Annotated in this window: 53 protein-coding genes and 1 pseudogene (1 of these 54 only partly in view); 25 read left to right on the forward strand and 29 right to left on the reverse strand. The window is 71.3% G+C overall.

What is annotated here, in order from left to right; all coding sequences use genetic code 11:
* Positions 1-237 precede the first annotated feature (237 nt).
* Both G401_RS0141960 and G401_RS52050 read right to left on the reverse strand, forming a co-directional pair.
* Positions 238-1674, reverse strand: coding sequence for an MDR family MFS transporter (locus G401_RS0141960; protein WP_051368017.1), 1437 nt, complete (start codon positions 1672-1674; stop codon positions 238-240).
* 58 nt (positions 1675-1732) lie between these two features.
* Positions 1733-2074, reverse strand: a complete 342-nt coding sequence (locus tag G401_RS52050; RefSeq protein WP_051368018.1) for a YkvA family protein — start codon at positions 2072-2074, stop codon at positions 1733-1735.
* A gap of 82 nt (positions 2075-2156) precedes the next feature.
* Here G401_RS52050 and G401_RS0141970 point away from each other — a divergent pair, with 82 nt between their 5' ends.
* A complete protein-coding gene (locus G401_RS0141970; protein ID WP_027347214.1) occupies positions 2157-3116 on the forward strand; it encodes a winged helix DNA-binding domain-containing protein in 960 nt (319 codons plus the stop codon).
* Here the strand turns inward: G401_RS0141970 and G401_RS0141975 are convergent.
* The 3 genes from G401_RS0141975 to G401_RS0141985 all read right to left on the reverse strand — a co-directional run bounded on the left by G401_RS0141975 (position 3091) and on the right by G401_RS0141985 (position 7450).
* Positions 3091-3384 carry a hypothetical protein gene (locus G401_RS0141975; protein WP_027347215.1) on the reverse strand — a complete coding sequence of 98 codons (294 nt, stop codon included), beginning with the start codon at positions 3382-3384 and terminating at the stop codon, positions 3091-3093. The genes G401_RS0141970 and G401_RS0141975 overlap by 26 nt on opposite strands.
* 215 nt (positions 3385-3599) lie before the next feature.
* On the reverse strand, positions 3600-4460 hold the full coding sequence (locus tag G401_RS52055) for an MHYT domain-containing protein (RefSeq protein WP_051368020.1): 861 nt from the start codon (positions 4458-4460) through the stop codon (positions 3600-3602).
* Positions 4461-4579: 119 nt separating this feature from the next.
* The gene (locus tag G401_RS0141985) at positions 4580-7450 is read right to left on the reverse strand and encodes a DEAD/DEAH box helicase (RefSeq protein ID WP_084558192.1); all 2871 of its coding nucleotides are present in this window, start codon (positions 7448-7450) and stop codon (positions 4580-4582) included.
* Between the two features lie 89 nt (positions 7451-7539).
* Between G401_RS0141985 and G401_RS0141990 the strand changes: the two genes are divergently transcribed.
* Positions 7540-8253 carry an HAD family hydrolase gene (locus G401_RS0141990; RefSeq protein WP_034594842.1) on the forward strand — a complete coding sequence of 238 codons (714 nt, stop codon included), beginning with the start codon at positions 7540-7542 and terminating at the stop codon, positions 8251-8253.
* Between the two features lie 61 nt (positions 8254-8314).
* On the opposite strand, the gene G401_RS52060 is transcribed toward G401_RS0141990, so the two are convergent.
* The 7 genes from G401_RS52060 to G401_RS52070 form a co-directional block, all read right to left on the reverse strand.
* Positions 8315-9619: a helix-turn-helix domain-containing protein gene (locus G401_RS52060; RefSeq protein WP_169734315.1), complete on the reverse strand. Its 1305-nt coding sequence runs from the start codon at positions 9617-9619 to the stop codon at positions 8315-8317.
* Between the two features lie 139 nt (positions 9620-9758).
* Positions 9759-10685 (reverse strand): diacylglycerol kinase family protein, encoded by a 927-nt coding sequence (locus G401_RS0142000; RefSeq protein WP_027347218.1) that lies wholly within the window; start codon positions 10683-10685, stop codon positions 9759-9761.
* Between the two features lie 116 nt (positions 10686-10801).
* Complete coding sequence (gene tatC / locus G401_RS0142005; RefSeq protein WP_051368022.1) at positions 10802-11677, reverse strand: twin-arginine translocase subunit TatC; 876 nt, start codon at positions 11675-11677, stop codon at positions 10802-10804.
* 74 nt (positions 11678-11751) lie between these two features.
* Positions 11752-12015 carry a Sec-independent protein translocase subunit TatA gene (gene tatA, locus G401_RS0142010; RefSeq protein ID WP_027347220.1) on the reverse strand — a complete coding sequence of 88 codons (264 nt, stop codon included), beginning with the start codon at positions 12013-12015 and terminating at the stop codon, positions 11752-11754.
* 132 nt (positions 12016-12147) lie between these two features.
* The gene (locus G401_RS0142015; protein WP_027347221.1) at positions 12148-12414 is read right to left on the reverse strand and encodes a hypothetical protein; all 267 of its coding nucleotides are present in this window, start codon (positions 12412-12414) and stop codon (positions 12148-12150) included.
* 63 nt (positions 12415-12477) lie between these two features.
* Positions 12478-13446, reverse strand: coding sequence for a helix-turn-helix transcriptional regulator (locus G401_RS52065; protein WP_034594875.1), 969 nt, complete (start codon positions 13444-13446; stop codon positions 12478-12480).
* A complete protein-coding gene (locus G401_RS52070; RefSeq protein ID WP_084558194.1) occupies positions 13443-14534 on the reverse strand; it encodes a helix-turn-helix transcriptional regulator in 1092 nt (363 codons plus the stop codon). The genes G401_RS52065 and G401_RS52070 overlap by 4 nt, the downstream gene beginning before the upstream one ends.
* A gap of 139 nt (positions 14535-14673) precedes the next feature.
* Here G401_RS52070 and G401_RS52075 point away from each other — a divergent pair, with 139 nt between their 5' ends.
* The 7 genes from G401_RS52075 (at position 14674) to G401_RS0142060 (ending at position 22647) form a co-directional block, all read left to right on the forward strand.
* Positions 14674-15822 (forward strand): cation diffusion facilitator family transporter, encoded by a 1149-nt coding sequence (locus tag G401_RS52075; protein WP_084558204.1) that lies wholly within the window; start codon positions 14674-14676, stop codon positions 15820-15822.
* 22 nt (positions 15823-15844) lie between these two features.
* Positions 15845-16942, forward strand: coding sequence for a DUF3866 family protein (locus G401_RS0142035; RefSeq protein WP_027347222.1), 1098 nt, complete (start codon positions 15845-15847; stop codon positions 16940-16942).
* A 19-nt stretch (positions 16943-16961) separates the two neighbouring features.
* Positions 16962-17933: an ArsR/SmtB family transcription factor gene (locus G401_RS0142040; RefSeq protein ID WP_027347223.1), complete on the forward strand. Its 972-nt coding sequence runs from the start codon at positions 16962-16964 to the stop codon at positions 17931-17933.
* Between the two features lie 229 nt (positions 17934-18162).
* Positions 18163-19170, forward strand: a complete 1008-nt coding sequence (locus G401_RS0142045; protein WP_027347224.1) for an ABC transporter ATP-binding protein — start codon at positions 18163-18165, stop codon at positions 19168-19170.
* Entirely contained in the window at positions 19167-19937 is a 771-nt protein-coding gene (locus G401_RS0142050; protein WP_027347225.1) for an ABC transporter permease, read from the forward strand. The genes G401_RS0142045 and G401_RS0142050 overlap by 4 nt, the downstream gene beginning before the upstream one ends.
* 10 nt (positions 19938-19947) lie before the next feature.
* The gene (locus G401_RS0142055; RefSeq protein WP_027347226.1) at positions 19948-20724 is read left to right on the forward strand and encodes an ABC transporter permease; all 777 of its coding nucleotides are present in this window, start codon (positions 19948-19950) and stop codon (positions 20722-20724) included.
* Between the two features lie 180 nt (positions 20725-20904).
* On the forward strand, positions 20905-22647 hold the full coding sequence (locus G401_RS0142060) for a DNRLRE domain-containing protein (protein ID WP_157546842.1): 1743 nt from the start codon (positions 20905-20907) through the stop codon (positions 22645-22647).
* Positions 22648-22755: 108 nt separating this feature from the next.
* Here G401_RS0142060 and G401_RS56570 read toward each other — a convergent pair whose 3' ends face one another.
* Entirely contained in the window at positions 22756-23637 is an 882-nt protein-coding gene (locus tag G401_RS56570) for a GNAT family N-acetyltransferase (RefSeq protein ID WP_407636983.1), read from the reverse strand.
* Here G401_RS56570 and G401_RS58765 point away from each other — a divergent pair.
* A pseudogene (locus tag G401_RS58765) lies at positions 23587-23904 on the forward strand (N-acetyltransferase family protein); the annotation flags it as partial. The gene G401_RS56570 and the pseudogene G401_RS58765 sit on opposite strands and share 51 nt — an antisense overlap.
* 203 nt (positions 23905-24107) lie before the next feature.
* Entirely contained in the window at positions 24108-24467 is a 360-nt protein-coding gene (locus G401_RS57435) for a GNAT family N-acetyltransferase (RefSeq protein WP_211240993.1), read from the forward strand.
* On the opposite strand, the gene G401_RS52085 is transcribed toward G401_RS57435, so the two are convergent.
* From G401_RS52085 to G401_RS0142090, 4 genes are all read right to left on the reverse strand, one after another.
* Positions 24460-24678, reverse strand: coding sequence for a hypothetical protein (locus tag G401_RS52085; protein ID WP_034594847.1), 219 nt, complete (start codon positions 24676-24678; stop codon positions 24460-24462). The two genes, G401_RS57435 and G401_RS52085, sit on opposite strands and share 8 nt — an antisense overlap.
* Before the next feature lie 78 nt (positions 24679-24756).
* Entirely contained in the window at positions 24757-26115 is a 1359-nt protein-coding gene (gene pafA / locus G401_RS0142080; protein WP_027347230.1) for a Pup--protein ligase, read from the reverse strand.
* A gap of 32 nt (positions 26116-26147) precedes the next feature.
* On the reverse strand, positions 26148-26744 hold the full coding sequence (locus G401_RS0142085; protein ID WP_027347231.1) for a dTDP-4-dehydrorhamnose 3,5-epimerase family protein: 597 nt from the start codon (positions 26742-26744) through the stop codon (positions 26148-26150).
* Positions 26741-27310 (reverse strand): class I SAM-dependent methyltransferase, encoded by a 570-nt coding sequence (locus G401_RS0142090; RefSeq protein WP_245602096.1) that lies wholly within the window; start codon positions 27308-27310, stop codon positions 26741-26743. The genes G401_RS0142085 and G401_RS0142090 overlap by 4 nt, the downstream gene beginning before the upstream one ends.
* A 57-nt stretch (positions 27311-27367) precedes the next feature.
* Here G401_RS0142090 and G401_RS0142095 point away from each other — a divergent pair, with 57 nt between their 5' ends.
* Complete coding sequence (locus tag G401_RS0142095; RefSeq protein ID WP_027347233.1) at positions 27368-28642, forward strand: lipopolysaccharide biosynthesis protein; 1275 nt, start codon at positions 27368-27370, stop codon at positions 28640-28642.
* Positions 28643-29227: 585 nt separating this feature from the next.
* Here G401_RS0142095 and rfbA read toward each other — a convergent pair.
* Positions 29228-30085: a glucose-1-phosphate thymidylyltransferase RfbA gene (gene rfbA, locus G401_RS0142100; RefSeq protein WP_027347234.1), complete on the reverse strand. Its 858-nt coding sequence runs from the start codon at positions 30083-30085 to the stop codon at positions 29228-29230.
* 60 nt (positions 30086-30145) lie between these two features.
* Here rfbA and rfbB point away from each other — a divergent pair, with 60 nt between their 5' ends.
* The 6 genes from rfbB to G401_RS0142130 all read left to right on the forward strand — a co-directional run bounded on the left by rfbB (position 30146) and on the right by G401_RS0142130 (position 35070).
* Positions 30146-31132, forward strand: a complete 987-nt coding sequence (gene rfbB, locus G401_RS0142105; protein WP_027347235.1) for a dTDP-glucose 4,6-dehydratase — start codon at positions 30146-30148, stop codon at positions 31130-31132.
* Positions 31129-32025, forward strand: a complete 897-nt coding sequence (rfbD, locus tag G401_RS52090; protein WP_281174240.1) for a dTDP-4-dehydrorhamnose reductase — start codon at positions 31129-31131, stop codon at positions 32023-32025. The genes rfbB and rfbD overlap by 4 nt, the downstream gene beginning before the upstream one ends.
* Positions 32022-32381, forward strand: a complete 360-nt coding sequence (locus G401_RS52095) for a DUF2304 domain-containing protein (protein WP_034594848.1) — start codon at positions 32022-32024, stop codon at positions 32379-32381. Before rfbD ends, G401_RS52095 begins: the two co-directional genes overlap by 4 nt.
* Positions 32368-33069: a glycosyltransferase family 2 protein gene (locus G401_RS0142120; RefSeq protein ID WP_027347236.1), complete on the forward strand. Its 702-nt coding sequence runs from the start codon at positions 32368-32370 to the stop codon at positions 33067-33069. Before G401_RS52095 ends, G401_RS0142120 begins: the two co-directional genes overlap by 14 nt.
* A gap of 5 nt (positions 33070-33074) precedes the next feature.
* Positions 33075-34079 (forward strand): glycosyltransferase family 2 protein, encoded by a 1005-nt coding sequence (locus tag G401_RS0142125; RefSeq protein WP_245602097.1) that lies wholly within the window; start codon positions 33075-33077, stop codon positions 34077-34079.
* A gap of 190 nt (positions 34080-34269) precedes the next feature.
* Positions 34270-35070, forward strand: coding sequence for a hypothetical protein (locus tag G401_RS0142130; RefSeq protein ID WP_027347238.1), 801 nt, complete (start codon positions 34270-34272; stop codon positions 35068-35070).
* Positions 35071-35143: 73 nt separating this feature from the next.
* Here G401_RS0142130 and prcA read toward each other — a convergent pair whose 3' ends face one another.
* From prcA to arc, 5 genes are all read right to left on the reverse strand, one after another.
* Complete coding sequence (prcA, locus tag G401_RS0142135) at positions 35144-35938, reverse strand: proteasome subunit alpha (protein WP_027347239.1); 795 nt, start codon at positions 35936-35938, stop codon at positions 35144-35146.
* A 60-nt stretch (positions 35939-35998) separates the two neighbouring features.
* On the reverse strand, positions 35999-36808 hold the full coding sequence (prcB, locus tag G401_RS0142140) for a proteasome subunit beta (RefSeq protein ID WP_027347240.1): 810 nt from the start codon (positions 36806-36808) through the stop codon (positions 35999-36001).
* Positions 36809-37067: 259 nt separating this feature from the next.
* The gene (locus tag G401_RS0142145; RefSeq protein ID WP_027347241.1) at positions 37068-37283 is read right to left on the reverse strand and encodes a ubiquitin-like protein Pup; all 216 of its coding nucleotides are present in this window, start codon (positions 37281-37283) and stop codon (positions 37068-37070) included.
* A gap of 177 nt (positions 37284-37460) precedes the next feature.
* Positions 37461-38972 (reverse strand): depupylase/deamidase Dop, encoded by a 1512-nt coding sequence (dop, locus tag G401_RS0142150; RefSeq protein ID WP_034594849.1) that lies wholly within the window; start codon positions 38970-38972, stop codon positions 37461-37463.
* Positions 38973-39102: 130 nt separating this feature from the next.
* Positions 39103-40869 carry a proteasome ATPase gene (gene arc, locus G401_RS0142155; RefSeq protein ID WP_027347243.1) on the reverse strand — a complete coding sequence of 589 codons (1767 nt, stop codon included), beginning with the start codon at positions 40867-40869 and terminating at the stop codon, positions 39103-39105.
* A 149-nt stretch (positions 40870-41018) separates the two neighbouring features.
* Here arc and G401_RS52100 point away from each other — a divergent pair, with 149 nt between their 5' ends.
* Positions 41019-41339, forward strand: a complete 321-nt coding sequence (locus G401_RS52100) for a ferredoxin (RefSeq protein ID WP_051368037.1) — start codon at positions 41019-41021, stop codon at positions 41337-41339.
* A gap of 21 nt (positions 41340-41360) precedes the next feature.
* On the opposite strand, the gene G401_RS0142165 is transcribed toward G401_RS52100, so the two are convergent.
* Genes G401_RS0142165 through G401_RS0142175 form a run of 3 tightly spaced genes read right to left on the reverse strand, consistent with a single transcriptional unit; the run spans position 41361 to position 44115 of the window.
* Positions 41361-41888, reverse strand: a complete 528-nt coding sequence (locus tag G401_RS0142165; protein ID WP_027347244.1) for a hypothetical protein — start codon at positions 41886-41888, stop codon at positions 41361-41363.
* Entirely contained in the window at positions 41885-42877 is a 993-nt protein-coding gene (locus G401_RS52105; protein WP_084558206.1) for a tRNA (adenine-N1)-methyltransferase, read from the reverse strand. Before G401_RS52105 ends, G401_RS0142165 begins: the two co-directional genes overlap by 4 nt.
* A 20-nt stretch (positions 42878-42897) precedes the next feature.
* On the reverse strand, positions 42898-44115 hold the full coding sequence (locus tag G401_RS0142175; RefSeq protein WP_407636982.1) for a M50 family metallopeptidase: 1218 nt from the start codon (positions 44113-44115) through the stop codon (positions 42898-42900).
* Positions 44116-44299: 184 nt separating this feature from the next.
* Between G401_RS0142175 and G401_RS52110 the strand changes: the two genes are divergently transcribed.
* From G401_RS52110 to G401_RS0142200, 4 genes are all read left to right on the forward strand, one after another.
* Complete coding sequence (locus tag G401_RS52110; protein ID WP_084558196.1) at positions 44300-45253, forward strand: RecB family exonuclease; 954 nt, start codon at positions 44300-44302, stop codon at positions 45251-45253.
* Between the two features lie 75 nt (positions 45254-45328).
* Entirely contained in the window at positions 45329-46051 is a 723-nt protein-coding gene (locus G401_RS0142190) for a LuxR C-terminal-related transcriptional regulator (RefSeq protein ID WP_281174241.1), read from the forward strand.
* 92 nt (positions 46052-46143) lie between these two features.
* A complete protein-coding gene (locus G401_RS52115) occupies positions 46144-46974 on the forward strand; it encodes an ABC transporter ATP-binding protein (protein ID WP_084558197.1) in 831 nt (276 codons plus the stop codon).
* A complete protein-coding gene (locus G401_RS0142200) occupies positions 46967-49501 on the forward strand; it encodes an ABC transporter permease (RefSeq protein ID WP_027347247.1) in 2535 nt (844 codons plus the stop codon). Before G401_RS52115 ends, G401_RS0142200 begins: the two co-directional genes overlap by 8 nt.
* Positions 49502-49515: 14 nt before the next feature.
* On the opposite strand, the gene G401_RS0142205 is transcribed toward G401_RS0142200, so the two are convergent.
* Positions 49516-50682 carry an NUDIX domain-containing protein gene (locus G401_RS0142205; protein WP_051368026.1) on the reverse strand — a complete coding sequence of 389 codons (1167 nt, stop codon included), beginning with the start codon at positions 50680-50682 and terminating at the stop codon, positions 49516-49518.
* A 1200-nt stretch (positions 50683-51882) separates the two neighbouring features.
* Here G401_RS0142205 and G401_RS52120 point away from each other — a divergent pair.
* Positions 51883-52686, forward strand: a complete 804-nt coding sequence (locus G401_RS52120; RefSeq protein WP_051368027.1) for an ABC transporter ATP-binding protein — start codon at positions 51883-51885, stop codon at positions 52684-52686.
* Positions 52686-55205 (forward strand): ABC transporter permease, encoded by a 2520-nt coding sequence (locus G401_RS0142215; RefSeq protein WP_027347249.1) that lies wholly within the window; start codon positions 52686-52688, stop codon positions 55203-55205. The genes G401_RS52120 and G401_RS0142215 overlap by 1 nt, the downstream gene beginning before the upstream one ends.
* A 123-nt stretch (positions 55206-55328) precedes the next feature.
* Here the strand turns inward: G401_RS0142215 and G401_RS0142220 are convergent, their stop codons facing one another.
* Together G401_RS0142220 and G401_RS0142225 are read right to left on the reverse strand one after the other, a co-directional pair.
* Entirely contained in the window at positions 55329-55805 is a 477-nt protein-coding gene (locus G401_RS0142220) for a hypothetical protein (protein ID WP_157546843.1), read from the reverse strand.
* A gap of 58 nt (positions 55806-55863) precedes the next feature.
* A protein-coding gene (locus tag G401_RS0142225; protein WP_027347251.1) for a response regulator crosses the window boundary here: on the reverse strand, positions 55864-56844 show its final stretch. The gene runs 1170 nt beyond the window's last position; the window shows 981 of its 2151 coding nt (coding positions 1171-2151); its start codon lies beyond the right edge, outside the window; its stop codon occupies positions 55864-55866.

Below are 56844 nucleotides of genomic sequence, written 5' to 3' on the forward strand. Positions count from 1 at the left end.
CCCTGCCGCCACAGATTCTCGATCACCAACCGCAAATCCGCCGTCAGCACATGAGCCCTCGCCACCCGCGACCCCTCTCAACCAGCCAGCACCAAGAAGGTCAACGACCCACTTGCACCGACCGGTTGAGAGGAAGCCGAAAGGCCCGGACATTCGCGCAAGATCGTCGCAAACCCCTGCTGACGCGGCCAGCGGGACGGAGGCGGTGGCGGGACGGGTGAGGGCGGAAGGGTGGGGCTACTCGGAGGGCGGTAGCGGGACCTTCGGGGTGGCCAGGACCGCGAGCAGCACCAGGACCGATACGACGGTGACCCCGAGGAAGACGTGGTGGGTCGCTCGCGCCATGGCGGCCGGCGACGATCCGTCCCGCAGTACCGCGTTGGCGATCGCCCCGAACACCGCGACCCCCACCGCGCTCCCGACCGATCGGCTGAACATGTTGGTGCCGGTGACCACTCCGCGTTCCGCCCAGCCGACCGTCGTCTGGAGGCCGACCAGGGTGGGCGAGGCGGTGAAGCCGAGGCCCGCGCCCACGACGAAGCACGCGACGCCCACGGCCACCACTGTGGAGGATCCGGTCAGCAGGGCCGTCAGTACGCATCCCACGACGGTCAGCGCGGCGCCGATCACGGCCGTCGTCCGGAAGCCGAAGCGCATGAAGACGCGGCCGGACTGGGAGGCGGTGATCGGCCAGCCGATGGTGAGGGTCGCGAGCGCGAAGCCGGCGACGAGCGGGCCGGTGCCGAGGGCCTCCTGGACGAAGGTCGGCACGTAGGAGGTCAGGCCGATGAGCACCGCGCCGATGCCCAGGGAGACGAGGCTGCTGGTGACGATCACCCGGCGCCGGAAGACCCACAGCGGCAGGACCGGCTCGGCGGCGCGGCGTTCGGCGTACACGAAGGCGATCAGGAGCACGATGCCGGCCGCCGGTACGCCGATGCCCGCCGCCGACGCCCAGGACCAGGCTTCGCCGCCTTCGAGGAGGCCGAGGATGAGTAGCGTGCAGCCGCCCGTCAGCAGGCCCGCGCCCACGTAGTCGAGGGTGTGGCGGCTGCGGACGATCCGTTCCCGGAAGTTGCGCAGCAGGGTCAGGCCGGCGACGAGGCACAGCGGGATGTTGACGAAGAAGATCCAGCGCCAGCTCGCGTACTCGGAGAAGACGCCGCCCAGGGTGGGGCCGATGACCGCGGACATGGCCCAGACGCTGGCCATGTAGCCCTGGAACCGGCCGCGCTCGGCCACGGAGTAGATGTCGCCGGCGATGGTGAGGCTCATCGGCTGGATCGCCCCGGCGCCGATGCCCTGCAGCGCGCGGAACGCGATGAGCGCGCCCATCGTCCACGCGAAGCCGCACAGGATGGAGCCGAGCAGGAACAGGCCGATGCCGAAGAGCATGACCGGCTTGCGCCCGAACAGGTCGGCGAGCTTGCTGTACACCGGCACCGACACGGCCTGGGCCAGCAGGTACACGGAGAACAGCCAGGGGAACTGCGCGAAGCCGCCGAGGTCCGCGACGACCGACGGGACGGCCGTGGCGATGATCGTCGAGTCGATGGCGACCAGGCCGACCGAGAGCATGAGCGCGATGAGGATCGGGCCGCGCTCGGAGCGGAAGCCCACGCCGTCGCGCGGCCGGGAGGTCTCGCGATCCGACTCGGGCTCCGCCAGCGTCATGCACGAAATCCTAGTCGCCCCTTACGGGGGAAGATCTACCTGTCGCCTACCTGACCGTCTACCGGCCGCGCCGGCGCTCCAGGGCGTCGCGTGCCGCCGCCCGGGCCTTCGGAATGACCTGCTCCTGCATCTTCTGGCTGCGCAGCAGCTTGGTGAGGTAGAACAGCGCCCCGCCGAGCACGGCCATGTCGTCGAGGTAGATCGGGTCGGGCAGGATGTCGATCGGGAAGATCGTGTAGGCCAGGGCGCCCCAGAACGCCACCTTGCCGCCGGTGCCGGCCGCACCGAGCGCCCGTTTGACGCCGACCAGCCGGACGATGAGGCGGATCGCGCCGATCAGCGTGACGACGGCGACGAGCGCGGCGATCACGCCGAGCACGATCCAGGCTTGCCGCGACATCCGGTCCCTTTCCCGATCTTGAGAAGAACCCCAACACTCAGGCAGCAAGATACCCACCGCGTACGACGAATAATCTGGGACGGTGGACCCGCTCGCCGCTCGCGCAACCGCAGCCGCACGCATGAAGGCCCAAGGGCTCAGCTCACCGTCGGGCGACGGACTCGCGGTCGTCCGCCGGCTCGTCGGCCTGCAGGCTCAGGATCATTGGATCGCCCAGTACGCCGTACGCACTCGGGCCCGTTCCGGCCGGCTGGCGGACGTCGGGATCGCGTGGACCATGCGCGGGACGCTGCACCTGGTGGCGGCCGAGGATCTGCACTGGCTCGTCGACCTGCTCGGCCCCCGCCACGCGGCCGGGTACGCCGGCCGGCGCGCCCGGCTCGGCCTGACCGACGCTCTGCTGCGCACGGGCGTACGCGCCCTCGTCGACCGGTTGCCGGCCACGCGGGACGAGCTGCTGGCGGTGGCCGCCGAGGTGGGCGTCCCGGCCGGGCAGGCACGGGCGCACCTGCTCGCGTACGCGGGGATGACCGGGGAGCTCTGCCAGATCGACGGGGAGTTCCGGCGTATCCCGGCCGGCCGGAAGGTGCCCGACGACCTGGCCGGTGAGCTGGGCCGCCGCTACCTCACCGGGTACGGGCCGGCCTCCGCCGAGGACTTCGCCGCCTGGTCGGGCCTGCCGCTGACGGTGGCCCGGAAGGCGTTGCCGGATCAGGCCTCCACAAAGGACTCCGCGAAGGACGATGCGTCGCCGGTGCCCGGGGTGAAGCTGCTCGGCCACTTCGACCCCTACCTGCTCGGCTACCGTGACCGGACCTTCGCGCTCCCCGCCGCGTACGCCGGGAAGGTGCAGCGGGGTGGCGGTTTCCTGCAGCCGGTCGTGCTGGTCGACGGCATGGTGGCCGGCACCTGGACGCGTACGCAGGGCACGGGCAGGCGCAAGGGCGAGATGACGGTGAGCGTCGACGCCTGGGCGGACGTGCCGGCGGCCGGGCTGGCGGCGGAGGTCGAGGATCTCAACCGGGACTGGTGGCGGAGCTGACCCGGCGCCACGCGCCCGCGGCGAACACGCTCGCGGCGTAGGTGTGGGCCTGTTCGGGGCCGTCGAACCAGCGGGTCACCTGGCGGCCGCCGGGCTCGCGCAGGCGGATCTCCCAGGCGCCGAGATGGTTCGTGGTGATGTGCAGTTCGAGTGCCGTGCCGTCGACGTCGCCGGCCCACCGGCCGACCCGCCGGTGCTCGGCGATCTGTTGCGGCGTCCTGACGTCGTCTCGCCCAGAGTCTCGCCCGAAGTGTCGCCCAAAGCCCATGGGACGCAGCCTAGAAAACGGGCATGGCGGGGGGTCAAGGCTGACGCGCCGGACTGTCGGATGCCCGCCGTCTCCGTCACGATCTTGAACCCCCACGATCCCGCGGGAAGACGCCCATGATCCCGTTTGGATCAGCGATCGCCACGTAATCTTGGCCCAAGATTCGGGTGATTTCCCTGATCCAAACGGGATCGTGGCGAGCGCGGAGGTGTCCCTCAGCCGCGGCGGCGGCGCGACCCGACGGCCTGGGTCGCGGCGGTCCCGCCGAACGCCGGGCGCATCGTCTCCTCCGCCGCGGCCCGCTCGGCCTGCTGGCGGGCGAGGAACGCGCGGGCGGCGGTGTCGTCCTCCTTCGGCTCGGACAGCAGCGCGTAGAACAGCGCGACCACCACGAGGACGACGAGGACGATGATCGGCAGCAGCATGGTGCCGGCCGTGGCGCCCGACTGATCGTGCGAGACCGGCGACGGGGTCACCGAGACGGCCGCCATGCCGGTGAAGTGCATGCCGCACACGGCGAGGCCCATGAGCAGGGCGGACGCGAAGATGACGCCCGGCTTCGAGACGACGACGGTGAACCAGAGCGCCGCCGTGGCCGCGGCGACCGCGATCACGACGGAGGCGATCACGAGATTGCGCGCGTACGTGACGGTGCCGTCGACACGCAGCGCGGCCATGCCCATGTAGTGCATGGACGCCACGCCGATGCCGGTGAAGAAGCCGCCGAAGATCACCCGCGGTACGCTCGGCCGCCCCAGGCCGACGATGAACACGCCGATGCCGACCACCGCGACGGCCATGACCGCGCTGGCGATCGTGAGCGGCACGTTGAACAGGACCGGGGAGTTCGTGCCTTCGAGGCCGAAGCCGAGCATGGCGATGAAGTGCATCGTCCAGATGGCCGTCCCGCCGATCGCCCAGGCGGCGAGCAGCAGCCAGCCGGCGCGGCGTACGCCCGGCGGCAGCTTGCGTGCCCGCGCGGTGCAGGTGAGGCCGAGCAGGGAGCCGAGAACCGAGAGCGTGTACGCGAGGATCGGGGTGATCGGCCCATACGCGAAGTGATGGACGCCGTGCATGAGGACTGCTCCTACCTGGGCCGATCGTCATGACGGCCCGAGGCACGGTAGCAGCTTGATCGGCTTCGTCGCCTCAGCCGATCAGGCATCTGACCAGGGACTATCTACGTAGAACCAGGTCATCCGACCGAGGTGTAAGCAAGAACACCGCGGTTGATCAGGTTGATCGCCTGCCGGGCGGCGGTACGCACACCGTCCGGCGTACCGGCGGCCTCACCGATCTGGCCCAGCAGATCGACCACCTGGCGCGCCCAGCGTACGAAGTCGCCGGCGGGCAGCTCACTGTCCAGTCCGGCCACACTGGCCAGCACCTTCGCCAGCGGCTCGCCGCGCGCCCAGCGGTAGATCGGCCACACGAAACCGAGATCCGGCTCCCGCGTGAGGGCCAGGCCGTGCTCGCGCTCGTCCACCACCAGACCGTGGTAGAGGCGCAGCACCTCCTCGATCGCCTCGGTCACCGGCCCGCGCGGCAGTGCCGCCCGGTCCTCGGACTCCCGGCGCGCCTCGTAGACCATCACGGACACCGTCGCCGCGAGCTCCGCCGGGCCCAGCCCGTCGAAGACCTCGTTGCGCAGGCACTCGGCCACCAGCAGGTCCGCCTCGGTCCAGATCCGGGCCAGCATCCGGCCCGCGTCGGTCACGCCGCCGCCGTGCAGCGCCTTCGTGTCCGGCGCCAGGTAGCCACGCGCCGCCAGCAGGGCGCAGACCCGATCGAAGGTACGCGCGAGCGACCCCGTCCGGCTGGCGACCTTCTCCCGCATCTGGTCGGTGTCGCGTTCGAGCCGGTGCCGCCGCTCGGCCCAGCGGGCGTGGTCCTCCCGCTCGGGGCAGGCGTGGCAGGGGTGCTTGCGCATCTCGTGGCGCAGCCGCAGGATCTCCTCGTCCTCGCCGCTGTTGGACTTGGCCCGGCCCCGGCGCCCGCCCCGGCCGTGTTCCAGGCCCAGGGCGGCCATGCCCGCCGCGAGGTCCCGGCGCTCGGCGGGGTTGCGGTGGTTGACGTGCTTCGGCAGGCGCAGGTGGCCGAGCACCTCGACCGCGGCCGGGAACTCCCCGGCGGCCAGCCGGCCCGCCCAGCGGTCCTCGGTGATGACGAGCGGACGCGGCTCGCCGAACCCGCCGACGCCGGGATCGAGGACGAGGGCCAGCCCCGCCCGGCGCCCCGACGGTACGCGGATCACGTCGCCCGGCTTGAGCGCCTCCAGCGACCGGGCAACCTCGGCCCGGCGGTGCTGCTGCGACTGGCGGGCCAGGTGCCGCTCGCGGTCGGCGATGGCCACCCGGAGCGCGAAGTACTCGGCGAAGTCGCCGAGGTGGCAGGTGGCCTCCCGGCCGAACTGGTCCATCGTCTCGATGTTGCGCTGCACCTGGCGCGCGACGCCGACGACCGAACGGTCGGCCTGGAACTGCGCGAACGACGATTCCAGCAGGTCGCGGGCGCGGTCGGCGCCGACGGAGCCGACCAGGTTGACGGCCATGTTGTAGGACGGCCGGAAGCTCGACCGCAGCGGATACGTACGCGTCGACGCGAGCCCGGCCACGTGCCGCGGGTCCACGTCGGGGCCCCACACCACGACGGCGTGCCCCTCGACGTCGATCCCCCGGCGCCCGGCGCGGCCGGTGAGCTGGGTGTACTCCCCCGGCGTCAAGTCCACATGGGCCTCGCCGTTGTACTTGACCAGGCGTTCCAGGACGACGCAGCGGGCCGGCATGTTGATGCCCAGGGACAGCGTCTCGGTGGCGAAGACCGCCTTCACCAGGCCCTGGACGAACAGCTCCTCGACGATCTCCTTGAACAGCGGCAGCAGGCCCGCGTGGTGGGCGGCCAGGCCGCGCTCCAGGCCGTCGAGCCACTCCCAGTAGCCGAGCGCGCCGAGGTCCTCCCCGGGCACGGAGGCCATCCGCCGCTCGACGATGTCGCGGATCTGGGCCCGCTCGTCCGGGCTGGTCAGCCGCAGGCCGGCCTGCAGGCACTGCTGGACGGCGGCGTCGCAGCCGGCCCGGCTGAAGATGAAGACGATCGCGGGCAGCAGGCCCTCGCGGTCGAGCCGGTCGACGATCTCCGGCCGGTGCACCAGCTGCCGGCGGCCGCGCTGGCCGCGGCCGCGCCCGTCGCCCGCGTCCATCCGGCGGCCCACCTCGCGGGTGTGGCGCAGCAGTTCGGGATGCACCTCGTGGGACCGGGCCGCCTCGGCGTCGTGGAACAGGTCGAACATCCGCTTGCCGACCAGCATGTGCTGCCACAGCGGGACCGGCCGGTGCTCGCTCACCACGACCTCGGTCTGGCCGCGCACGGTGACGAGCCAGTCGGCGAACTCCTCGGCGTTGGACACGGTGGCCGACAGCGAGACCAGGTTCACCGTCTCGGGCAGGTGGATGATCACCTCTTCCCAGACCGCGCCGCGGAACCGGTCGGCGAGGTAGTGCACCTCGTCCATGACCACATAGGACAGTCCGGCGAGGGCGGACGAGCCCGCGTAGAGCATGTTGCGCAGCACCTCGGTGGTCATGACCACCACGGGCGCGTCGCCGTTGATCGCGTTGTCGCCGGTGAGCAGGCCGACCTTGGCCGCGCCGTGCACCTGCACCAGGTCGTGGAACTTCTGGTTGGACAGCGCCTTGATCGGGGTGGTGTAGAAGCACTTGCGGCCCTCGCGCAGGGCCAGCTGCACCGCGAACTCCCCGACGACGGTCTTGCCCGCCCCGGTGGGCGCGCACACCAGGACACCGGAGCCCCGCTCCAACGCCTCGCAGGCGCGCTGCTGGAAGTCGTCCAGCTGGAACTCGAGTCCGGCGGTGAAGTCGGCCAGCGCCGGGAAGGCGGACCGGCGCCGCGACGCCGCGTACCGCTCGGACGGGCTCGGCTGCTCGGTGAGGCTCGGCTGCTCGGTGAGGCTCGGCGGCTCGCTGAAGCTCGGCCGCTCGGACGGGCTCGGCCGCTCGGTGCGGCTGGGCCGCTCTGCGGGGCTGGGCGGCTCGCCGGGGCTCGTCATGAGTCGAGCCTAGTTCCTGGGGCCGACACTATGCACCAAGGTATCCACGGCAACGCAGGTCCGCGCGGCGTGGACGGTATCGTGCACTGGTGCCTGTAACGCCCGATCGCCGCCTCGACGCCGTGCTCTTCGACTTCCACGGCACCCTCGCGATGACGCAGGATCCGGTCACCTGGGTCGGCGCCGCGCTGGTGGATCTCGGCGTGGCGCTGGACCGCGGCAGGCTCACCGTGCTCGCCGACCGCCTCGCCACGGCGGGCGGGCTGCCCGGTATCACCCGTGACATCCGGATCCCGCCGCACCTCGCCGAGGTGTGGGCCGACCGCGACCTGTCCGAGTACGCGCACCGCGCCGCGTACGTGGGACTGGCCCGGACGGTGCAGACGGACCACGAGGGGCTGGCCGAGGCGGTCTACGAGCGGATCCTGGCGCCCGAGGGCTGGGTGGTCTACCCCGACGCCGTCCCGACGATCAAGGCGCTGCTGGCCGCCGGGGTCGCCGTCGGCGTGATCTCCAACATCGGCTTCGACATCCGCCCGCTGCTGCATGCCTGGGGGCTCGGCGACCTGCCGGCGATCCTGTCGTACGAGGTCGGCCTGATCAAGCCGGACCAGAAGATCTTCTACCGGGCCTGCGCGATGCTCGGCGCGGAGCCGGAACGCACCCTCATGGTCGGCGACACGCCGGCCGACGCCGGTGCGGTCTACGCCGGCCTGCGCTCGCTCATCGTGCCCGCGGCGAACCCCGGCACCGCGAACGGCCTGAGCGCCGCCCTGCACCTGGCCTTCCCGTCGATGGAGTGACGCACCGTCCGGCTGCTCGCTGCTCGGCTGCTCACTGCTCGGCTGCTCACTGTTCGACAGCTCACCGGCGGGTCCGCGTCTTGGCGCTGCGCAGCGCCTCGGCGAACGACGGCAGCAGCCCGCGTACGCGAGGGTGGCCGCGGACGCGGTTGAGGGCCCGGTAGAGGCTGCGCAGATCCGCCCGGGCGGTGGCCGAGTCGACCCCGTTGATCACGGCGAGCACGGGTTCGGCGATCGCGCACGCCGCTTCCAGCTCGTCCAGGCAGGCCGTGGACAGCGCCAGCCGCGCCCCGAACCGCGCTCGTACGCGGTGCGAGTCCGGGCTGACGTTCGCGTACTCCACCGCGAGGGCGTCGGCGGCCTCCCGGTAGCGGCCCAGCTCGTGCAGGGTCCACGCGGTCACGAAGGCCATGTTGCCGGGTGCTGAGCTGCCGAGGGGGATCCCGCATTCGGCGGTGGCGGCGAGTTCGCGCGCCCGGTCGAGCGCTCCCAGGGCGGCGGTCTCGTCGCCGGCCAGCGCGTACCCCTGCGCTTCGCGCTGGGTGGCCAGCTCGCGCAGCCGCCGGCTCGCCCGCGGCGTCTGCGCCCGTTGCGCGTACGCGAGCACGTCGGCGAAGTTCTCCTGGTAGAGGGCCAGTTCGGCGTGGCGTACGAGGGCGTAGGTCACGAGTTCCTCGTCGCCGGCGGCCCGGGCGAGCGCCACGGACTGATCCGTCCACCAGGCGGCCGCCCGGTCGTCCCCGCTCTCCTGCGCCATCCAGCCGATGTACTCGACCAGGCGGGCGGCCAGCCGGAAGCCGTCCTCCCGGTCGCGGCCGGCGGCGGCGAGGGCGGCCGCGCGTACCGTGTTGGCCTGCGGGACGAGCAGCTGGATCATCGCGGCCGGCGGCAGCACCTGGCCCATCCGGCGGGCCTCGGCGAGCAGGCCGCCGAAGACCGCCATGCCGCCGGGCGGCGGAGCCGAGATCGGGGCGCCGACCGACCACGCGACGGTACTGTCCTGTTCGGACGGATCGCGGGCTGTGAACTCCAGGTGCCCGTCGGCCGCCAGCCGCAGGGTCCACTGGTCGCCGAGTCCGGACGGTGCCGACCCCGCCGACGGCCCCGCGGCCGAGGCGGGCACCATGCTGACCAGCTCGCCGCGCAGGCCGAGCACGCCTTCCAGCCGCTTCGCCAGGTCGGCGCTCGGCTGCTTGGCACCGGCCTCCACATTGCCCAGATGGCCCTTGCTGTAGCGGACCAGTTCGGCGAGGCGCCCCAGGCTGACCCCGGCCCGCGTACGCGCGAGTCGCAGCCGCCCGCCGAACGTGGCCGGCGACTCGGCGACCGGCGGCACGGCGGCACGGCGTGGCTCGTTTCCCGTCACAGGACTCACGGTAGGCGGCTTATGGCGGTGGCAAGCATCAACCATCCGTCATCGCCCGTCCGGGCGACTCATTCGCATGCGACGATCTTGTCGGCGCCGAACCTCGGCCGCGAAGATGCCCGCGGCCGGCCGGGAGGATTCAGCCCAGAAGGGTCAGCGCCCCCGGTACCGCCGTGATCGTGACCGGCAGGGCGAACGCGGGTTCCCCGTCGGCGTACGCGGTGATGCCCGGGCTCTCGACGGTGATCGTCCGGCCCCGGCGGCTGTGGACGGCCGGATGCTCGACGTGCGTTCCGGCGTACACCCGGGGCTTGATCCGCATGAGGGTGAGGCGCGAGACGCGTACGGCGTAGACGAGGTCGAGCAGGCCGTCGTGCGGGTCGGCGGCCGGGCAGATCCGCATGCCGCCGCCGTAGCGGGCGGTGTTGCCGACGGCGGCGAGCACGCCCTCGAACTCCAAGGTCTCGCCCTCCCCTGTGCCATCGCCCGTGCCACCGTCGATCGTGATCCGGTAGGGGCGGGCCCTCAGCCGGGCCAGCTCCAGCAGGATGGCGAGGTCGTAGCGGCGCGGGCCGCGGGGGAAGCGCATCCGGTTGGCCAGGTCGTTGACCAAAGTGTCGAACCCGAGCCCGGTCACCCCCGCCGACCAGCGCACGCCGGCCGCGGCCTCGATGCGGGCGAGGTCCACCGCGCGCGTGCGGCCGGTGGCGATCGCGCGCGCCGCGGCCACCGGGTCCGCGGGCAGGCCCAGGCAGGCGGCCACGTCGTTGCCCGTGCCGGCCGGCACGATGCCCAGCGCCACACCCGTCCCGGCCACCGCCTGCAACGCGAGGTTCATCGTGCCGTCCCCGCCCACGGCGACCAGGGCGTCCGCGCCGTCGGCGACGGCGGCCGCACACGCCTGTCGCGCCTCCTCGGGGGTACGCGCGGTCAGCCGCTCGGCACCCGGCCCCAGAGCCGCCAGGACACCGTCGATCGCGCCGGCCTGCCGTCCACGGCCCGCCGACGGGTTGACCAGCACCGCGATGCGTTCCACTCGTCCGCCATCCCTGTCGTAGGGAGCCATCCCTGTCGTAGTGGAGTGAGTATGCACTCCGCGTGACGGGAAGGAAATCAGCCCGCACCACCGGTGGTGATGCGGGCTGATGCGTCGTGCTGGACCGGCTGTCGTGCGGGACCGGCCTACGTCATGTCGTCCCAGCGGTCACGCCGCTCCTCGACCGGTGTCGGCGCCTGGACCGGGGCCGGCGCGGCGATCGGCTCGGAGGCCTCGATCTTGTCCGGGTGGTAGTCCAGTTCCGAGACCTCGTCGTCGTCGAGGTCGCCGTACTCCTTGCTGCGCTTGCGGGCCCGGCGCTTGTCGTTGATGAGCGCGACGGCGACGGCCAGGAAGTACAGCAGGGACAGGCAGGTCGCCAGCAGCGTCATGCCGAACGGGCTCGGGTCGGGGGTCACGATCGCCGCGAACGCGAAGCAGACGAAGATGACGACCCGCCACCAGCCGAGCATGCGCTTGCCCGTGGCCACTCCCGCGAAGTTCAGCAGCAGCAGCAGCACCGGGAACTCGAACGAGAGCCCGAACAGCAGCACCAGGTTCGTGACGAACGAGATGTAGCTGGTCACCTCGAGGGCCTGCGGTGTCGTGACACCGAACTCCAGGATGAAGTGCAGGCTCTTCGGCAGGACGGCGCCCGCGAGCGTCGCGCCCAGGATGAACAGCGGGCCGGCGATGCCGCCGAAGGCGTAGGCCCACCGGCGCTCGTGCTTGTGCAGGCCCGGCGCGATGAACGCCCACAGCTGGTACAGCCAGACCGGCGCCGAGACGACGAGCCCCGCCCAGAGCGACAGCTTCAACTTGATCATGACACCGTCGGTGGCGCTCAGCTGCAGGAAGGCACACTTGCCGTCGCCGCTCAGGTTGAGGTCACAGTACGGGATCTGGATGAAGTCGAAGAGCTTCTGCGAGAAGTAGAAGCCGATCGCGAACCCGATGAGGACCGCGATGCTCGCCCGGAACAACCGGGTACGCAGCTCCCGGATGTGCTCGACGAGAGTCATCGAGCCGTCGGAGGCGCGTTGGAACTGCGTCGGCTGTTTGCGCCGACGTGCCGGGGTAGTCACGCCGGACTGGCTCAGCGGTCGGCGACGCGCTGCACCGGGTCGACGACAGGCTGCTGCACGTCACCGGCGAGCGGCTGGCGCGCGGCCTGAGCATCGGCCTTCTCGGCGAGGTTGCTTTCGGCCTTCTCGTCTTCCATCAGACCCTTGGTCTCGGCCTTCATGATCCGCATCGAACGGCCCAGCGAGCGGGCGGCGTCAGGCAGCCGCTTCGAGCCGAAGATGACCACGATCACAACAACCAGCAGGATGATGTGCCACGGCTTGAGGGCGCCCATGTCGTGCTCCAATTTGATCAAGTTGAGGGGCGTGTCGGGCCCCATCCTACGTGCGTTTCTCCGGATCGCCACGTCCACCTGTGACGGCGGCACCTCCGGCGGATGAAGTGTTGATGATCCGGCGCACCCCCGTCAACCAGCCGTTTGTTCCTTTTTGCGGGCCTTCGCGGTAATGGTTGTGATCCGCGCCTGAGTGATCGCAATTTTCGCCTGCAATATTTCGGCTTCTTCGCGCAACCCGTCTGCGCGCTCGCCGATTTTCTGGGCCTCGATCAATCGTCGCTGCAGATCGATCTGGACCCGCTGCAGAGCGGGCAGCCGGCGCAGAACGGCCCGGACCGCCAGTCCCGGTACGAGAAGGCTCACGACGACAACGGCCAGCACAATCCACCCGATCACGCGAGAAACGTACCGCACACCCGGCCGGACTTCCCGGCAAGCGGGGTCGGGGCCGTGGCACCGTCACGCGTACGCGGCGAGGGTCTCCAGGATGGCGGCGCGCACCGAGTCGGCCAGTTCGGCCGGGGCGACGACCTCGGCGCCCGGGCTCAGGCCCAGCACGAACCGCCGAGCCCAGTCCAGGTCGCTGACCCGCAGGGTGACCAGCCACTCCTCGGGCGTGATCTCCTCCACCCGGTCGACCGGGTAGTACTCGGTGATCCAGCGGTCGCCGCGGCCGATCCGGACCGTCACCGAGGGCAGCTCCGGGGCCGGGCGGAAGACGCGGGAGATCTCCGCGGCCGTGCGCGCCTGCGGCGGCGGGCAGGCGGCCTCGTCCAGCTCGGTCAGGGCGTCGATGCGGTCCACCCGGAACATGCGTACGCCCTGGGAGCGGCGGCACCAGGCCTCCACATAGGAGCGCCCCTCGGCGATGATCACGCGCAACGGGTCGACGACGCGCTCGGAGGTCTCGTCGCGGGTCGCGGAGTAATAGGTGATGCGCAGCGCGTGCCCGCTCTCCACCGCGGCCCGCACCGTGGCCAGGCGGTCGTCGCCGCCCGGGGACTGCACGGCGATGGGCGCGTCGGCGTACTCGCCGGCGGCATTCTCGATCTTGGCGAGCGCCCGCTGGATCGCGTCCCGCTGGGCGATCCCGGGCGTCTCGGCGAGCATCCGCAGGGCCACCACCAGGGCGGTCGCCTCGTCCGGGGTCAGCCTCAGCGGCCGGTCGATGCCGGCGTCGTAGGTGATCGTCACCCGGTCGCCGTCGAAGGCCATGTCGATCAGGTCGCCGGGGCCGTAGCCGGGCAGCCCGCACACCCAGAGCAGTTCCAGGTCGTCGCGCAGCTGCGCCTCGGTCGCGCCGAGGTCGGCGGCCGCCTGCGCGATCGGCACACCCGGCCGCGACAGCAGATAGGGCACGAGGTTCAGCAACCGCGCCAGGCGCTCGGCCGACGTCGTGGCCGGTCGGCCGCTCGGAGTCGCCGTCACGCCGCGACCTCCTCCCGCTCCCGGGACGGTGCCACCGTGGGGACCGCTGCCGGGACCGCCGCAGGGGTCGCTGCCGGGGCAGTCTGTGCCGCGGCCGCGCGGGCGGCCGACGCCGGGCCGGCCGCGACACCGGCCATCTCACGCAGCCGGGCCACCAGGGCGTCACGGACCTCGGCGGGTTCGAGCACGGTCACGTCCGGGCCGTACTTCACGAGCCAGCCGGCCAGGCCGTGCGGCTCCGCGTAACGCAGGGTCAGGATGTCGCCGTCCGGCGTGGCCTCGACCGCCTCGGCCCAGCGGCGTACGCCGGCGGCCCGTCCCGCGCGAGCCAGCACCCGGGCGGACCGGGACCGGTCGACGGGGCCGGACCAGCTGGCCACGTGGCTCATGAGGTCGAGGTCGGCGGGCGGGGTGAAGGCGCCCGGCGCGCCGGTCAGCCGGACCGAGCCGACGATGCGCGACAGCCGGAAGCAGCGCGCGGCGCCGCGGTCGGTGTCGTGGCCGACCACGTACCAGCGGCCGCGCCAGCAGACGACGCCCCACGGCTGCAGGTGGCGGGTGCTCGACTTGTCGTCCTCCGGCACCCGGTACGCGAACACGACCGCCCGCCGCTCGCGGGCGGCGGTGGCCAGCGGCGTGAAGGCGGGGTCGACGGCGACGACGGGTTCGATGCCGAGGGTGGCCTGCTCGTCGACCTCGATGCCGCCCGCGCGCAGCTTGGCGAGGCCGGAGCTGGCGGCGGCGGCGAGGCCGGCGTGGCGCCAGAGCCGGGCGGCGACGCCGACGGCGGCGGCCTCGTCGGGCGCGAGCGGGATCTCCGGCAGGCCGTAGTCACGCCGTGCGATGCGGTAGCCGGGCTCGGCGTCGAAGATGCTGGCGGTCCCGATCTCCAGCGGTACGCCCAGCTCGCGCAGCTCGGCCTTGTCCCGCTCGAACTTGCGTTGGAAAGCCTCGTGTTCACGCAGGTCGTCGGGGTCGTGCTCGTAGCCGGGGACGGTCGCGGCGATCTGGGCAGCCGTGAGGAACCTGCGGGTGGACAGCAGGCAGATCACCAAGTTGACGAGTCGTTCGGTCCGGCTGCGTGACACGGTGCAACGCTAGCAGCGTCCGCCGTTCCCGTCGCGCCCGGCTCGGCCACGGATCGTACGGATGTTCGGATCGGCCGCCCGCCGAATCCGCCATATGCGTTCTTTTGCCGACAATCGCCGCGACAATTACGCTGTGGCGATGTCCCCCGAAAGCGCGGACGCGAAACCGCCCGCCGCCGGCTCCGGCGCGGAACCGGCCGGCACTCCGGAGCCGGGTAACGCCGCCAAGCCGGGCAGTCCGGGCAGTCCGGGCAGCATCGCCGCGAAGCCGGGCAGCATCGCGAAGCCGGGCAGTATCGCGGCCCGGTCGCCCGCCGGCGGCGACGGGGCGAAGCCCGAGAGCCTCCGCACAGTGATCATCGCCGGGCTGGCCAACCTGGGGATCGCCGTGGCGAAGGCGGCAGCCGGGCTGTTCACGGGCTCCTCGGCGATGCTGTCCGAGGCCGCGCACTCGTTCGCCGACACGATCACCGAGGTGCTGCTGTTCACCGCGCTGCGGCAGGGCGACCGCGAACCCGACGACCAGCACCCCTTCGGCTACGGCAAGGCCACCTACGTCTGGGCGTTCCTCGCCGCGCTGTTCACGTTCGTCGGCGGCGCGGGATTCGCGATCTGGCACGGCGTGACGACGCTGATCGCGGGCGAGGACCTGTCCGACATCTGGATCAACTACATCGTGCTCGCGGTCTCCTTCGTGCTGGAGGGCACGTCCCTGCGCAACGCGCTCGGCCAGGTGCGCTCCGGCGCCCGCCGGTTTCGCATCCGCGGCCGCGTGTACCTGCGCCACACGCCCAACACGACGCTGACCGCCGTGACGCTGGAGGACTCGGCGGCCCTCGTCGGTCTCGTGCTGGCCGCCGCCGGCCTCGGCCTGTCCCAGCTCACGGGCTCACCGGTGTGGGACGCGATCGCCTCGATGGCGATCGGCGTACTGCTGTTCGGGGTGGCGGCGACGCTCACCACGCTGAACGTCTCCCTGCTCATCGGCCGGTCGGTGCCGGAGAGCCTGCGCGAGCGGATCCGCGACGACCTGCTCGGCATACCGGAGATCGCCGCCGTCCCCCGGCTGCTCACCATGGAACTCGGGCCGGGCACGCTGCTCGTCGCGGCCAAGGCCGACTTCGTCGACGAGATCACCGCCGCCCGGGTGGAGGCCGCCGCCGACGAGGCCGAGCGCCGGCTGCGCGAACGCTACGAGGGCATCCGCTACGTGTTCCTCGACCCGACCGGGCGGCCGCCGGGCGGGTTCACCGGCGGCGTACCGGGTGCGCCGCCCGAGGGGTCCTGAACGATCCGGTTACTGTGCACCTGTGATCAGGTGGCGCTCCGGTGAAGTCGAGTCGGTCGGGCGGCGTTGGCGCGGGGCGGTCGAGTGCTCCGTACGCGTCGACCGGCGTACCGAGGCCGACCCGGAGACGGTACGCGCGCTCGCGTACCCCCGGCTCGTCGGCGAACCCGAGGCCGGCGACCGGGTGCTGCTGAACACGAACGCCCTGGCGCTGGGCCTCGGCACCGGCGGGTACGCCCTGGTCGTCGCGTTCCCCGACCGGCTGCCCGTGGACGCCGTCGGCCCCGAGCACGGGCCGGGACACATCGTGAAGGCCCGGTACACGCCGATGCAGGCGATCTGCCTGGCGGCCGACGAGCCGGACTCCCCGCACCACGCGACCCTGGCCGCGGCCGAGGACGTCGGCGGGATGCCGGTCGTGGTGGCCGACTTGCACTCGGCGCTGCCCGCCATCCTCGCGGGCGTGCACGCCGACCGGCCCGACGCGCGGGTCGCGTACGTGATGACGGACGGCGGGGCGCTGCCGGGCTGGTTCTCCCGGACGGTCTCCGACCTCGCCGATCATCTCGCCGGGACGGTGACGGTCGGGCAGGCGTACGGCGGCGATCTGGAGGCGGTCACCGTCCACACCGGACTGCTGGCGGCCCGGCACGTGCTCGGCGCCGACGTGGCGGTCGTCGCGCAGGGCCCGGGCAACCTCGGCACCGGTACGCCGTGGGGCTACTCCGGCGTCGCGGCGGGCGAGGCCGTCAACGCGGCGGCCGTGCTCGGCGGGCGGCCGGTCGGCTCGCTGCGCATCTCGGACGCCGACCCCCGGCCGCGCCACCGCGGCGTCTCGCACCACAGCCTGACCGCGTACGGGCGGGTGGCCCTGGCACCGGCCGATCTCGTCGTGCCCGCCGGCCTGCCCCGGGGACTGGCCGTGCAGGTCGCGGAGGCGGTCGCGCCGCTCGCCCACCGGCACCGGGTCGTGTCCGTCGAGTGCGAGGGGCTGGACGACGCGCTGCGGCGCAGCCCGGTCAAGCTCTCGACGATGGGCCGCGGGCTCGACGCGGACCACGCGTACTTCCTCGCGGCGGCCGCCGCCGGCCGGTACGCGGCGCAGCTGCTGAGCGCATGACCCCGGATCGCGTGCACCCGTGATCCGGATCAGCCTGGACGAGCCGACCCTGGCGCGTACGCGTATCGCGATCTCCCCGCTGTGGGAGACCGTCTGCTCGTTGTTCCTCCTCGACCGGGCCGCCCCGGGGAGCCTCGGCTTCCCCTACGACCGCTGGGAGCCGACGGCCAGGGCCGCGTACGCCGACCACGCCGAGGTCCTGCGGCGCGTACGCGGTGCCCGGTTCCCCGATTTCCTCTGCCCGGCCCCGGAGTCGGCCACACCGTCCATAGCGGACGAACTCGCGGCGCTGGCGGCCACCCCGGACGACGTGATCGAGGCCGGGCTCGCCGGCTACGACAGCGCGTACCTCGCCGCGTTCCGCCGTCCCGGCGAGGTACGCCGCTGGGCCGATGCGCTCCACGCGTACTGGGAAAGGGCGTTGGAGCCGGTGTGGGGCGGGATGCGCGCCGCGCTGGACGAGGAGGTGCTCAACCGCGCGCGGGCGCTGGCCACCGACGGGCCCGACCGGCTGCTCGCGGACCTGCACGACCGCGTTCGATGGGAGCCGCCCACCCTGACGCTGGTGAAGCACGAGGAGGCGGACATCCCCGGGACCGACCGGCGGCTGCTGCTGATCCCGCTGATCTTCTCGCGGGGCGCGCTGATGTGCAGCAGCGAGAACCCCGCCGTGATCGCGGTCTCCTACCAGGCGCGCGGCGCCGTGGTCCTGGCCGACGACCGCCCGGCGCGCGCGAGCGACGGGCTCGCGCTGCTGCTCGGCAAGGGCCGCGCCCAGGTGCTGCGGGCGCTCGCGACCCCTTCGACGACCGCGACGCTGGCGGGCCTGCTCGGGCTCGCCCCGAGCACGGTCTCGGAGCATCTGTCGGTGCTGGTCACCGCGGGCGTCGCCTGGCGTCGGCGGGCCGGTCGCCGGGTGCTGTACGGCCTGGAACCGGCGGGCCTCGCGATGGTCTCCCTCATCACCCCTGCCCACCGCGCGGCGGCCTGATACGCGGAGGTGCGGCGCGACCTGACCGCGGCGCAGGATGCGTCGCCCCACTGTGCTGGCAGTGGAGGCCCCCAGGGCCGGAACGGTCTCCCGCGCGAGGAGCGGAGGTGAGATCGACGAACCCGGGAAATAAAAGATCTTGACGAGCTTGATCCTCATCTGGGCTCAGCATTCGGCCGGCGCCGAATTCGTTTCGGCGAAACCATGATCAACGGTACCGTCCGTCCCCGTGAGTGACTATGCGATCGAGGCAGACGGCTTGCGGCGCAGCTACCGCAGCCGGACGGGGTGGCTGCGGCCGCAGACCACGGTGGTCGACGCCGTCCGGGGCGTGACCTTCGCGGTCGGCCGGGGCGAGCTGTTCGGCCTGCTCGGGCCGAACGGCGCCGGCAAGACCACGACGATCAAGATGCTGAACACCCTGCTCATCCCCACCGCGGGCACCGCCCGGGTGCTCGGGCACGACGTCGTGCGCGAGACCCGCGAGGTACGCAAGCGGATCGGCTACGTCTTCGGCGGCGACCGCGGCCTCTACGAGCGCCTGTCGGCCCTGGACAACCTGCGCTACTTCGCCGAGCTGTACGGCGTACCGGCGCGGGAGCAGAAGGCGCGCATCGGCGAACTGCTGGAGCTCGTCGGCCTCACCGGCCGCGAGGGCGAGCGCGTCGAGGGCTACTCCCGCGGCATGCGCCAGCGCCTGCACATCGCGCGCGGCCTGCTGCACCGGCCCGAGGTCCTGTTCCTCGACGAGCCCTCCATCGGCGTCGACCCGGTCGCCGCCCGCGACCTGCGCAAGACCGTCGCCGACCTCGCCGCCGGCGGGACCACGGTCCTGCTCACCACGCACTACATGGCCGAGGCCGACGAACTCTGCGACCGGATCGCCGTGATCGCGGGCGGCGAGCTGCGCGCCCTCGGCACCCCCACCGAGCTCAAGCGCCACGCGGACGGCCGCCGGGTGGTCGAGGTCGAGGCGTACGGCGTCGCCCCCGGCACCGTCGAGCTCCTGCAGGCCCTTCCCGGCGTACGCGGCGTGCAGATCGAGGAGTCCGGCGCGGCCCAGCTGCTCACGGTCCAGTCGGAGTCCGATGTGGACGTGCAGTCGGACGTGCTGGCGGCCCTGAACGGCGTACGCCTCGGCCGCGTCAGCGCCCGGCAGCCGACGCTGGAGGACGCGTACGTGGCGATCGTGTCCGGCGACGGCGGTCCGGCGCGGGAGAGCCTGGTGGCCGCATGAGAACGCTGCGGATGCTCTGGATCGGCACGATCATGCAGGTGAAGATGTCCTCGCGGGGCACCTTCGAGATCGCCACCGCGATGATCATGCCGATCGTGCAGGCGACCGTGGCGGTCTACCTGCTGCGGGCGGCCGACTCCCCGCACCGGATGATCGAGGCCGCGGTCGGCGCCGGACTGATGGGCGTGTGGTCGACGGTCCTGTTCGGTTCCGGCGGCGCCATCCAGCGCCAGCGGTTCATGGGCACCCTGGAGATGCTCATGCTCGCTCCGCGCAATCCCGCCGGCACGATCCTGCCGATCACGATCGCGACCGGCCTCACCGGCACGTACGCGATGATCGCCACGCTCGGCTGGGGCTGGCTGGTCTACGGCATCCGGCCGGAGTTCGCCCACCCGTGGCTGTTCCTGGCCGCGGTACCGGCGTGCGTCCTCGGCCTCGGCATGTTCGGCCTGCTGCTGGCGTCGACGTTCGTGCTGATGCGCAACGCCAACGCGCTCTGCAACACGCTGGAGTACCCGATCTGGCTGCTGTCGGGCATGCTCGTGCCGATCACCGTCCTGCCGGCCTGGACCGGGCCGCTGGCCGACATCCTGCCGACGACCTGGGGCGCCCGGGCCGTGCACGAGGCCACCTCCGGCGGCGCCGTCTGGCCCGCGATCGCCTGGTGCCTCGGCATCAGCGTCGCCTGCTTCGCCCTCGGGGCACTGTCCATGACCTACGTCGAGCGGCGGGCGCGTACCGCCGCCACACTGGCCCTGGCCTGAGGAGGCGGCGATGCGACTGCTCACCATCGGCGGCGTGATCTCCTATCGCGCCCTGTTCAACTGGGCCACCCCGGCCATGTTCATCGGTACGCTGCTCGTCGGCCCGGTGTTCCAGCTGCTGTTCTTCGCGTACCTGGGGCGGCAGCTGGGGGTGGCCGACGACGGGTTCTACATCGTCGGCAACGCCGTGCTGGCCGCGTCGGCGCTGTGCCTGTTCGGCGGCTCGATGGCGGTGCTGAACGAGCGCCGTTTCGGCACGCTGGGCCACGTGCTGCTGTCCCCGCGCAGCCGGACCCTCACGTGGATCGGCCGCGCCCTGCCGTACGCGGGCAACGGCCTGCTCGTCGCCGCGTTCACGCTGGTGATGGGCAAGCTGCTGCTCGGCCTGCCGATCCCGGCCGGAGCCTGGCCGGGCCTGGCCGCCACCCTGGCCAGCGCGGCGCTCGCGTGCGCGGCGTTCGGCCTGGTCCTCGGCGCGTTCGCGCTGCGGTTCCGGGACGCCTGGCTCATCAACAACACCACGGTCACGCTGATGGTCCTGTTCAGCGGGACGAACGTGCCCCGGGAAAGCCTGCCCGGCTGGATGCAGGCGGCCGGGAACTTCATCCCGGTGACGCACGCGGCCTCGGCGGCCCGGTCGCTCGTGCACGGCGCGTCGTTCGGGTCGGTCGCGCCCCGGATCGGCCAGGAACTCCTCATCGGCGCCGCGTACGCCGTCCTCGCCGGAGTCCTCCTCAAGGTCTTCGAAGCCGAGTCCCGCCGCCGGGCCTCCCTCGACACCCTCTGAACAACCCCCCTCCCCGCCACCTCTCTCCGACGATCTTGCGCGAATGTCCGGGCCTTTCGGGCGTACCGGACAGAATTCGAGACATTCGCGCAAGATCGTCGGGGAGGGGTGGCGCCGGAAGCGGCCGCGCGGGAAGCGGCCACTGTGGACGGATCGTCGGGAGGGAGCGATGATCGCGGGATGCGTAAACGTTTACCAGCCCCGGTTCCCGGTGCCCTCGCCGCCGGCGTCCTCCTGCTCGCGCTGCTGCCCGCGCCACCCGCCGCCGCGGCCGCTCCCCCGCCGGTGAGCCCCATGGTGCAGAGCGGGCCGGCCGCGATCGTCCAGCGCGTCCAGGACACCTACATCAGCAACAAGGACGCCGCCGACCACAGCGGCGGCGCCTTCCTGCACATCGGTACGCCCGACGGCGGCACCACGAAATACCGCAGCTTCCTGCAGTTCGACGTGTCCGCGCTGCGCGGCGCGACGATCACGGATGCCCGGCTGCGGCTGTACAACTCGTACACGGGGTCCTGCGACGGCTGGTGGATGTACGCGTTCCCGGTCGCGGCCGCCTGGTCCCAGTCGACGATCACCTGGGCGAACCAGCCGGCGGTCGACAGCAGCGCCACCTACCAGGCGGCGGCGAACTTCGGCATCGGCAACGCCGCGCTCGGCTGCCCCGACACCCCGGACTTCACCGATCCCGACGCGTCCGACGGGATCCACCGGCTCGACGTCACCGCCATGGTCCGCGACTGGGCCTCCGGCGTCCTGCCGAACCGCGGCCTGCGGCTGTCCGCGGGCGAACAGGGTACGCAGGCGTACAAGGACTTCTGCTCGATGAACCCGGCCGCGCCGTCGGGGCAGAACCCGTGCGTGATCGCGTACGACACGCCGACGTTGGAGATCACCTATCAACCGGCCCATCCCGTCGTGGCGGTGCCGAACGGGCGTACCCGGAGCATCGAGTTCTACGACGCGGCCCGCACGTCCGCCTGGAACGGCACCGCCAAGTACCAGAGCTGGGCGGCCGACGCGTACCACTCGATCACCGACGGCACGCTCGCGCCCGGATACGGCGGCGGGACCGACGCGAAGCTGCGGCCGGGCGGCGCGTACGGGCCGGGCCAGGTGCTGCTGGTCTCCGACGGCACGTCGGGGTTCGTCGGCGTGATCCCGTATCCGCAGCTCTCCGGGCGGCTGTGGGCGATCAACGTCGGGCCGGCGGCGACCGCCAACGTGCACGGCGTGGAGCTGTTGCCGGACGGGAACGTCGCGGTCGCGCTCAGCCAGAGCAACCTCGTGCAGATCTACAGCAGGGCCGCCGGCGAGAACTGGACCGGCACCAGGCCCGCCCCGCTGGGCGGCGCGTCCCTGGCCGGCGCCCACGAGGTGCTCTACGACCCGGCGAACAACGCGCTGTGGGCCGTCGGCAACAGCAGCGTGGTCGAGTACTCGTACGACCCTGCGACGATCGGCGCCACCGGAGAGCTCAGCCAGATCGCCGAGTACGCCATCCCCGCGCAGACGGCCGCGAACGCAGGGAAACCCGCGTACGGCCACGACATCGAGCCGGTGTACGCCGACCCGGACCGGCTGTGGGTGACCAGCAACGCCGGCGTACTCCAGTTGTCGAAGTCGGGCACGGCGGCGTGCGCGGTGGCGCAGACCCCCGAAGGCTGGCCGGCCACCACCGCCGCCGGCGTCGGTACGCGCTGGTGCGCCGACTACGCCTCAGCGGCGGCAGTCCAGCGGCACCGGCAGGTCAAGAGCATCGGCGACGACCCCGCGACCGGCGGGCTGATGGAGGTGTGGGCCGCGGCCGGCGACTCGTCGCCGGTGGTCACGTTCTTCACCGGCGGCACGGAGACGGCCACGGGCTCGAACGGGGCCGACACCTACTACCGCGCCCACTACCTCGTCCCCGCCTACCAGTGAGCCGCCTGCCAGTGAGTCCGCCTACCAATGAGCCCGCCTGCCTGATGAGTCCCGCCTGCCGATGAGTCCCGTCTGCCCGTGAGTCCCGCCCGCGAGTGAGCGGGTCCGTCAAGAAAGCGTGAGGAGGGCCCGGGTGTAGAGGAGGTCGAAGCCGGCCCGCCGCACGTTGCGCTGCGACTGCGTTCCCGGCGACGTCGTCACGACCGCCACCTCGCACCCGGCCGCCCGCGCGTCCGCCAGCCGCCGCGCGAGCAGCGCCGCCTGCACGCCGCGCCGCCGGAACTCCGGCCGGGTCGCCCCCGCCGCGAACTCGCCGAGCCCGTGCGCCACCTCCAACGTCCCACCACCCGCGGGCGCGCCGTCGACCCAGGCCAGGTAGCGCGTCACACCGGGTCGCGTCGACAGATCCACGTGTACGCGTACCAGCGCGTCCAGGGAGAACGCGGGGGTCGCGGCGAACCCGGCGGTGACGGTGGCGAGCCAGGTGTCGAGTTCCTCGATCGGGCTGGCCGAGACGGACACGTCGTTGAACAGCCAGGGCCCGCCGGAGATCGTCACGTCACCGGGCACCCGCCCGAGCACGTCCTCGAAGCCGGTGAGCCGGTAACCCCGGCCGGTCAGCCAGTCGCGGACCGCCGGATCTCCCGGGTGCGCGAACTCGACCTCCACCGGTGCGCCCAGCTCCCGGTACACCGATTCCACCGCGGCCCACTCGTCCTCGGCCGGTACGCCGCCGAAACCGAGTCCGACGACCTTGTTCAGCGGCGAACCGGGTCCGGCATAGCAGGCGTACCCGGCGGCGACGGGGCGGGCGAACGCGGCCGGTTCCCGTTCCCGGGCGGCCAGGCAGGCGGCCGCGATCCGGTCGCCTTCGGCCCGTTCGAGCCGCTCCACCAGGGCGGTGTCCACGGTCAGCGTCATGAGGTGGAGACTAACCGGATGCCTGTACGCCTTCGTCCCGTTTCCGCTGCCGACGTCCCCGCGATTCATGCGGTGGTGGCCGCGTACGAGGAGGCGGTGGTCGGCCGGGTCGAGTCCGATGTGGACAGGATCGCGGCGGATCTGGCCCGGCCCGGCCTCGATCCGGCGCTGGATTCCGTGGTGGCCGACGAGGACGGCGCGATCATCGGATGGGCCTGGGCGGACCGGCGCTCCGAGGTCTACGTGCACCCCGCGCACCGCGGCCGGGGGCTCGGCGGGGCGCTGCTGAGCTGGACCGAGCAGCGGGCCCGCCAGACCGGCGCCGCCCGGCTCGTCCAGACCGTCGCCGACCAGGACACGGCCGCGACCGCCCTCGTACGCGCGCACGGCTTCGCCCCGTACGTCACGTCCTGGCTGCTCGCGATCGACCTGCCGGAAGCACCCGAGATCCCGGCCGCGCCGGACGGGGTGACGGTCCGGGCGTTCCGGCCGGGCGACGAGCACGCCGCGCACGAGATGATCGAGGACGCCTTCGACGAATGGCAGTCGCGCCGCAAGGCGTACGCCGAATGGGCCCGGGGGACCGTGGAGCGGCCGACCTTCGCGCCGCAGTGCTCGCCGGTGGCCGTGGGGCCGGACGGCGAACTGCTCGGCGCGCTGATCGCGGACCTGCCCGAGTTCGGCGAGGCTACATCGAGCGCCTCGCCGTACGCCGGGACCAGCGCAACCGGGGCCTCGCCCGGCTGCTGCTGCGGACGTCGTTCCGGGCCTTCCACGAGCGCGGCCTGCGCAGCGCGACCCTGTGGACGCACTCGAACACCGGGGCGCTGGCCCTCTACGAACGGGTGGGGATGCGCGTACGCCGCAGCTCGACGGTGTACGCGCTCGACCTCACTTGAGGAAGGCGATCAGCAGGGCGAACCCGCCGATGATGCCCACCAGCGCGGCGACCAGGACCCAGGTCGGGACGGTGTACTCGCCGCGCCGGTTGCGGGCGATCTCATCGCGGATCTTCTCCTGCCGGCGCTGCCAGCGCGGCTTCTCGTTGCCGGGCAGCCCGAGCAGGCCGCGGCGGCGCCGGGGCAGTTCGGTGATCGGGTTCTCGCTCATGATGCCGTCGAGCCTACGCCTGCTCCGATCACAGAAGCAGGCCCGACGGCCTCACGGAAAGGTCACATGCCGGCGAGATCACATACTGGCGATGAGCCGGTCGACGCGCTCGTCGTGGGCCCGGAACGGGTCCTTGCACAGCACGGTGCGCTGCGCCTGGTCGTTCAGCTTCAGGTGCACCCAGTCGACGGTGAAGTCGCGGCGCTTCTCCTGGGCGTGCTTGATGAACTCGCCGCGCAGCCGCGCCCGCGTGGTCTGCGGCGGGGTCTCCTTGGCCTCGTAGATCCGCAGGTCGTTGACCGCGCGCTCGACCTGGTTGCGCTTCTCCAGCAGCGGGTAGAGGCCCCGCCCCCGGCGCAGGTCGTGGTACGCGAGGTCCAGCTGGGCCACCCGCGGGTGGGCCAGCGGCAGGTCGTGCTTGGCCTGGTAGCGCTCGATCGTGCGGAGCTTGGTGACCCAGTCGATCTCGCGCGACACCGGTTCGAGGTCGCCGGACTCGACGGCGGCGAGGACCCGGCCCCACAGCTCGATGACCTTCTTCGAGACGTCGTCGTGCGTACGCTTCGCCACGAACTCGGCGGCCTTCGTGAAGTACTCCTGCTGGATCTCCAGCGCGCTGGCCTCGCGACCGGAGGCGAGCCGGATCCGGCGGCGGCCGGTGATGTCGTGCGACACCTCCCGGATCGCCCGGATCGGGTTCTCCAGCGACAGGTCGGCCATGGTGACCCCGGCCTCGATCATGCGCAGGACGAGATCCGCCGAGCCGACCTTGAGCAGCGTGGTCATCTCGTTCATGTTCGAGTCGCCGACGATGACGTGCAGGCGCCGGTAGCGCTCGGCGTCGGCGTGCGGCTCGTCGCGGGTGTTGATGATCGGCCGGCTGCGGGTGGTGGCGCTGGAGACGCCCTCCCAGATGTGCTCGGCACGCTGGGACAGGCAGTAGACCGCGCCCCGGGGCGTCTGCAGGACCTTGCCGGCGCCGCAGATCAGCTGCCGGGTGACGAGGAACGGGATCAGGATGTCGGCGAGCCGGCCGAACTCGCCGTGCCGGGAGACCAGGTAGTTCTCGTGGCAGCCGTAGGAGTTGCCGGCGGAGTCGGTGTTGTTCTTGAACAGGTAGATCTCGCCCGCGATGCCCTCGTCGTGCAGCCGCTTCTCGGCGTCCACGAGGAGTCCTTCGAGGATCCGCTCGCCGGCCCGGTCGTGCGCGACCAGGTCGAGCAGCGAGTCACACTCCGGGGTCGCGTACTCCGGGTGCGAGCCCACGTCGAGGTAGAGACGGGCTCCGTTGCGCAGGAAGACGTTGCTTGAGCGACCCCAGGAGACGACCCGGCGGAACAAATAGCGCGCCACCTCGTCCGGGCTCAGCCGCCGCTGGCCACGGTAGGTGCAGGTGACGCCATATTCCGTCTCGATGCCGTAGATGCGCCGGTCCATCCCCAAACAGTACGCGAGATCAGCTACGAAGGTCACGCACGTAGTGACTGGATGTATTCGCGGCAGTCCGCATAGGACGGAAGCAGGCCGCGCTCGGCCGCCTCCGCGAGGGTCGGCGCGGCGGCGTCCCGAGCCGACAATACCGGTGAATCAGCAGGCCAGGCGACGTTCAGCTGAACGTCCAGCGGGTGGATCGCGAACTCCCGGGCCGGGTTGTAGGTCTCCGAGCACAGGTACGAGATCGTGACGTCGTCCTCCAGGGCGCAGAAACCGTGTCCGAGGCCTTCGGCCAGGTAGACGGCCTTCCGGTCGACATCATCCAGCCGGACGGTCTCATATTTACCGAAAGTGGGCGAACCCTGGCGGAGGTCCACGATGACGTCGAGCAGGGCTCCGCGTACACAGGTGATGTATTTGGCCTGACCGGGAGGAACCTGGGCATAGTGGATGCCGCGGACGACGCCCCGCGCGGAGGTCGAGAGGTTCGCCTGCGCGAGGCGCAGCGGGTGGCCGACCGCCTCGGCGAGGCGGTCGTAGCGGTACCACTCCATGAAGACGCCGCGCGGGTCGCCGTGCTGGACCGGCGTGATCTCCCAGGCGCCCTCGATGGACAGCTCGCTGATCTTCATCGGCGGCCCACCGTGACGAACTCGTTGTAGGTGAAGACCTTGCCCGCCGTGCGGGCGAACGGGAAGCTGTACTGCCGCGTGACGCTCAAGCCGAGGTCCGCGCACAGCTTGGCGGCCTCCTCGAAGCCGACGAAGCGCACGTGGGTCGCGTCGCTGGCGAACCCCTTCTCCTGCGGCGTGATGATCACTACCTGGCCGCCGGGACGCACGCAGTCGACGTAGCTGCCCAGCACCGCCAGCGCGTCCGGCTCGGGCATGTGCTCCGCCAGGTGCGCGGCGAGGATCGAGTCGAAGGCGCCCGCCTCGTGCACGAACTCCTCCGACGTGTACGCAGTCAGCCCGCGCTGCCGGCACACGGCGACCGAGGTCGGGTTGTGGTCGACCCCGACGCTCTCCGGGCTCAGATGGGCGAGGTTGCGGCCGATGCCGCAGCCGACGTCGAGGGTGCGGCCGAGGCCGAGCCGCCGCAGGTTCCACCGGTAGGGCGCCTGCACGTCCAGGACCCGCTTCCAGCGGGCACCTTCGAGCGCGGCCAGCCGTTCGGTGTAGTCGGCACCTTCTGTCACGCCGGGAAGCATAGCGGGGACGGGCGTGCCGGAGCGCACCGCTAGCCTGGGGTCACTATGTCTGCCGCTCCCCGCTCCGCCGAGCCGACCTCGGCTCCCCCGCTCGGCAGAGGCCTGCTGAAGGGCACCACCTCGATCGCGACCGCACTGGTCGTCCTCGGCGCCTCCGGGTACGCCTTCCTCGCCGTCACCGCCCGCATCGTGCCCGCCGCCGACTACGCCGCGCTCGCGGCGCTCTACCTGCTGATGGCGGTCTTCGGCGGCGGCCTGTTCTCCAGCGTCGAACTGGAGACCAGCCGGCTCGTCAGCGGCGGGGCCGCCCGCGGCGAGCCGACCGGCACCGCGGTACGCCAGATGCGCCTGGTCTCCACCGGCCTGCTGGTCCTGGTCTCGCTGGCGATGCTGGCCGCCGGCCGCCTGCTCGTCGACCGTGTCTTCAACGGCGACCCCTGGCTGCTCGCCGGGCTGCTCGCGGCGTGCGCCGGCTTCGCCGTGCTGAGCCTGCCCCGGGGCACGTTCGCCGGCCGGGGACGGCTGCCGGCGTACGCGGCCACGATCGGCGGAGAGGGCCTGGCCCGCCTGCTCCCCTGCCTCATCCTGGCCGCGGCCGGGGTCACCGCCGCGGCCGGCTTCGGTGTCGCGCTCGGCCTGGGCCCGCTGCTCGCCGGCCTGCTCTGCGTACCGTGGCTGCGCCTCGGCGCCCCGGGCGGCCACGTGCCGTGGCGCACGCTGCTGCCGGCCGTCGGCTGGCTCGCCGGATCGGCACTGCTGTCGCTGGGCCTGGCCAACCTCGGCCCCGTCGTCGTCAAGGCGATCCTCGTCGAGGACCCGGCCCGCGCGGGCGTCTTCGCGTTCGCGTTCGTGCTGGCACGCGTACCGCAGTTCCTGTTCACGAGCGCGCAGACGGCCCTGCTCCCGGCCCTCACCCGGGCGGCCGCGACCGGCGACCACGCGCGGCTGCGTCAAGGCGTACGCCAGGCCGTCCTGGTCGTCGCGGCGCTCGGCGCACTGGGCGTCCTCGGGACGATCCTCGTGGGCGGTTTCGTCATCCGCGTCCTGTTCGACTCCACGCACGGGATCGGCGCGCTGGACCTCGGGCTGCTCGGCCTCGGCGCCGCGTTCGCGATGATGATGGCCGTGCTCCAGTCGGCCCTCCTCGCGCTGGCCAAGCACCGGCTGGTGACCCTCGCGTACGCGCTGGGCTTCGCGGGCTTCGTCCTGTGCTTCCTGCTCCCGCTGGACCCGGTGGCCGCCGGCCTGGCCGCCCAGCTCGTCTCGGGCGTGATCACCGTCGCCGTCATGCTCCACCTCTTCCGCCGCTACGCCCGCTGACCCCTCTCCTCAACAGCCGCCGATCACTTGTTCCCGGTGATCGCTTCCGCGCGGAGCGCTCGCATATTAGGACAGTCGGGACAAAGTCCGGGCCTGTCTCGACGGCAGCACCGCAGCAGCCACGGAGACCGCCCGGCGCCGGCGCCCTGCCCACACAGATCTTGACCAATGCCCGTGATGCGGGAACGATCTTCCACCCAGTGGTCAGAGGCCGCCGACTTCATGATCATTTACGGCTCGGGTGTCAATCCGGCTCGATCTGCATGATCAATTACGCCCCAGGTGTCGCCGGACCCGGTCAACGCGCTCCAGAACCGTAAATGATCATGCGTAAGACGGCCGTATTCACACCTCAGCCGCAAACGATCACCCCGCTGGCGGCCCGCCCGAGCGCGCATACCGGACAGTCACGACAAAGGCCGAAAGGGGCGAAACGGCGACCGGGCCGCGGTGCAGGATGCGTCGCCCCACTCACCTGGCAGTGGAGTCCCCGGAGCGCAGCGATAGGGGCGGAACGGTCTCCCGCGGGAGGAGCGGAGGTGAGATCGACGAACCCGGGACAAAATGATCTTGATTTAAGAGGACCTACAAGAGCCCCAAGAGGTAATCCCCATAGCCGGACTTGCGCAACGGCTGGGCGAGCGAGACGAGCTGCTTGGACGACAGGAAACCCGCCCGCCAGGCCGCTTCCTCCACGCAGCCGATCTTGAACCCTTGCCGTTCCTCGATGACCCGCACGTACTCCGCCGCCTGCATGAGCGACGAGAACGTCCCGGTGTCGAGCCAGGCCGTCCCCCGGTCGAGGGCGGTGACCGACAGGCGCCCCGCCCGCAGGTACGCGTCGTTGACCGCGGTGATCTCCAGTTCGCCCCGGTCGGACGGCTTGAGGTCGGCGGCGATCTCGACCACCTGGTTGTCGTAGAAGTAGAGGCCGGGGACGGCGTACCGGGACTTGGGGGCGAGCGGCTTCTCCTCGATCGACAGCACCCGGCCGTCGTCCGCGAACTCGACCACGCCGTAGTCCGACGGGTTCGCCACCTGGTACGCGAAGATCCGCCCGCCGGACAGCTGTTCGGTATCCGACAGCTGCCGTTCGAGATTCACCCCGTGGAAGATGTTGTCGCCGAGGATCAGGGCCACCGTCTGGTCGCCGATGAAGTCCCGGCCGATGACGAAGGCCTGCGCGATTCCGTCCGGGCGGGGCTGCACGGCATAGGAGATCACCAATCCCCACTGGCTTCCGTCGCCGAGCAGCCGCTCGAACTGCACGGCGTCCTCGGGAGTGGTGATCACGAGGATCTCGCGGACCCCTGCCATGATCAAAGTAGTCAGCGGGTAGTACACCATCGGCTTGTCGTAGACCGGCATGAGCTGCTTGGAAACGGCTCGGGTGATCGGCCACAGCCGGGATCCGGTGCCACCGGCAAGGAGGATGCCACGCATGACGGGCAACATTACCGGGCGGGCCCGGCCGGCGGGCGGGTCGGCTAGACTCCCGGACTTGTGAATCTCCTCGTCACCGGCGGTGCCGGCTTCATCGGCTCCGAGTATGTCCGCCAGCTGCTGGGCGCCACGCCGCCGGACGCCTCGGTCAAGATCACTGTGCTCGACAAGCTCACCTATTCGGGGAACCTGGCGAACCTCGCCCCGGTCGCGGACGACCCGCGGCTGGTCTTCGTGCAGGGTGACATCTGCGACGCCGACGTCGTCGAGGACCTGACGCGGGGCGTCGACGCGGTCGTGCACTTCGCCGCCGAGACCCACGTCGACCGGGCCGTCACCGGGCCCAGCGAGTTCGTGCGGACCAACGTCCTCGGTACGCAGGTCCTGCTCGACGCCGCGCGCCGGCACGAGATCGGCCGGTTCCTGCACGTGTCGACCGACGAGGTCTACGGGTCGATCGAGAGCGGCTCCTGGACCGAGGACTGGCCGCTGGCGCCGCGCTCGGCGTACTCGGCCGCGAAGGCGGGATCGGACCTGCTGGCGCTCGCGTACCACAAGACCTACGGGCTGGACGTCGTCGTGACGCGGTGCTCGAACAACTACGGGCACTACCAGTTCCCGGAGAAGGTCATCCCGCTGTTCGTGACGAACCTGCTCGACGGGCGGAGCGTCCCCCTCTACGGCGACGGCCTCAACATCCGCGACTGGCTGCACGTCTCCGACCACTGCCGGGGCATCGACCTGGCGCTGCGCAAGGGCCGCGCCGGCGAGGTCTACCACATCGGCGGCGGCACCGAGCTGACCAACCGGGAGCTGACCGAGCGCCTGCTCGAGGCGACCGGGCGCGGCTGGGATCTGGTGACCCCGGTCGCCGACCGGCCCGGCCACGACCGCCGGTACTCGCTGTCGATCGAGAAGATCCGCGCCGAGCTGGGCTACGAGCCGCAGGTGGAGCTGGCCGACGGCCTGGCCGCCACCGTCGCCTGGTACCAGGACAACCGGGACTGGTGGGAGCCGCTCAAGGAGAAGGCGGCCCTGGCGTCGTGACGGCCGGGACCGGGAAGGTTCTCATCACCGGTGCGGGCGGCATGCTCGGCCGCGCCTTGACCGCCGCGGCCCCGGCGGCCACCGCCCTGACCCGGCGGGAGCTCGACCTCCTCGACGCGGCCGCGACCGCCGACGCCGTCGCCGGCCACGACGTGGTGATCAACGCGGCCGCGTGGACCGACGTCGACCGGGCCGAGACCGAGGAGGCCGAGGCGACCCGGATCAACGGCGACGCCGTGGCGAACCTGGCGGCCGCCTGCGCCTCGGCGAACGCCCGCCTGATCCACGTCTCGACCGACTACGTCTTCGCCGGCGACGCCGCCACCCCGTACGCCGAGGACGCCCCGACGGCGCCGCTGAACGCGTACGGGCGCAGCAAGCTGGCCGGCGAGCTCGCGGTCGCGAAGCTGCTGCCCGCCGCCGGCTATGTCGTACGCACGGCCTGGCTCTACGACCGCACCGGCCGGAACTTCCTCACCACGATGCTGCGCCTGGCCGGCGAGCGCGACTTTGTGGACGTGGTCGACGACCAGCGCGGACAGCCGACGACCGCTCCGGCGCTGGCCGCCCAGCTGCTCCGGCTGGCCGCGCGGCCGGACGCCGCTCCCGGGATCTACCACGGCACCGCCGGCGGCGAAACCACCTGGTACGCGTTCACCCGGGCGATCTTCGCGCTGACGGGTCTCGATCCCGACCGGGTCCGGCCGACGACCAGCGAACGCTTCGTCCGGCCGGCGCCGCGCCCGGCGTACAGTGTGCTGGGCCACGACCGGTGGCGGGCCGCCGGTCTGGCGCCGCTGGCCGACTGGCAAGATCTGCTGCACGATCTCCTGGGCGGCGGCCCGGCGGGACCGACGGCCCACAGTGACGGCGACGAGGGTGATCCGGCATGAGCCTGCAGCTGACCACCACGGTATGCGGCCTCCTGCTGCTCGCGGGCATCGTGGAGCTGCTGCGGCGCCGCCAGCTGCGGGAGAAGTACGGCGTCCTGTGGATCGGCGTCGGCCTCGTGATCATCCCGCTCTCGGTGTTCCCGCACGCGGTCGACAGGGTGGCCAGCTTCTTCGGTATGGCCAGCGGGGTGAGCCTGGTACTCTTCGCCGCGATCGTCTTCCTTCTGGTCGTCTGCCTCCATCTCAGCTGGGAGGTCAGCCGGTTGGAGGAGAAGACCCGCACCCTCGCCGAGGAGATCGCCCTGATCCGGATGAAGGTCGACCAGAACACGGGGTCGGACGTTGATCAACGGTAGGACCGTCCTGGTCGTGATCCCGGCGCTGAACGAGGCGGGCGCCATCACCGGCGTCATCGCCGAGATCCGCGCGGAACTGCCCGGTGTGGACGTGCTCGTGGTCGACGACGGCTCGACCGACTCGACCGCGCGCGAGGCGGGCAAGGCGGGCGCGCTGGTGGCGAGCCTGCCCTACAACCTCGGTGTCGGCGGCGCGCGCCGGCTCGGCTACCGCTACGGCCTCGACGGCGACTACGACGTCGTCGTGCAGCTCGACGCCGACGGCCAGCACGACCCCAAGTTCGTCCCGCAGATGATCGACGCTCTGGACGAGGGCGACGTCGTCATCGGTGCCCGGTTCGCGGGCGTCGGAGAGTACCGCGTCCGCGGCCCCCGCTCCTGGGCCATGTCGTTTCTGTCCACTGTGCTCTCCGCGGTCGCGCGGACGAGACTGACCGACACGACGTCCGGCTACCGGGCGACCAACCGCCGCGGCACCGCGCTCTACGCCCAGTTCTTCCCGGTGGAGTACCTCGGCGACACCGTCGAGACGATCGTCCAGGCCGTCCGGCACGACCTCACGGTCCGCCAGGTCCCGGTGGCCATGCGGCCCCGGGTCGCCGGCACGCCGAGCCACTCCCCCATCCGGGCCACGATCTACCTCGGCCGCGCGTTCAGCGTCCTCGTCCTTGCGCTCATCCGGCGGTGAGCGCCGTGCGGATCGACGCCGTGATGCTCGCCTACGGCAAGGAGCAGTGGCTCGCCGAGGCGGTCGACGCGGTCCTGCGCTCCACCGGCGCCGAGGTCAGCCTCACCCTGGTCGACAACGGCAGCGAGTCGGTCGCCGGCCTCGCCGCCCGCCCCGGCCTGCGCGTCCTGACGCCCACCGCCAATCTCGGGTACGCCGGCGGCTGCGACCTGGGCGCCGAGGAGGCGACCGCGGAGTTCATCGCGTTCGTCAACTCCGACGCGATCGTGGCACCGGACGCGCTGGCCAAGGTCGCCGCGGTCGCCGCCGAACCGGGCGTCGGCGCGGCGATGGCCTCGATCCGGCACGCCGACCGGCTCGACGTCGTCAACACCGCCGGCAATCCGCTGCACATCGCGGGGCTGTCCTGGGCCGGCGGCAACGACGAGCCCGCGAGCGCGTACGCGACGCGTACCAGCGTGCCGTCGCTGAGCGGATGCGCGTTCGTGGTCCGCCGCGACCTGTGGCGCGAGCTGGGCGGCTTCGCGGCCGAGTACTTCGCCTACCACGAGGACACCGAGCTCAGTCTCCGGCTGTGGCAGCGCGGCCTGGCCCCGGCGTACGTGCCGGACGCCGTGGTCGGCCACCACTACGAGTTCTCCCGCAACGAGTTCAAGTACTACCTGCTCGAACGCAACCGGCTCGTGACGGTCCTGTCCGCGTACGCCGGCCGGACGATCCTGCTCCTGCTGCCCGTCCTGCTGCTGACCGAGGCCGCGATGCTGGCCACCGCGGCGATGGGCGGCTGGTTCAAGGCCAAGGTGCGCGGCTACGGCTGGCTCTGGCGCAACCGCTCCTGGATCCGGGCCCGCCACCGGCAGCTGCAGGCCGAACGCACGGTACGCGACCGGGCACTGGCGCACCTGTTCACGGCGAGGTTCGCGCCGTCCAATGTGGACACGCCGCCGGGCATGGGCGTCTACAACGTCCTCGCCGGCCTCTGGTGGCGCCTCATCCGCCCCCTCCTCTGACCCCTCCCCCTCCCTCCTTCCCTCCCTCCCCCTCCCGCGCCGCGCCATGCCGTGCCGTGAATTGCGGCGATCTTGCGCGAATGTACCGGCGTATCGGGCAAAGGCCGCGAAATTCGGGGCATTCGCGCAAGATCGTTGGGCATGGATGCCGGGGACAGTGGGACAGGCGGGACGTCACTACCCTGATGCGATGACCGCCATCCCAGCGCCTGCGGCCGCCTCCTGGGGCCGGCGGGCCGCGACGCAGCTGCCGCTCGCCACGGTGGCCGGACTCCTCCTGGCACTGCAGTACCTCGGAATGCTGGACCTGGAAAAGGTCTTCATGATCACCGGCACGATAGTGGTCGCGGTCGCGGCGATCTTCGGTCTGGCCCGGTGGTTCCGGCGTGCCACCGGCCGCGAGAAGCCCGCCGAGCGCACTGCCGACGAGCTGGCCGACCTCCGGGCGGTCATCGAGACCGCGCCCGTACGCCCACCGGAACCGCGCGTCGTCCGTGGCCGGCCGGTTCTGCGGGAGGCCGCCCTCAAGCTCGGACTCGTGGCCTTGATGACGCTGGGATGCGTCGGCGTGATCACAGCGATCCGGCCCGAGCACGGCGACTTCCACCGGTTGCTACACCTCCACATCGCCCTCGCGGCCGGTGCCCTCGGGGCCTGGGCGTCGTGGGGAAGGCATCTCCGCCACCTCCCGGTACGCATCACCGACAGCGGCCTGCGGTTCGGCTTCGCCCCGATCGTGGCGTGGCGGGACGTTCTCGAGGTCGTCCTCGTGGGACCGGCACCGGACCGCGCGACCGGCAAGGCCGACAAGAACGGCAAAGCTGGCCACAACGGCAAGGCCGGCGAGGACGACGAGGACATCGAGCCGGCGATGGTCTGGGTACTGCGGGACGGCCGCCGCATCCCCCTGGAGTTCGATGCCCTCGGTACGCCGCCCGCGGAGATCCTGCTCGCCGCGCGGGCGTACAGGCCTGATCTGCCGGTCCGCTGACGGCCCCGGGCGTTGACGCAGCAGGCCCCGCCGACGACGCCGGCGGGGCCTGTGACACGCGGAAGGTGAGGTGCTACTCCGCCGACTCGTCGGCGGCGGGCGTCTCGGCGGCGGGTTCGGCCGGCGCGGGCTCGGCGGCCGCGGGCTCCTCCTTGGCGCCGGGTACGGCCGGCGGGTCGAGCAGGGTCGTCAGCGCGTTGCCGGTGATGCGGCGGAACGCCCGGCCCTTGCGGGCCCGGTCGAGGATCGCCACCTCCAGCTGGTTCGCGGCGATCTTCCGGGCGGCCCCGCCCTCGCCGCCCACACTGCCGAGCGCCTCGACGGCGAGCTTGAGCGCCTCGGCCAGGGTGTGCGCCTCGCTGTGGCGGTCCTTGAGCAGGGTGGCGATCGCCTCCGCCTGGCCGCCCATGACGAGGAAGCCCGGCTCGTCCTGCACGGAACCGTCGTAGGTCAGCCGGTACAGCTCGTCCGCGGCCGGCTCGGTGCCGACCTCGGCGATGCAGATCTCGACCTCCAGCGGCTTGCCGCTCTCGCCGAACAGGTTGCCCAGCGTCTGCGCGTACGCGCTGGCGAGCGCCCGTCCGGTCACGTCCCGGCGGTCGTAGGAGTAACCCCGCATATCGGCCATGCGTACGCCGGCCGAGCGCAGGTTCTCGAACTCGTTGTACCGGCCGACGGCGGCGAACCCGATCCGGTCGTAGATCTCGCTCACCTTGTGCAGGGTCGTCGACAGGTTCTCGGCGACGAAGAGTACGCCCTGCGCGTAGGACACGACGACCACACTGCGGCCGCGCGCGATCCCCTTGCGCGCGTACTCCGAGCGGTCGCGCATGATCTGCTCGGGCGACGCGTAGAACTGCATGGCCACGGCGGCCAGCTCCTTCCTGAGTGGACAGCTACGGATGGCGCGCTACGAAACGGAATCCGCTCAGCCGCCGATGTTCTCGTGCCGGGCCGCGATGACGGCCTCGGCGATCGCGGCCGTCTCGGCGTCCGGCAGGCGGTGCGTGCCCTCGGCGGTCACGGTCATCACGACCGGGAAGATGCGGCGGATCACGTCGGGGCCGCCGGTCGCCGTGTCGTCGTCGGCCGCGTCGTAGAGCGCCTCGACCGCCAGCTTGGTGGCGTCGGCCGTGGTCACCCCGGGCCGGTAGCGCTTCTTCAGGGCCGACTTCGCGAACAGCGAACCGGAGCCGATCGAGTCGTAGCCGGTCTCCTCGTAGCAGCCGCCCGCGACGTCGAAGCTGAAGATCCGGCCGACCTTCGCCGGGTCCTTCGCGTCGAGGTCGAAGCCGGCGAACAGCGGGACCGCCACCAGGCCCTGCATCGCCGCGCCCAGGTTGCCCCGGACGAGGCCGGCGAGCCGGTTCGCCTTGCCGTCCAGCGAGAGCATCGCGCCCTCGATCTTCTCGTAGTGCTCCAGCTCCACCTGGAACAGCCGCATCAGCTCGATGCCGATGCCCGCCGTGCCCGCGATGCCCACCAGGGAGTACGGGTCGGCCTCGTGCACCTTCTCGATGTCGCGGCTCGCGATCAGGTTGCCCATCGTCGCGCGCCGGTCACCGGCCATGAGCACGCCGTCCACGCAGCTGATCGCCACGATGGTGGTCGCGTGCGGGGCGATGTCGGCGAGGCCGCCCTCGGGCAGCTTCCGGTTGCCCGGCAGCAGCTCGGGCGCGGCCATGGTCAGGAACTCGGTGAAAGAACTCACCCCGACCGCGTTGTACGCGGCCCCCATCCCGCGGGTCCCCTCAGCTCCGAAAGCCACGTCATCCCCTTCTCGTCGTGCCGCTCATACGATGCCGCCCAAATACCATGCCGCTCGAACAACCATGCCGCTCGAAATACCGTGTCGCTCAAAAACCATGCCACTCGATACGCGGCGCCGCCTCAATACGCAGCGCCGCCGGGGAACGGCGGCGCCGGCGCTCATCCTGGACACATCCGAACAGCGGCTTCTCCGCGCCTCGGAAGCCGCGTGAAACGGACAAACGGGACTACTGGCCGCCCTTTTGGATGTACCCGCGGACGAATTCCTCCGCGTTCTCCTCCAGCACCGAGTCGATCTCGTCGAGCAGGTCGTCGACGTCCTCGCCGATCTTCTCGACGCGGTCGGCGATCTCCGGGTCGACCTCGGGCGCGACCGTGTCCTCGACCTCGTTCTCGCGGCGGCGTCCCGCCTGGCCCTGGCCTCCGGTGTCCTGACTCGCCATGGCGCCCCTCCCAAACCGCACGACGGCTGCTCGCCACCCGCCCCCGCACGCGGGGCTGATGGCAAGGCCGGGACCCATGTCCCGGCCGTCCGTTAGGTAAAACCTACCGCGCCGCGTCCGCAAACGCGATCAGCTGTCAGCTCAACACGGCGCGGGGATCGGCTCACCCGTACGCGGTCAGCTGCCGGCGGTCAGCGCCTCCAGCAGATCCTTGGCGCTCTCGCAGCGGTCGAACAGCGGGCCCACGACGCGCTTGACGCCGCGCTCCGGCTCCAGCATCGGTACGCGGACAAGGGATTCGCGGCCCACGTCGAAGATGACGGAGTCCCAGCTGGCGGCGACCACTTCGGACGCGTACTGGGCCAGGCACCGGCCGCGGAAGTACGCCCGCGTGTCCTCCGGCGGCTCCGTCATCGCCCGGCGGATCTGGTCCTCGGTCAGCAGGGTCTTCATCGCGCCCCGGGCCACCAGACGGTTGTAGAGGCCCTTCTCCTGGCGTACGTCCGCGTACTGGAGGTCGACCAGCTGGAGCTTGGGCGAGGCCCAGCCGAGGTTCTCCCGGTCGCGGTAGCCCTCCAGGAGGCGCAGCTTGGCGACCCAGTCGAGCTCGTCGGACAGGAGCATGGGGTCGCGGCCGAGCCGGTCCAGGACGCTCTCCCAGCGGTCGAGGATGTCGGCCGTCTGCTCGTCCATCTCGCGGTCCGCCATGAACTCGCGGACCCGCTCGTAGTACGCCCACTGGACGTCCAGCGCGGTGAGCCGGCGGCCGTCGCGCATGCGCATGCGGTGGCTGAGCGACGGGTCGTGGCTGACCGCGCGCAGCTCGGCGACCGGGTCGGCGATGCCGAGGTCGGGCGTGAGGGCCTTCTCCTCGATCATCGCCAGGACGAGGGACGTCGTGCCGACCTTGAGATAGGTGGAGATCTCCGACAGGTTGGCGTCGCCGATGATGACGTGCAGCCGGCGGTACTTGTCGGCGTCGGAGTGCGGCTCGTCGCGGGTGTTGATGATGGGCCGCTTGAGGGTCGTCTCCAGGCCGACCTCGACCTCGAAGAAGTCCGCCCGCTGCGAGAGCTGGAAGCCGGCCTGCGAGCCGTCCGCGCCGATGCCGACCCGCCCCGCGCCGCAGAAGATCTGCCGGGTGACGAAGAACGGGGTCAGGAACTGCACGATCTCGGCGAACGGCGTCTGCCGGCGCATCAGGTAGTTCTCGTGCGAGCCGTAGCTGACGCCCTTGTTGTCGGCGTTGTTCTTGTAGAGGTGGATCGGGGCGCTGCCGGGGATGGTGCCCGCGCGCCGCGCGCCCTCGGCCATCACGCGCTCGCCGGCTTTGTCCCACAAGACGATGTCGAGCGGATTGGTCACCTCGGGCGTGGAGTACTCCGGGTGGGCGTGGTCGACGTAGAGGCGGGCGCCGTTGGTCAGGATGACGTTGGCGAGCCCGAGATCCTCGTCGGCGAGCGCCTCGGCCGGGTCGAAGACCGCGCCGGTGTAGGTGAAGCCCCGCGCGTCGCGCAGCGGCGACTCCTCCTCGTAGTCCCAGCGTGCGCGGCCGCCCTTGGTGAGCTCGGGCCGGGCCCCGTACGCGTTGACTACCTGGGACGAGGTGACCATCGGGTTGGCCTGGGGCTGACCCGGCACGCTGATGCCGTACTCGACCTCGGTACCCATTATCCGGCGCACTGTCATACGAATGAGACTAGACGGTGACGGAACGTCTGCACTCCCCGCATGGAGCACCGGCACTCCACGGACGGGAAAATCAGCGAAGAGCGAAAAAGGGCCGGCCCCCTGCGGGAGCCGACCCTTTTTCCGGTGCTTACAGGTACTGGCCGGTGTTCGACGCGGTCTCGATGGACCGGCCGGCCTCCGCGCCCTTGCCACCGGAGACGAGCGTACGGATGTAGACGATCCGCTCGCCCTTCTTGCCGGAGATGCGGGCCCAGTCGTCCGGGTTGGTGGTGTTCGGCAGGTCCTCGTTCTCCCGGAACTCGTCGACGCACGCGTCCAGCAGGTGCTGCAGGCGCATGCCCTTGCGGCCGGAGGAGAGGAACTCCTTGATCGCCATCTTCTTGCCCCGGTCCACGATGTTCTGGATCATCGCGCCCGAGTTGAAGTCCTTGAAGTACAGGACTTCCTTGTCTCCGTTGGCGTACGTGACCTCGAGGAAGCGGTTCTCCTCGGTCTCGGAGTACATCCGCAGCACGACCGCCGCGATCATCGCGTGGACGCACGCCTCCGCCGAGCCGCCGTGCTCGGCCAGGTCGTCGGGGTGCAGCGGCAGCCCCGTCAGGATGTACTTGCTGAAGATGTCCTTGGCGGCCTCGGCGTCCGGCCGCTCGATCTTGATTTTGACGTCCAGGCGGCCGGGCCGCAGGATCGCCGGGTCGATCATGTCCTCGCGGTTCGAGGCACCGATCACGATGACGTTCTCGAGACCTTCCACACCGTCGATCTCGCTGAGCAGCTGCGGGACGATCGTGTTCTCCACATCGGACGACACGCCGGAGCCGCGGGTGCGGAACACGGAGTCCATCTCGTCGAAGAACACGATGACCGGCGTACCCTCGGAGGCCTTCTCCCGGGCGCGCTGGAAGATGAGCCGGATGTGCCGCTCGGTCTCGCCGACATACTTGTTGAGCAGCTCCGGACCCTTGATGTTGAGGAAGTAGCTGGTCTGCTTCTCCTCGCCGCGCCGCTCGGCGATCTTCTTCGCCAGCGAGTTCGCGACCGCCTTCGCGATCATCGTCTTGCCGCACCCGGGCGGGCCGTACAGCAGCACGCCCTTCGGCGGCCGCAGCTGGTGCTCCCGGAACAGCTCGGCGTGCAGGAACGGCAGCTCGACCGCGTCGCGGATCTGCTCGATCTGCCCGAAGAGGCCGCCGATGTCGGTGTAGTCGACGTCGGGCACCTCCTCCAGGACGAGTTCCTCGACCTCGCTCTTGGGGATCCGCTCGTACGCGTACGCCGACCGCGGCTCGATCATGAGCGAGTCACCGGCCCGCAGCGGCGAGCTGATGAGCGTCTGGGCCAGGAAGACGATCCGCTCCTCGTCGGCGTGTGAGACCACCAGCGCGCGGTCACCGCCCTCGAGGATCTCCTTGAGCATCACGACCTCGCCGCTGCGCTCGAAACCGAACGCGTCGACGATGTTGAGTGCGTCGTTGAGCAGGACCTCCTGGCCGCGCTGCAACTCCGTGGCGTCGAGCGACGGTGAGACCGCCACCCGCAGCTTGCGTCCCCCGGTGAAGACGTCCACTGTGCCGTCCTCGTGCCGGGTCAGGAAGACCCCATACCCGCTGGGCGGCTGCGCCAGCCGGTCGATCTCCTCCTTGAGCGTGACGATCTGGGCCCGCGCTTCCTTCAGCGTGGCCACCAGTCGATCGTTGTTCTCCGTCAGCCGCGCGAGCTGCGCCTGCGTAGCGGCGAGCCGCTCCTCGAGCTGGCGGACATGACGAGGGCTCTCGGACACCTTGCGCCGCAACAGAGCGAGTTCCTCTTGCAGGAACGCGACCTGCGTGGAGAGATCGTTGGACTCCTTCTCCCACCGTGCGGCGCGCGAATCCGCGTCGTCGCTGCGTGCCACGTCCCACCTCCCCGGGGGTTGAGCCAGGTTGTCTCATAACATTAGCTGGTGTACGCCCCCATGAAACCCTCCCGACACGGCCGATCCCAATCGTGATCTCGCAATCCGGTACGCGGCCCGCGACGGCCCGGACCGTCTGCGGTACCGTCGTGTGCGTGGCAGACGACGAGCTTCAGGTCTGGGTCGACCAGGACTTGTGTACCGGTGACGGCCTGTGCGTCCAGTACGCGCCGGAGATCTTCGAGTTCGACATCGACGGCCTCGCGTACGTGAAGACGCCGGACGGCGAGCTCCAGATGGCCAAGGACGCGCAGGTCAGCGTACCCGCGTCGCTGCGGCTGGAGGTGCTGGACGCCGCGAAGGAATGCCCCGGCGAGTGCATCCACCTGCGCCGCGGAGCGGGTCCGGCCGAGCCGATCTCCGAGGACGACCGCGACGCCCTGCGTACGCAGATCGCGGCAGCCGCCTGACCGGGGTGCCGGACTCGCCCGTTACAGCACCGGACGGCCGATGAGTCCGGCGATGAGCTGTGTGAACTCCTCCAGCCGGGCGATCTGGCCGACGCCGCCGTCGGTCAGGGTCTTGCCGAACCGCAGCGCGTCGTGGCGCGGCCCGGTGTGGTCGGTCTCCTCCAGCGAGCTCAGCAGCAGGTAGACGTCGACCGCGTCGACCCGGTGGCCGGTGCCCATGCGGACCAGGCGGCGCCGGCAGCCGATCTCGGTCACGGCCGACAGCGGCACGATGCGCAGCGAGGAGATCATCGAACCCGGCGGGCCCTCCCCGGGCGGGCAGTCCTCGCCGTGCCACAGCAGCAGGCGCGAGCCGTCGCAGACCGCGATCTCCTGCCACACCCCGTTGTACTCGTTGACGAACCGCTCCAGGGTGAAGCCCTGCACGTCCGCGGCGCCGAGGCTGGGCAGCAACGAGTCCAGGGCGATCTCCGGGTCGCGCAGGTACGCGCGCGCGGCCGGTTCGAGCTCGCGGTAGGGACTCCAGTCGGGGAAGACCGCTTCGGTCACTCGTCACCCTCCGGTCCGAGTTCCAGCGCGATGTCCGGCGATTCAGCGCTCTCCGGCATGACAGCGGTCTCCGGCGAGACGGCGGTCTCCGGTGTGACGGCGCTCTCCGAAGCGGCGGTCCCCGCGACCCGGCCGGCCTTCTTCAGCGCGTACGCCTCGGCGCCCTTGGACGGCTTGCGGCGGCGCGGCGGGGCGGTCACGCCGGGGGCCAGCTTCCGGGAGCGCACGAGGAACGCGGTGTGGGCGATCATCCGGTGGTCCGGGCGGACGGCGAGGCCGTCGGCGTGCCAGTCGCGCACGAGGCTCTCCCAGGCGAGCGGCTCGCTGAAGCCGCCGCGCTCGCGCAGGGCCTCGACCAGCTCGGACAGCTGGGGCGTGGTGGCGACGTAGCCGATGAAGACGCCGCCGGGCAGCAGCGCCTTGTCGACCATGTCGAGCGCCTCCCACGGGGTCAGCATGTCCAGGATGATCCGGTCGAATCCGGTTTCCATGCAGCTCGCCACGTCGGCCACGGTCAGCTGCCAGTTCGGCTGCTCGGCGCCGAAGAAGGCGGTGACGTTCTTGCGGGCCACGGCCGCGAACTCGTCGCGCAGCTCGAAGGAGTGGACCTGCCCGTGCTCGCCCACGGCCCGCAGGAGCGAGCAGGTGAGCGCGCCGGAGCCGACGCCCGCTTCGAGGACCTTGGCGCCGGGGAAGACGTCGCCCATCGCGACGATCTGCGCGGCGTCCTTGGGGTAGATGACCTGCGCCCCGCGCGGCATCGACAGCACGTAGTCGCTCAGCAGCGGCCGCAGCGCCAGGTACGCCGTCCCGCCCGACGAGGTCACGACGCTGCCGTCGGGCCGGCCGATGAGGTCGTCGTGGGCCACGACGCCGCGGTGGGTGTGGAAGGATTTGCCGGGCTCCAGGACGATCGTGTGCATCCGGTTCTTCGGGTCGGTGAGCTGCACCCGGTCCCCAGCGGTGAACGGGCCCCTGCGGGCGGGCATCGCGGGGACGGTGAGGTCGGTCACGGACGACTCCTAGTACGCGGATCGAGCAGCTGGACGAGATCGGCGAGGTGCAGGACCCCGACGACATCCTCCCCTGTCGTCACGAGGAACTCGTCGGCCGGGTGCTGCTGCACAGCTCTGATCACATCCTCGCCCCGGAGATCGGCGCGGATGACCCCGACCCCGTCGATGTCGCGGGCCAGCGACTCCACCGGCACCCACGGCCGGCGCGGTTCCGGCACGGCCGCGGCGGCGTCCCGGCGGACCAGGGCGATGAGGCGGCCCGAGCTGTCCGTCACGCCCAGCGCCGCCGCCGGCCGGCCCGCCTCGGCGGCCCGCCGCAGCGCCTCGGCCAGCGAGGTGCCGGCCGGCACGCTGTAGATCGTGCGGGCCAGGCGTACCGGGTCGATCAGGGGGAAGCGCGAGGCCACCTTCGCCTGGTTGATCGACGCGGTCGCGCCCTGCCACAGGGTGTACGCGATCAACCCGGCGATCAGTACGCCGGTGAAGGTGTACCAGCCGTTCGCGTACAGGGCGAAGGCCACGGCCACGGTGAGGGCGGCGACGACGCGGCCCGACCAGCCGGCGACGACGGTGGCGCTGACCTTGTTCTTGCCGATCGCCCACACGACGGCCCGCAGGGCTCGGCCGCCGTCCAGTGGCAGGCCGGGCAGGCCGTTGTAGACGGCGACGATCAGGTTGCTGAAGGCGATCTGGGCGACCAGCACGCGCAGCGCGGACTCGTCCGGCATGACCGGGACCAGGGCCAGCGCGCCGAGGCCGAGCAGCAGCGACACCGCCGGTCCGGCCAGTGAGAACAGCACCTCGGTACGCGGCCGCGGCGCCTCGGTCTCCATCTCGGTGTAGCCGCCGAGCAGATCCAGGGTGATGCCGCGGACGCCGATGCCGAGCCACCGGGCGGCCAGCGCGTGGCCCAGCTCGTGCAGCAGCACGGAGAACAGGAGGCTGACGGCCAGTCCGGCCGCGAGGCTGTAGCCGACCCCCGCGCTGTGCTCCCGCTCGGTCATCAGGGAGCCCCAGCTGACCATGATGAGCAGGGCCATCACGAACCAGCTCGCACTGAGCCGGACCGGGAAGCCGAGCACCCGGCCGAGGCTGACGCCGGGCCGCGGCGGGACCTCGGGCCGCTCGCCGGGGCGGCCCGCGTCCGCCGGGCTGCCGGGCTGGGCACCGGATTGCGGGGTCCCTTGGTGGGAACCGGGCTGCTCGGTCACGCGACCCGCCTCCCGCGGTCGGCCACGGCACTCCCGGCGGTCACCAGCGCGACGGTCTCCATCGGCGCAATGCTACGCATCCCGGCTGGACTTCACCTGACAGACGGCGCGCGTGGGACACACGGCGTACGCGGCCCGGGGCGCCTGCGGAGCCGATGTCGTACGCCTGGCTTACCGTGAGCGCATGACCGGTGACCCCAGTTCGCCCGCTCTCCCGGAGGCACAGCACCCGTCGGCGGCACAGCACTCGTCGGAGGCACAGCACTCGGCGGCGGCCCGCACGTTGCCGACGCTGTCTCCGTCCCGGGCCGCCGATTTCAAGACCTGCCCCCTGCTCTACCGGCTGCGCAGCATCGACCGGCTGCCCGAGCAGCCCACCGCCGACCAGGCGCGCGGCACCCTGGTGCACGCCGTGCTGGAGCGGCTGTTCGACCTGCCCGCCGGGCAGCGCACCCTGACCCAGGCGCACGACCTCGTCGACCCGTCCTGGGCGGCGCTGCTGGCCGAGCAGCCGGAGCTGGCCTCGCTGGAGATCGGCGACGACTTCCTGACCAGCGCGGCCGACCTGCTCGGCGGCTACTTCGAGATGGAGGACCCGTCGCGGCTGGAGCCCGCCGAGCGGGAGACCCTCATCGAGGCCGTCCTGGATGACGAACTGCTCATCCGCGGCTACATCGACCGGCTCGACGTCTCCCCGGCCGGCGACCTGCGGGTGGTCGACTACAAGACCGGCGGCGCGCCCCGCGAGGCGTTCGAGGCCCGGGCGCTGTTCCAGCTGAAGTTCTACGCCCTCGTCCTGATGCGTACGCGCGGCGTGGTGCCCCGGGTGCTGCGGCTGGTCTACCTCAAGGACCGCGAGATCTGCGACTACACGCCGGACGCGGTGGAGCTGGAGCGCTTCGAGAAGACGATCGTCGCCCTGTGGCGGGCGATCGAGCAGGCGGCCCTCGCCCGCGACTTCCGCCCGAAGCCGTCCAAGCTCTGCGGCTGGTGCGCGCACCAGGCCCTGTGCCCGTCGTTCGGCGGGACGCCGCCGCCCTACCCGGTCGACTCGGCGGTGACGGCGGCGGTGGACGCGCGTACCGCCCGGCTCGCCGCCCAGGCCAAGGCCGCCGAGGACGCCGCGACCGTCGGCTGAGGACGGATCACTGCCGGGTCACCGCTGGATCATGGCGCAGCGTGCTGGCATGCATCGATATGGGACACTGCCGGGGTGACGACGGGGCCGGTACGCGTACTGCTCGCCGACGATCAGCCGATGGTCCGCAGTGGACTGCGGGCGGTCCTCGGCGGACACGCCGACCTCCACGTCGTCGGGGAGGCCGGCGACGGCGTCGAGGCGATCGAGCTGGCCCGCCGGCTGCTGCCGGACGTGCTGCTGATCGAGGCGTACCTGCCCCGGCGGGACGCCACCGCGGTGGCCAGGGAGATCCGTGACGCCCGGCTTCCGGTGCGGACCCTCGTCCTCATCCCCGATCCCGGCCCCGCGGCGACCGGGCCGGCAGCCGGGGCTGAAGCCGGAGCCGGGTCAGGGATCGACGCCGAACCGGCGCTGGCGGCCCTGCGCAGCGGTGCGAGTGGCCTGCTCGCCCAGGACGCCCCGCCGGAGGAGATCATCGCCGCCGTGCGGGCCGTGGCGGCCGGGCACGCCGCGGTCTCCCCGCCGCTGCTGCGCCGGCTGCTCGACCTGCTCGCCGCGGTGCCGCCGGCCACCGCCGCCCGGACGGATCTCGGCATGCTGACCGACCGGGAACGCGAGGTGCTGGTCCAGGTCGCCCGTGGCCTGTCGAACGCCGAGATCGCCCAGGCCCTCACCGTCAGCGAGACGACGGTCAAGACCCATGTGGGGCACGTGCTCACCAAACTCCGGCTGCGCGACCGGGTGCAGGCGGTCGTGCTCGCGTACGAGTCGGGTCTGGTCAAGCCCGGCCGCTGAGGACCGGCGAACGGCCGGCGAACGCCGGGCCGGGCGACCGGCACGGAGGGAAAAGCCGGAAATCACCGGGCGAATCCGGCAAGATCGCCCATATGACGGGAGAAGCGGCGGCCCGGGCGGCCGAGGTCTGGAAGATCTACGGCCACGGCGAGGCGCAGGTGCACGCGCTGCGCGGGGTGAGCGCGGACTTCCAGCGCGGCCAGTTCACCGCGATCATGGGCCCCTCGGGGTCGGGCAAGTCCACCCTGATGCACTGCCTCGCGGGGCTGGACGACGTCAGCGCCGGCGAGGTGTTCATCGGCGACACCCGCGTCACCGGGCTCGGCGACGCGGGGCTGACCAAGCTGCGCCGGGAGAAGGTCGGCTTCATCTTCCAGCAGTTCAACCTGCTGCCCACGCTCACCGCCCAGGAGAACATCCTGCTGCCGCTCGCGATCTCCGGCCGCAAACCGGACCAGCAGTGGTACGACCTGGTGATCAAAACGGTCGGCCTGGGTGACCGGCTCGGCCACCGGCCGACCGAGCTGTCCGGCGGCCAGCAGCAGCGCGTGGCCTGCGCGCGGGCCCTCGTCGCCCGGCCCGAGGTGATCTTCGCCGACGAGCCGACCGGCAACCTGGACTCCCGCTCCGGCACCGAGGTGCTCGGCTTCCTCCGCGGTTCGGTCCACGAGTTCGGCCAGACGATCGTGATGGTCACGCACGACCCGCGGGCCGCCTCGTACGCCGACCGCGTCGTGTTCCTCGCCGACGGCGCCATCGTCGACGAGATCCTCCAACCCACCGAGACGTCGGTGCTCGACCGGATGAAGAACCTGGACAACGAAGCGCGGGCGGCCGCTCCGGGGAACGCCGCCGCCCAGAACACCGCCGGCCAGAACGCCGCCGCCGGAGGGAACGCTGTCGAGGAGACGCCGGATGCTTAAGGCGATGCTGCGCGGCCTGCTCGCCCACAAGCTCAGGCTGCTGCTGTCGGCCCTGGCCATCGTGCTCGGGACCATGTTCATGTCGGCCGCCTTCGTGGCCGGCGACACCGTCGCCCAGGGCTTCACCTCCCTCTTCTCGACCGTCAACAGCAACCTCGACGTCCAGGTCACCGGCGTCTCGGCGACCGGCCAGGACAACCCCGACGTGATCACCGCCCTGGTCCCGCAGAGCGTCGCCGACCAGGTCGCCAAGGTGGACGGCGTACAGGAGTCGACCGCGCAGGTGATCTCGGACGGCGCGCGGGTGATCGACAAGAACGGCAAGGTCGTGCCGGGCACCGCGCCGCGGTTCGGCGCCGGGTGGACCGGCACGTCGAGCCTGCTGCAGATGCGCGAGGGCAACCCGCCCAGCGGCCCCGACCAGATCGCGATCTCCGCGAACCTCGCGCAGGACACCGGCTACACCGTCGGCGACAAGGTCGACGTGATCACGCTCCAGCCGCGCAAGACCTTCCAGCTCGTCGGCATCTTCGGGTACGCGGGCGGCCGGGACTCCCTCGCCGGCGAGACGACCGTCGCGTTCACGATGCCGGTGGCGCAGGAGCTGATGCTCGGCAAGCCCGGCAACTACACGAGCGTCGACGTGAAGGCGGCGGCCGGGGTCAGCCAGGAGGAGCTGAAGCAGCGCGTCCAGACCGCCGTCGGGCCCCAGTACAAGGTGCAGACCGCCGACGAGGCCGCCAAGTCGCAGGCCAGCGGGGTCGACGCGTTCGTCAACGTGCTCAAGACCGGCCTGACCGTGTTCGCCGTCATCGGGCTCATCACCGGCGCCTTCCTGATCTTCAACACCTTCTCCATGCTGGTCGCGCAGCGTACGCGTGAGCTGGCCCTCTACCGCTCGTTCGGCGCCTCGCGCGGGCAGGTGACCCGCTCCGTGCTGACCGAGTCCGTCCTGCTGGGCCTGGCCTCGGCGATCGTCGGCCTGATCATCGGCATCGGGGTCGGCTGGCTGCTCAAGAAGGGTCTCGAAGCGCTCAGCCACACCAACCTGCCGGTCTCCGGCGTCGTCGTGAAGCCCTACGTCGTCGTGCTGACCCTGCTGGTCGGCATCCTGTTCACGGTGGTGGCCGCGCTCGTGCCGTCGCTGCGCGCCTCGCGGGTACCGCCGATCGCCGCCATGCGCGAGGCGTCCACTCCGGACAAGCCGCTGCGTACGCTGACGGTCCTCGGGCTGGTGACGCTGCTCGTCGGCGTCGCGTTCCTGGTGCTCAAGCTGACCAAGGTGTGGAAGGACCCGCTGTGGCTGGTGCTCGGCGGCGGTTGCCTCCTCGTGTTCGCCGGCGTCGTCATGCTCGCCCCGGCGCTCAGCCGGCCGGTGACCCGGGGCCTCGGCGCGCTCTTCGGCGGTTCCGTCCCCGCCCGCCTCGGTACGCGCAACACCGGCCGCAACCCGCGGCGTACGGCGGTGACGGCGGCGGCGCTGATGATCGGCGTGACCCTGGCGACCGCCGCCGGGGTGTTCGCCTCCTCGGTGAAGGCCGGGGTCACCGACCTGTTCAAGAACGACATGAAGGCGCAGCTGATCGTGCAGACCAGCGACTTCACCGGTACCACGGGATTCGATCCGGCCCTGCAGGCGAAGATGCGCGCGATCCCGGGCGTGACGAACGCCGTCGCCGTACGCACCGACCAGGTCAAGCTCGGCGGCAAGTCGACCGGCATCGGATCGGCCGACGCGCTGGCCGCCGCCGAGATCTTCACCCTGACGGCCAAGGACGGCACGATCCGCCCGCTGCAGGCCGGTGAGATCATCCTCGACGAGAACGCGGCGAAGAGCCTGAACGCCTCGGTCGGCACCGAACTGCCCCTGATCACGACCCGGGGCGGCGAGAAGGCCGAGAAGGTCGTCGCGATCATCGAGAACAGCCAGACGTGGTCCGGCCCGATGCTGAACACGACCGACGCGGCCGGCTTCACCTCCCCGTACGCCCAGCAGGGCTACGTGCAGGTCGGACCGGACGGGGACGTCGGGGCGGTCAAGGACCAGCTCAACCAGCTGTTCGCGGACAACCCCGAGGTGAACGTGGTGGACCAGGAGCAGCTGATCAAGCAGTCCACGTCGTTCCTGGATGTGATCCTCGCGATCCTCTACGTCCTGCTGGGGCTGACGATCGTCGTGGCCGTGCTCGGTGTGATCAACACACTGCTGCTGTCGGTGTACGAGCGTACGCGCGAGATCGGCATGATCCGTGCGATCGGCATGAACCGCGCGTCGACCGCCTGGATGATCACCGTCGAGTCGATCCTGATCTCCTTCTTCGGCGCGCTGCTCGGCGTCGTCGTCGGCACCGCGCTCGGCGTCGCCATCGTGAAGATCTTCGGCGGCGACTTCCTCAAACTCACCATCCCGTGGGCGTACCTGATCATCACGCTGGTCCTGGCCGTGATCGCGGGGGTCGTCGCGGCGATCCTCCCCGCGATCAGGGCCGGGCGGCTCAACGTGCTGCAGGCGATCGCCTACGAGTGACCGTCAACCGATGGTCAACGGGGTTCGTTGACGATCGCGGCGATCTGGCCCAGCGTGGTCCAGTCCACCAGCTCGTCGGCCAGGATCTCACCGTAGGGGCGTACCTCCACCGTGGTGCGCTCGCCGTCCGCCGCGAGCCCGAACGTCCGGCCCGGCGTACGCACGCCGTCGAGCTCCTCCTCGGTCAGCTCCACGCTGAACAGGTGCTGCCGGTGCGCGGTCAGGGCCCCGACCGGCTGGCGTACGCCATGGCGGCGCAGCCGGCCCACGTCGACCCGCAGCCCGGTCTCCTCCGCGAGTTCCGCCTGGGCCGCCTCGACCGGCGACGCGGAACCGGGGTGGCTGCCGCCGGGCAGCTCGTGGACGTAGCCGTCGCCGGTCACGGCCGGCGAGCGGAACTCGCGGACCAGCACCACCTCGGTCTTGCCCGGATCGTCGTGCGGCCGGTACGCGACCACGCACACGCTGTCGGTGCGCCCCAGGACGAACTCGTTCTCCTTGACGCGGTCCTCGCCCCGCACGGTGATGCGCGGCTTGACCGCCCACAGGAACACGCCCGCGGACGGCGACGGCCGCACACTCCACGCGACCTCGGCACCCTCCAGCGTGTGCCCGGCCGTCTCGACGCTGGCCAGCCAGTGCCGGAAACTCGCCGTCCGCCACAGCGGCAGCGGGATGTCGCGGTGCGACCCCTCCCGGCGGGCACCGTTGCCCACCATGACCAGCGCATTGTGCACGCTTTCCTCCAGAGTGGACGCCAGCGGTATGCCCCGCCGCTCCGCCCGCCCCTTCAGATACGTCTCGTGCTGGCCATTGCCCGGCACCCCCAGCACCACCCTGCCGGTGGTCTCGGAACTCCCCCACAGAATGTGGCTCACGCTGCGCGACTGCGGCCGGGCGTCGGCGGCCAGCCAGAACAGGATCACGTCCGCGTGCGCCGCGCGCGTGTCGAGCCACGCGGTCTCGTCCACCCGGCTGTAATCGGCGGCCGGCACCTGCGGCACGAAGATCACCAGCCGGCCCGGCGCCGACCACTGCCGCCGCAACGCGGCCACCGCGTCGTTCTGCCACGGCAACATCGGTCCCCGCCCGGTCGCCGGACCGGCGAGCAGCACACTCGCATGCCACCAGTCCGGAATGGACCGGCCGGGGCGTACCACCACGACGTCCTTGGGCCTCATGATCTCATCATGGGTTCCAGGAAGCCGGCTTTACAGTGTTGCCCGTTGCCTGATGTGGGGTTGGTCGCAAATAAGATTCAAGTACGAACCTTCTCTTTCCCGGGTCCGTCGATCTCGCCTCCGCTCTTACCGCGGGAGCGGTCGGGCGCGATCGAAACGGCTGAGATGTAAATCTGGCCGGTAATGCCTTGATCGAAAACGGCCGAGATGTAGCCCAGGGCCGTTGTTCGACATCTAAGCGCTGTGGATCGAGGGCAGGGGCCGGTTTCTCCATCCCAGCCGCTTTCGATCACACCTCACTCGCGCCGCCTCCCGCCATGCAGGACTGATCATCCATTTTGCGAGACAAGATCACTGATCGCGTGATCGTTTACGCCTGAGGTGTAGTTTCGCGGACCCCCTGCATGATCATTTACGCGCCAGGTGTCACCAGAGGCCGTCTAGGTGCTCCAGAGCCGTAAACGATCATGCAGAGGGTGGCCGTTTTACGCCTCAACCGCGAACGATCAACCCGCCAGCCCGCGAACCGCCGCCCATATCGGACAGTCGCGACAAAGGCCGGGGAGAGCGGCAGTGATCGGCCTACCGCGATGGACATGTCACCCTCCCCGGCAGGACATAGGCCGCATTTTCTCCATCCCGCCGCAGTCGATCACGCCCGCCCCGCGCCGTCGCCCACCGCCGTCCGCTATGCGGGAGCGATCACCCAACCCGTGAGACACGTCCGTCGATTCCATGATCATTTACGGCTCAGGCGTAATTTCGGCCCCCTCTGCATGATCATTTACGCGCCAGGTGTCACCGGGGGCGTCCGGGCGCTCCGGAACCGTAAACGATCATGCAGGGGGCGGCCGTTTTTACACCTCAACCGCGAACGATCAACCCGCCGGCCAACGAACCCCGCCCATATCGGACAGTCGCGACAAAGGCCAAGCGTGCAGGGATGAAACGGCGACCGGGCGGACCCGGGAAGGACGAAAGTTGATCTTGCGTATCGGGGGTTCCCCTGAGCACGTCTCGGGGTGCATCCCCGGGACGGATATCGGGTCTCTTTCCACCCGCGGGTTGACGTCCGCGCGGATTTCCGCGGCGAGGATGAGTACGCCGGCCGGAGCTCCTCCACGAGCACCGGTCGGACCAGACTTCCGATTCCGGGCGCGCCACACGAACCGGACGCCGTAGAGGGACCAAAGGATCGTCATGACTGTCACCGTTTCACCGCCCGTGCGTACCGAGAGCGCAGCCCGTGCCGCCGATCTCTGGAAGGTGTACGGCTCCGGGGAGGCGCAGGTCGTCGCGCTGCGCGGGGTCAGCACCGAGATCGAGGCGGGCCGCTTCACCGCGATCATGGGGCCGTCGGGCTCGGGCAAGTCGACGCTGATGCACTGCCTGGCCGGGCTGGACACCGCCACCCGTGGTGAGGTGTTCATCGGTTCCACCAAGCTGACCGGGCTGAACGACAAGGGGCTGACGAAGCTGCGCCGCGAGCAGGTCGGCTTCATCTTCCAGCAGTTCAACCTGCTGCCGACGCTGAGCGCCAAGGAGAACATCCTGCTGCCGCTGGCGATCGCCGGACGCAAGCCCGACGAGGGCTGGTTCGACACGGTGATCTCCACGGTCGGCCTGGGCGACCGGCTCGGGCACCGGCCCAGCCAGCTGTCCGGCGGCCAGCAGCAGCGCGTGGCCTGCGCCCGCGCCCTGGTCGCCCGGCCTGGGGTGATCTTCGCCGACGAGCCGACCGGCAACCTGGACTCCCGGTCGGGGGCCGAGGTGCTGAGCTTCCTGCGCCGCAGCGTACGCGAGTTCGGCCAGACGATCGTCATGGTCACGCACGATCCGACCGCGGCCTCGTACGCCGACCGCGTGCTGTTCCTCGCCGACGGGCAGATCGTCAACGAGCTGACCGACCCGACGCCGCAGACCGTCCTCGACGCGATGCAGAAGCTGGACCCGGGTCACGGCCCCGCCGCCGCCGCCCAGGACCAGGACGAGGAGCGCAACTGATGCTCCGCGCGACTCTGAAGAGCCTGCTCGGCCGCAAGTTGCGACTGGCGCTGTCGGGCCTGGCCGTCGTCCTCGGCGTCATGTTCGTCGCCGGGTCGTTCGTGCTGACCGACACGCTCAGCCGCTCGTTCGAGAACCTGTTCGACACCGCGTACGCGCACACGGACGTGGTCGTCACGCCGCACGCGGACCGCGAGGGCCCGCCGCCGAAGCCGCTCACGGTGCAGGACAAGGAAACCGTCGAGTCCGTTGCCGGTGTGGCGCACGCGTACCCGGTGGCGCAGGCCGAGGGCGCCCGCGTCATCGGCGCCGACGGCAAGGTCGTCACCACGGTCGGGCCGCCCCGCATCGGCGCGAACTGGATCGACGGCCAGGGCGGCGCCGAGATCCGGGAGGGCCGGGCGCCCCACGCCGACGACGAGATCATGCTCAACGTGGCCGAGGCCAAGCTCGCCGGCGTGAAGGTGGGCGACCAGGTCGGCGTACTGACGCTGCAGCCGAAGAAGATGTTCAAGCTCGTCGGCACCTTCGGGTACGCCGGCGGTCTGGACGGTCGCGGCGGCGTGCTCGAGGTGCGGTTCACCGACAAGACGGCCCAGGAGCTGATGCTCGGCCAGCCGGGCTACTCGTACTTCGACGTCCAGGCCGCCCCCGGCACCAGTCCCGAGGCGGTACGCGACGCGGTCAAGGCCAAGCTCGGCGGCGCGTACGACGTGAAGACCGGCGCGGAGATGGCGAAGGCCATCGCCGACCAGTTCAAGTCGGTGCTGGACGGGCTGAACAAGGTGCTGCTGGCGTTCGGCGGCGTGGCGCTGTTCGTCGGGACGTTCCTGATCCTGAACATCTTCTCGATCACGGTGGCCCAGCGGACGAAGGAGCTGGCGCTGGCCCGGGCCCTGGGCGCGAGCCGCAAGCAGATGATCTGGTCGGTCATCGTCGAGGCGCTGATCGTGGGCCTCGCCGGGGCGATCGTCGGCCTCGCGGCGGGCCTGGGCGTCGGCTTCGTGCTGGCGAACGTGGCCGCCGGGATGGCCAACCTGACGCTGGCGCCGATCGCGCTGCCGGCCGGCGCGGTCATCGCCGCGTTCGCCGTCGGCGTCGTGATCACCACGCTGGCGGCCCTGCTGCCGGCGCTGCGGGCGGCCCGGGTCGCCCCGATCGCCGCGCTGCAGGAGGTCGCGACGCCGGACCGGCCGCTCACCCGGCTGACCATCGGGGGTGCCGTGGTGACGGCGACCGGTTCGGCGCTGATCGCGTACGGGCTCACCGGCGGCGGGCACCTGTGGCCCATGCTGGGCGGCGTCGGCCTCGCCTTCATCGGCGTCTCGCTGCTCAGCCCGATCATCGGCCGTCCGGTGGTCGCCCTGCTCGGCCGGCTGTTCTCCTGGTCGGTCCCGGGGCGCCTCGGCCGCCTCAACTCCGGCCGCAACCCGCGGCGTACCGCGATCACGGCGGCCGCGCTCATGATCGGCATCGCGCTGATCACCGGGGCCAGCACCGTGCTGCACTCCGGCGACACCAGCCTGCGCGGCGCCGCGAACCGCCAGGTCAAGGCCGACCTCCTGATCACCGGCGAGGGCAGCAGCAACGACGTGCTGCCGACCTTCGCGGCGGACAAGGTGGACAAGATCCGCCAGATCGCCGGCGTCGCGAGCGTCACCAGCTCCGTCACCACCGGCGCGCTCGTGGGCAAGCAGCCGCACGGCGTGGACATCGTCGACGACCTGCCGGCGTACGCGCGGCAGCTGTCGCTCACTCCCCGGGCCGGTACGCTGCCGCAGCTGGGCCCGAACCAGGTCGTCGTCGACGCCGAGACGGCCGACGAGGACCACGTGAAGGTCGGCGACACGCTCCAGGTCACGATGGACAAGGGCGAGCAGGTCGCGTACACGGTGGTGGGCGTGCACAACAAGAGCGACTTCGCCCACGGCTTCCTGTTCGGCCCGAGCGCGTCGGCGCACGTGGTGGCGGCGCAGCCGTACATGGCCATGGTCACCCTCGCCCCGGGCGCGAGCGAGAAGTCCGTCCGCGACCAGCTCGCCACCCTGTTCACCGACGACCCCGAGATCACCGTCAGCAACCGGGCGGAGTACCTCGACCAGCAGTCGGGCCAGATCAGCACGCTGCTGACGATGGTGACGGTGCTGCTCGGCCTGGCGATCATCATCGCGGTGCTCGGCGTGATCATCACGCTGTGGCTGTCGGTGCTGGAGCGGACGCGGGAGATCGGCCTGCTGCGGGCGGTCGGCCTCGGCCGGGGCGCCACGATGCGGATGATCACCGTCGAGTCGGTCGTGATCACGCTCTTCGGCACGCTGCTCGGCCTCGCCACCGGCGTCGGGATCGGCGCGGCGATCGTCCGGTCGCTCAAGGGCGACGGGATCACGGAGTTCGCGGTGCCCTGGTCGCAGCTGAGCGCGTACCTGGTGGCGGGAGCGCTGGTGGGCGTCATCGCGGCGGTGCTGCCGTCGATCAAGGCGGCCCGGACCGACGTCCTGCGGGCGATCTCCTACGAGTAGAGCCCGCCCCAAGATCCCGTTTGGATCAGGGAATCGCACGTAATCTTGGCTCAAGATTCGGGTGATTTCCCTGATCCAAACGGGATCTTGCGTTGCCCGCGGTGCTGCCTGCGGTGGGATGGCTCAGTACTCGGACGCGAACAGCTCGACCGGCTGCCCGGTGTCGGTACGCACGACCGCCGCGTCCACCGCCCGCTGGCTGAGCCGCCACGACCGCAGGAGCCGCAGCGTACCGCCGGGGCCGAGGTCGAAGACGGCGTCGGCGGCCAGCGAGTCGTGCAGCGTGACGGCACAGGCCTCGACCGAATGCCGGGGCGTCACCACCACCGGTACGCAGCCGTTCTCGACCAGGTCGCGGGCATGGGCCAGCAGGTGCCGGTCGGGCACGAGGCCGGCCACGATCGGGAGGATCTTGTGCCCCGGCAGCCGCCGGCAGAGGGCGTCCACCAGCAACCGGACCGGCCCGGACGGGCGTTCGCCGAACTCGGTCGCCTCCGGCTCCGGGCAGACAAGGACGCCCTCGTGCCGGCGCAGCAACGCCGCCAGGGTGCCGGCGTGGTTCTCGATCGCCTCGGCGCGGACCAGATCGCCACTGCTCAAACAGATGACCGCCAACACGCGGCACGCTCCGAAAACTGATGGGTGCAGGGAAGGTTGTTCAATCCGCGTCCAGCGCCGGGAGCCGGACGACGAACGTACTGCCGGTGGAACTGGTCTCGCCGAGGACGAGGTCGCCGCCGTGGGCGCGGGCGATGGCCCGGCTGAGGTACAGGCCCAGGCCCACCCCGCCGGTACGCTCCCCGAGCTGGACGAACTTGCCGAAGAGCAGGTCGCGGTCGGCTTCGGGGACGCCCGGACCCTGGTCGGTGACCGACAGCTCGACCGTACGCCCGGCGTCGACGACGGCGAGGGTGAGCTCGATCGGCGTACCGGGGCGGCCGAACTTGGCGGCGTTGGACAGCAGGTTCGCCAGCACCTGGCGGATGCGGAAGCTGTCCAGGCCGACCCGGACCTCGCCGGCCACGTTGACGATCATCGGGTGGCCCAGGCTCAGCTCGGACAGCTCGCGCACGATGTCGCGGACCAGGGCTGCCAGCTCGACCCGCTCGATGACCAGGTCGAGGTCGTCGGACTCCAGCCGGCGGGCGTCCACCATGGTCTCGATCAGCCGGCCGATCTGGCGCAGGTTGCGCAGCATCGCCTTGAGCAGCTCGCCCGACGCGGCCGAGGGCATGTGGTCCAGCCGCTCGTTGAGCACGTGCGCGATGCCCTCGACCGCCGCGACCGGGCTGCGCAGCTCGTGCGCGTACAGGCCGACGAGGTCGACCTGGTCCGCGGCGTGCCGCTCGAACCGGTACGCGTGCTCGCCGGGGTCGGCCAGCCGCCCGGTGGCCGCGTCCGGGAACAGTTCCCGGATGACGGCGACGAGCTGGCGGGTCGAGCCGCCCTTCTCCAGGAACGCGGCCGCGCCCCGGCGGAGGGCTTCCTGCGCGGCCTGCTCGCGGCCGTATCCGGTCAGCACTATCACCCGTGCCTCCGGCGACGTCCGCCTGATCTCGTTGAGGGCCTGGAGCCCGTCCATGACCGGCATGGCGAGGTCGAGCACGACCAGATCGGGCCGCCGGTTGGCGGTCAGCAG

Source organism: Hamadaea tsunoensis DSM 44101 (assembly GCF_000428945.1).
GTDB lineage: Bacteria > Actinomycetota > Actinomycetes > Mycobacteriales > Micromonosporaceae > Hamadaea > Hamadaea tsunoensis.

What these genes read in the sequence shown, in the direction of transcription:
- G401_RS52105 (WP_084558206.1), bottom strand. Translation starts at nt 42,877, where the DNA reads ATGCCCGCCCGCAGGGGCCCGTTCACCGCTGGGGACCGGGTGCAGCTC.
- G401_RS0142200 (WP_027347247.1), top strand. Translation starts at nt 46,967, where the DNA reads ATGCTTAAGGCGATGCTGCGCGGCCTGCTCGCCCACAAGCTCAGGCTG.
- G401_RS52085 (WP_034594847.1), bottom strand. Translation starts at nt 24,678, where the DNA reads ATGAGCGAGAACCCGATCACCGAACTGCCCCGGCGCCGCCGCGGCCTG.
- G401_RS52055 (WP_051368020.1), bottom strand. Translation starts at nt 4,460, where the DNA reads ATGCACGGCGTCCATCACTTCGCGTATGGGCCGATCACCCCGATCCTC.
- G401_RS0142000 (WP_027347218.1), bottom strand. Translation starts at nt 10,685, where the DNA reads ATGGCTCCCTACGACAGGGATGGCGGACGAGTGGAACGCATCGCGGTG.
- G401_RS52050 (WP_051368018.1), bottom strand. Translation starts at nt 2,074, where the DNA reads ATGTCGCGGCAAGCCTGGATCGTGCTCGGCGTGATCGCCGCGCTCGTC.
- G401_RS0142145 (WP_027347241.1), bottom strand. Translation starts at nt 37,283, where the DNA reads ATGGCGAGTCAGGACACCGGAGGCCAGGGCCAGGCGGGACGCCGCCGC.
- G401_RS0142095 (WP_027347233.1), top strand. Translation starts at nt 27,368, where the DNA reads ATGTCTGCCGCTCCCCGCTCCGCCGAGCCGACCTCGGCTCCCCCGCTC.
- tatC (WP_051368022.1), bottom strand. Translation starts at nt 11,677, where the DNA reads ATGACTCTCGTCGAGCACATCCGGGAGCTGCGTACCCGGTTGTTCCGG.
- rfbA (WP_027347234.1), bottom strand. Translation starts at nt 30,085, where the DNA reads ATGCGTGGCATCCTCCTTGCCGGTGGCACCGGATCCCGGCTGTGGCCG.
- G401_RS0142050 (WP_027347225.1), top strand. Translation starts at nt 19,167, where the DNA reads ATGAGAACGCTGCGGATGCTCTGGATCGGCACGATCATGCAGGTGAAG.
- G401_RS0142055 (WP_027347226.1), top strand. Translation starts at nt 19,948, where the DNA reads ATGCGACTGCTCACCATCGGCGGCGTGATCTCCTATCGCGCCCTGTTC.
- G401_RS0141975 (WP_027347215.1), bottom strand. Translation starts at nt 3,384, where the DNA reads ATGGGCTTTGGGCGACACTTCGGGCGAGACTCTGGGCGAGACGACGTC.
- tatA (WP_027347220.1), bottom strand. Translation starts at nt 12,015, where the DNA reads ATGGGCGCCCTCAAGCCGTGGCACATCATCCTGCTGGTTGTTGTGATC.
- G401_RS52095 (WP_034594848.1), top strand. Translation starts at nt 32,022, where the DNA reads ATGAGCCTGCAGCTGACCACCACGGTATGCGGCCTCCTGCTGCTCGCG.
- G401_RS0142085 (WP_027347231.1), bottom strand. Translation starts at nt 26,744, where the DNA reads ATGAAGATCAGCGAGCTGTCCATCGAGGGCGCCTGGGAGATCACGCCG.
- G401_RS52115 (WP_084558197.1), top strand. Translation starts at nt 46,144, where the DNA reads ATGACGGGAGAAGCGGCGGCCCGGGCGGCCGAGGTCTGGAAGATCTAC.
- G401_RS0142130 (WP_027347238.1), top strand. Translation starts at nt 34,270, where the DNA reads ATGACCGCCATCCCAGCGCCTGCGGCCGCCTCCTGGGGCCGGCGGGCC.
- G401_RS0142205 (WP_051368026.1), bottom strand. Translation starts at nt 50,682, where the DNA reads ATGAGGCCCAAGGACGTCGTGGTGGTACGCCCCGGCCGGTCCATTCCG.
- G401_RS57435 (WP_211240993.1), top strand. Translation starts at nt 24,108, where the DNA reads ATGGCAGTCGCGCCGCAAGGCGTACGCCGAATGGGCCCGGGGGACCGT.
- prcB (WP_027347240.1), bottom strand. Translation starts at nt 36,808, where the DNA reads ATGGGGGCCGCGTACAACGCGGTCGGGGTGAGTTCTTTCACCGAGTTC.
- G401_RS56570 (WP_407636983.1), bottom strand. Translation starts at nt 23,637, where the DNA reads ATGAATCGCGGGGACGTCGGCAGCGGAAACGGGACGAAGGCGTACAGG.
- dop (WP_034594849.1), bottom strand. Translation starts at nt 38,972, where the DNA reads ATGACAGTGCGCCGGATAATGGGTACCGAGGTCGAGTACGGCATCAGC.
- G401_RS0142060 (WP_157546842.1), top strand. Translation starts at nt 20,905, where the DNA reads ATGCGTAAACGTTTACCAGCCCCGGTTCCCGGTGCCCTCGCCGCCGGC.
- G401_RS0141985 (WP_084558192.1), bottom strand. Translation starts at nt 7,450, where the DNA reads ATGACGAGCCCCGGCGAGCCGCCCAGCCCCGCAGAGCGGCCCAGCCGC.
- G401_RS52110 (WP_084558196.1), top strand. Translation starts at nt 44,300, where the DNA reads ATGACCGGTGACCCCAGTTCGCCCGCTCTCCCGGAGGCACAGCACCCG.
- G401_RS52120 (WP_051368027.1), top strand. Translation starts at nt 51,883, where the DNA reads ATGACTGTCACCGTTTCACCGCCCGTGCGTACCGAGAGCGCAGCCCGT.
- G401_RS52075 (WP_084558204.1), top strand. Translation starts at nt 14,674, where the DNA reads ATGTCCCCCGAAAGCGCGGACGCGAAACCGCCCGCCGCCGGCTCCGGC.
- G401_RS0141960 (WP_051368017.1), bottom strand. Translation starts at nt 1,674, where the DNA reads ATGACGCTGGCGGAGCCCGAGTCGGATCGCGAGACCTCCCGGCCGCGC.
- pafA (WP_027347230.1), bottom strand. Translation starts at nt 26,115, where the DNA reads ATGGACCGGCGCATCTACGGCATCGAGACGGAATATGGCGTCACCTGC.
- G401_RS0142215 (WP_027347249.1), top strand. Translation starts at nt 52,686, where the DNA reads ATGCTCCGCGCGACTCTGAAGAGCCTGCTCGGCCGCAAGTTGCGACTG.